The sequence below is a fragment of the Cupriavidus sp. 05T42 genome (genome assembly GCF_056396345.1).
Window position 1 is genome coordinate 1 of record NZ_JBFTLH010000029.1, and the last position, 48,144, is coordinate 48,144.

41 protein-coding genes, 1 tRNA gene, 1 other RNA gene and 3 pseudogenes are annotated in these 48,144 nt (G+C 65.5%); 18 read left to right on the forward strand and 28 right to left on the reverse strand.

The window, feature by feature from the left end:
* The 6 genes and pseudogenes from AC1EJR_RS25265 to cmk all read right to left on the reverse strand — a co-directional run.
* Positions 1-156 (reverse strand): annotated as a pseudogene (locus tag AC1EJR_RS25265) (UDP-glucose 6-dehydrogenase); the annotation flags it as partial.
* 38 nt (positions 157-194) lie between these two features.
* Positions 195-1,424: a lipopolysaccharide assembly protein LapB gene (gene lapB, locus AC1EJR_RS25270; protein WP_477147739.1), complete on the reverse strand. Its 1,230-nt coding sequence runs from the start codon at positions 1,422-1,424 to the stop codon at positions 195-197.
* A 3-nt stretch (positions 1,425-1,427) separates the two neighbouring features.
* The gene (locus tag AC1EJR_RS25275) at positions 1,428-1,751 is read right to left on the reverse strand and encodes a lipopolysaccharide assembly protein LapA domain-containing protein (RefSeq protein ID WP_092298428.1); all 324 of its coding nucleotides are present in this window, start codon (positions 1,749-1,751) and stop codon (positions 1,428-1,430) included.
* A gap of 211 nt (positions 1,752-1,962) precedes the next feature.
* Positions 1,963-2,388 carry an integration host factor subunit beta gene (locus AC1EJR_RS25280; RefSeq protein WP_477147740.1) on the reverse strand — a complete coding sequence of 142 codons (426 nt, stop codon included), beginning with the start codon at positions 2,386-2,388 and terminating at the stop codon, positions 1,963-1,965.
* 30 nt (positions 2,389-2,418) lie between these two features.
* On the reverse strand, positions 2,419-4,206 hold the full coding sequence (gene rpsA / locus AC1EJR_RS25285) for a 30S ribosomal protein S1 (RefSeq protein WP_477147741.1): 1,788 nt from the start codon (positions 4,204-4,206) through the stop codon (positions 2,419-2,421).
* A gap of 40 nt (positions 4,207-4,246) precedes the next feature.
* On the reverse strand, positions 4,247-4,909 hold the full coding sequence (gene cmk, locus AC1EJR_RS25290; protein ID WP_092298419.1) for a (d)CMP kinase: 663 nt from the start codon (positions 4,907-4,909) through the stop codon (positions 4,247-4,249).
* 167 nt (positions 4,910-5,076) lie between these two features.
* Here cmk and AC1EJR_RS25295 point away from each other — a divergent pair, with 167 nt between their 5' ends.
* Positions 5,077-5,307: a DUF2061 domain-containing protein gene (locus tag AC1EJR_RS25295; RefSeq protein WP_092298416.1), complete on the forward strand. Its 231-nt coding sequence runs from the start codon at positions 5,077-5,079 to the stop codon at positions 5,305-5,307.
* A gap of 13 nt (positions 5,308-5,320) precedes the next feature.
* Here AC1EJR_RS25295 and aroA read toward each other — a convergent pair whose 3' ends face one another.
* The 7 genes from aroA to gyrA form a co-directional block, all read right to left on the reverse strand.
* Positions 5,321-6,634 carry a 3-phosphoshikimate 1-carboxyvinyltransferase gene (aroA, locus tag AC1EJR_RS25300; protein ID WP_441644533.1) on the reverse strand — a complete coding sequence of 438 codons (1,314 nt, stop codon included), beginning with the start codon at positions 6,632-6,634 and terminating at the stop codon, positions 5,321-5,323.
* A gap of 21 nt (positions 6,635-6,655) precedes the next feature.
* Positions 6,656-7,552, reverse strand: coding sequence for a prephenate dehydrogenase (locus tag AC1EJR_RS25305; RefSeq protein WP_092298410.1), 897 nt, complete (start codon positions 7,550-7,552; stop codon positions 6,656-6,658).
* Positions 7,553-7,600: 48 nt separating this feature from the next.
* On the reverse strand, positions 7,601-8,746 hold the full coding sequence (gene hisC / locus AC1EJR_RS25310) for a histidinol-phosphate transaminase (protein ID WP_454756868.1): 1,146 nt from the start codon (positions 8,744-8,746) through the stop codon (positions 7,601-7,603).
* 16 nt (positions 8,747-8,762) lie between these two features.
* Positions 8,763-9,911: a prephenate dehydratase gene (gene pheA, locus AC1EJR_RS25315; protein WP_477110602.1), complete on the reverse strand. Its 1,149-nt coding sequence runs from the start codon at positions 9,909-9,911 to the stop codon at positions 8,763-8,765.
* A gap of 60 nt (positions 9,912-9,971) precedes the next feature.
* Positions 9,972-11,135 (reverse strand): 3-phosphoserine/phosphohydroxythreonine transaminase, encoded by a 1,164-nt coding sequence (gene serC, locus AC1EJR_RS25320; RefSeq protein WP_441591891.1) that lies wholly within the window; start codon positions 11,133-11,135, stop codon positions 9,972-9,974.
* A 116-nt stretch (positions 11,136-11,251) separates the two neighbouring features.
* Positions 11,252-11,821 carry a DUF2059 domain-containing protein gene (locus AC1EJR_RS25325; protein ID WP_092298398.1) on the reverse strand — a complete coding sequence of 190 codons (570 nt, stop codon included), beginning with the start codon at positions 11,819-11,821 and terminating at the stop codon, positions 11,252-11,254.
* Positions 11,822-11,903: 82 nt separating this feature from the next.
* Entirely contained in the window at positions 11,904-14,663 is a 2,760-nt protein-coding gene (gene gyrA / locus AC1EJR_RS25330) for a DNA gyrase subunit A (protein WP_477147742.1), read from the reverse strand.
* Between the two features lie 446 nt (positions 14,664-15,109).
* On the opposite strand from gyrA, the gene ompA reads away from it, so the two are divergent.
* The 5 genes and pseudogenes from ompA to AC1EJR_RS25355 form a co-directional block, all read left to right on the forward strand.
* Complete coding sequence (ompA, locus tag AC1EJR_RS25335; RefSeq protein WP_477147743.1) at positions 15,110-15,766, forward strand: outer membrane protein OmpA; 657 nt, start codon at positions 15,110-15,112, stop codon at positions 15,764-15,766.
* Positions 15,767-15,901: 135 nt separating this feature from the next.
* Entirely contained in the window at positions 15,902-16,657 is a 756-nt protein-coding gene (gene ubiG / locus AC1EJR_RS25340) for a bifunctional 2-polyprenyl-6-hydroxyphenol methylase/3-demethylubiquinol 3-O-methyltransferase UbiG (protein ID WP_477113848.1), read from the forward strand.
* Between the two features lie 3 nt (positions 16,658-16,660).
* Positions 16,661-17,320, forward strand: a complete 660-nt coding sequence (gene gph, locus AC1EJR_RS25345; protein WP_092298386.1) for a phosphoglycolate phosphatase — start codon at positions 16,661-16,663, stop codon at positions 17,318-17,320.
* A gap of 54 nt (positions 17,321-17,374) precedes the next feature.
* Positions 17,375-17,735: a transfer-messenger RNA gene (gene ssrA, locus AC1EJR_RS25350) on the forward strand.
* Positions 17,736-18,013: 278 nt separating this feature from the next.
* Positions 18,014-19,174, forward strand: a pseudogene (locus AC1EJR_RS25355) (O-antigen polymerase); the annotation flags it as partial.
* A gap of 40 nt (positions 19,175-19,214) precedes the next feature.
* Here AC1EJR_RS25355 and AC1EJR_RS25360 read toward each other — a convergent pair.
* On the reverse strand, positions 19,215-19,583 hold the full coding sequence (locus AC1EJR_RS25360) for a hypothetical protein (RefSeq protein WP_092298383.1): 369 nt from the start codon (positions 19,581-19,583) through the stop codon (positions 19,215-19,217).
* 141 nt (positions 19,584-19,724) lie between these two features.
* Here AC1EJR_RS25360 and AC1EJR_RS25365 point away from each other — a divergent pair, with 141 nt between their 5' ends.
* A complete protein-coding gene (locus tag AC1EJR_RS25365; RefSeq protein WP_092298480.1) occupies positions 19,725-20,129 on the forward strand; it encodes a hypothetical protein in 405 nt (134 codons plus the stop codon).
* Between the two features lie 71 nt (positions 20,130-20,200).
* On the opposite strand, the gene AC1EJR_RS25370 is transcribed toward AC1EJR_RS25365, so the two are convergent.
* Together AC1EJR_RS25370 and AC1EJR_RS25375 are read right to left on the reverse strand one after the other, a co-directional pair.
* Positions 20,201-20,671 carry a cyanophycin metabolism-associated DUF1854 family protein gene (locus AC1EJR_RS25370; protein ID WP_092298380.1) on the reverse strand — a complete coding sequence of 157 codons (471 nt, stop codon included), beginning with the start codon at positions 20,669-20,671 and terminating at the stop codon, positions 20,201-20,203.
* 34 nt (positions 20,672-20,705) lie between these two features.
* A complete protein-coding gene (locus AC1EJR_RS25375) occupies positions 20,706-23,006 on the reverse strand; it encodes a cyanophycin metabolism-associated ABC transporter (RefSeq protein WP_092298377.1) in 2,301 nt (766 codons plus the stop codon).
* 254 nt (positions 23,007-23,260) lie between these two features.
* On the opposite strand from AC1EJR_RS25375, the gene cphA (AC1EJR_RS25380) reads away from it, so the two are divergent.
* From cphA (AC1EJR_RS25380) to AC1EJR_RS25390, 3 genes are all read left to right on the forward strand, one after another.
* Positions 23,261-25,906 (forward strand): cyanophycin synthetase, encoded by a 2,646-nt coding sequence (gene cphA / locus AC1EJR_RS25380; RefSeq protein WP_092298374.1) that lies wholly within the window; start codon positions 23,261-23,263, stop codon positions 25,904-25,906.
* 30 nt (positions 25,907-25,936) lie between these two features.
* Positions 25,937-28,507: a cyanophycin synthetase gene (gene cphA, locus AC1EJR_RS25385; RefSeq protein WP_477147744.1), complete on the forward strand. Its 2,571-nt coding sequence runs from the start codon at positions 25,937-25,939 to the stop codon at positions 28,505-28,507.
* A 158-nt stretch (positions 28,508-28,665) separates the two neighbouring features.
* Positions 28,666-29,145, forward strand: a complete 480-nt coding sequence (locus tag AC1EJR_RS25390) for an SRPBCC family protein (protein ID WP_477147745.1) — start codon at positions 28,666-28,668, stop codon at positions 29,143-29,145.
* A 10-nt stretch (positions 29,146-29,155) separates the two neighbouring features.
* Here the strand turns inward: AC1EJR_RS25390 and AC1EJR_RS25395 are convergent.
* The 4 genes and pseudogenes from AC1EJR_RS25395 to AC1EJR_RS25410 all read right to left on the reverse strand — a co-directional run bounded on the left by AC1EJR_RS25395 (position 29,156) and on the right by AC1EJR_RS25410 (position 33,258).
* A pseudogene (locus AC1EJR_RS25395) lies at positions 29,156-29,815 on the reverse strand (amino acid ABC transporter permease).
* A gap of 140 nt (positions 29,816-29,955) precedes the next feature.
* On the reverse strand, positions 29,956-30,768 hold the full coding sequence (locus AC1EJR_RS25400) for a transporter substrate-binding domain-containing protein (protein WP_477147746.1): 813 nt from the start codon (positions 30,766-30,768) through the stop codon (positions 29,956-29,958).
* A 203-nt stretch (positions 30,769-30,971) separates the two neighbouring features.
* Entirely contained in the window at positions 30,972-31,892 is a 921-nt protein-coding gene (locus tag AC1EJR_RS25405; protein WP_092298359.1) for a glutamate/aspartate ABC transporter substrate-binding protein, read from the reverse strand.
* An 88-nt stretch (positions 31,893-31,980) separates the two neighbouring features.
* Complete coding sequence (locus AC1EJR_RS25410; RefSeq protein ID WP_477147747.1) at positions 31,981-33,258, reverse strand: D-amino acid dehydrogenase; 1,278 nt, start codon at positions 33,256-33,258, stop codon at positions 31,981-31,983.
* A 193-nt stretch (positions 33,259-33,451) separates the two neighbouring features.
* Between AC1EJR_RS25410 and AC1EJR_RS25415 the strand changes: the two genes are divergently transcribed.
* Both AC1EJR_RS25415 and paeA read left to right on the forward strand, forming a co-directional pair.
* The gene (locus AC1EJR_RS25415; protein ID WP_477147748.1) at positions 33,452-34,405 is read left to right on the forward strand and encodes a LysR family transcriptional regulator; all 954 of its coding nucleotides are present in this window, start codon (positions 33,452-33,454) and stop codon (positions 34,403-34,405) included.
* Positions 34,406-34,492: 87 nt separating this feature from the next.
* The gene (gene paeA / locus AC1EJR_RS25420) at positions 34,493-35,815 is read left to right on the forward strand and encodes a polyamine export protein PaeA (protein ID WP_092298353.1); all 1,323 of its coding nucleotides are present in this window, start codon (positions 34,493-34,495) and stop codon (positions 35,813-35,815) included.
* A gap of 12 nt (positions 35,816-35,827) precedes the next feature.
* Here the strand turns inward: paeA and AC1EJR_RS25425 are convergent, their stop codons facing one another.
* Positions 35,828-36,592 carry an SDR family oxidoreductase gene (locus tag AC1EJR_RS25425; protein ID WP_092298350.1) on the reverse strand — a complete coding sequence of 255 codons (765 nt, stop codon included), beginning with the start codon at positions 36,590-36,592 and terminating at the stop codon, positions 35,828-35,830.
* 156 nt (positions 36,593-36,748) lie between these two features.
* On the opposite strand from AC1EJR_RS25425, the gene AC1EJR_RS25430 reads away from it, so the two are divergent.
* Entirely contained in the window at positions 36,749-37,648 is a 900-nt protein-coding gene (locus AC1EJR_RS25430; RefSeq protein ID WP_441591881.1) for a LysR family transcriptional regulator, read from the forward strand.
* A gap of 116 nt (positions 37,649-37,764) precedes the next feature.
* On the opposite strand, the gene AC1EJR_RS25435 is transcribed toward AC1EJR_RS25430, so the two are convergent.
* From AC1EJR_RS25435 to AC1EJR_RS25445, 3 genes are all read right to left on the reverse strand, one after another.
* A tRNA-Ser gene (locus tag AC1EJR_RS25435) sits at positions 37,765-37,854 on the reverse strand.
* 81 nt (positions 37,855-37,935) lie between these two features.
* Positions 37,936-39,243, reverse strand: a complete 1,308-nt coding sequence (gene serS / locus AC1EJR_RS25440) for a serine--tRNA ligase (protein ID WP_092298474.1) — start codon at positions 39,241-39,243, stop codon at positions 37,936-37,938.
* A 130-nt stretch (positions 39,244-39,373) separates the two neighbouring features.
* The gene (locus AC1EJR_RS25445; protein WP_092298343.1) at positions 39,374-40,717 is read right to left on the reverse strand and encodes a replication-associated recombination protein A; all 1,344 of its coding nucleotides are present in this window, start codon (positions 40,715-40,717) and stop codon (positions 39,374-39,376) included.
* 178 nt (positions 40,718-40,895) lie between these two features.
* Between AC1EJR_RS25445 and AC1EJR_RS25450 the strand changes: the two genes are divergently transcribed.
* A complete protein-coding gene (locus AC1EJR_RS25450; RefSeq protein WP_092298340.1) occupies positions 40,896-41,579 on the forward strand; it encodes a hypothetical protein in 684 nt (227 codons plus the stop codon).
* A 104-nt stretch (positions 41,580-41,683) separates the two neighbouring features.
* The gene (locus AC1EJR_RS25455) at positions 41,684-41,851 is read left to right on the forward strand and encodes a hypothetical protein (protein ID WP_477147749.1); all 168 of its coding nucleotides are present in this window, start codon (positions 41,684-41,686) and stop codon (positions 41,849-41,851) included.
* Positions 41,852-41,869: 18 nt separating this feature from the next.
* On the opposite strand, the gene AC1EJR_RS25460 is transcribed toward AC1EJR_RS25455, so the two are convergent.
* The 3 genes from AC1EJR_RS25460 to AC1EJR_RS25470 all read right to left on the reverse strand — a co-directional run bounded on the left by AC1EJR_RS25460 (position 41,870) and on the right by AC1EJR_RS25470 (position 45,415).
* Positions 41,870-42,289 carry a hypothetical protein gene (locus AC1EJR_RS25460; protein ID WP_255370925.1) on the reverse strand — a complete coding sequence of 140 codons (420 nt, stop codon included), beginning with the start codon at positions 42,287-42,289 and terminating at the stop codon, positions 41,870-41,872.
* An 8-nt stretch (positions 42,290-42,297) separates the two neighbouring features.
* Entirely contained in the window at positions 42,298-42,936 is a 639-nt protein-coding gene (gene lolA / locus AC1EJR_RS25465; protein WP_477147750.1) for an outer membrane lipoprotein chaperone LolA, read from the reverse strand.
* A gap of 142 nt (positions 42,937-43,078) precedes the next feature.
* Positions 43,079-45,415 (reverse strand): DNA translocase FtsK, encoded by a 2,337-nt coding sequence (locus tag AC1EJR_RS25470; protein WP_092298468.1) that lies wholly within the window; start codon positions 45,413-45,415, stop codon positions 43,079-43,081.
* A gap of 187 nt (positions 45,416-45,602) precedes the next feature.
* On the opposite strand from AC1EJR_RS25470, the gene trxB reads away from it, so the two are divergent.
* From trxB to AC1EJR_RS25485, 3 genes are all read left to right on the forward strand, one after another.
* Positions 45,603-46,556, forward strand: coding sequence for a thioredoxin-disulfide reductase (trxB, locus tag AC1EJR_RS25475; protein ID WP_092298334.1), 954 nt, complete (start codon positions 45,603-45,605; stop codon positions 46,554-46,556).
* 98 nt (positions 46,557-46,654) lie between these two features.
* Positions 46,655-47,320: a Smr/MutS family protein gene (locus AC1EJR_RS25480; RefSeq protein ID WP_092298331.1), complete on the forward strand. Its 666-nt coding sequence runs from the start codon at positions 46,655-46,657 to the stop codon at positions 47,318-47,320.
* A 5-nt stretch (positions 47,321-47,325) separates the two neighbouring features.
* Entirely contained in the window at positions 47,326-47,967 is a 642-nt protein-coding gene (locus AC1EJR_RS25485) for a trimeric intracellular cation channel family protein (protein WP_177219978.1), read from the forward strand.
* A gap of 66 nt (positions 47,968-48,033) precedes the next feature.
* On the opposite strand, the gene AC1EJR_RS25490 is transcribed toward AC1EJR_RS25485, so the two are convergent.
* The coding region (locus AC1EJR_RS25490) for an IS3 family transposase (RefSeq protein ID WP_284454490.1) at positions 48,034-48,144 on the reverse strand (111 nt) is incomplete at its 5' end.

The following is a 48,144-nucleotide window of genomic DNA, read 5'->3' on the forward strand; positions in this document are numbered from 1 at the left end:
CGGCGGCTCATAGATCGGCACGCCGCCCGCGTTGAGCATGGCGATCTTGCGTTCGTCCACATCGAGACAGAACACCGAATTGCCGAGTTCCGCCAGACAGGCGCCGGTGACCAGGCCGACATAGCCGCTACCGATAATTGTGACTTTCATAGCAGAAGCTCCAGGACAGGGAGGGGCTCAACAAAAGACTGCGATCAGCCAAGCGCTTCGGAGCGGCGTGGGGCATAGGTTTCCCAGCGATTGCAGCCGGGGCACTGCCAGTAGAACAGCCGGGCGCGGAAGCCGCATTCGCGGCAGGTGTAGCGGGCGAGGTTGCGCGTGCGCACTTGCAGCAGGTCGCGGATGGCGACCACCTCTGACGTCTGGTCCTGCGCGACGGCTTCGCCGCCAGCCGTGGCCACGGCATCGCCTTCGGCAGCAGCGGTTTCCACGGCCTGCATCTCGGCGGCCTGCGCCTCGAAGTAGCGGGTCAGCGCCAGCAGCGTGGGTTGGCGGCGCAGTTGCTCGCGCATCAGCGCGGCGGCCGCCTCCGGGCCGTTCACGTCCAGTTCGGTGCGATAGGCGGTATCGAGCAGTTCCGGCGCGAGGTTCCCCTTGAGCAGCCCGCGCAGCCAGTCGATGGCCTGGCCCTGTTCGCCGAGCGTGCCGTAGGCCTTGACCACGCGGTCGGCCACCAGCGGCAGGTAGGCCGCATCCTGCGTCTCAATGCCGAGCCAGTGGCCCAGCGCGGCGCGGGCGTCGCCGCTAGCCATCGCTACGTCGCCAAGCAGGATCGGCGCGCGCACGTTGGCCGGGTTCTCCTCGCTCGCGCGGCGCAGCCACGCCACGGCGTCCTCGGGCCGCTTCTTCTGGAGCGCGTCCTGCGCCAGTTCGCAGCAGAATTGGGCGATCTGGATGCTGTAGTCTTTCTGCTCAAGCGTCTGCAGCTCGCGCGCGGCGTCGATGGCCTTCTGCCATTCCTTCTCGACTTCGTACAGTTCCAACAGCACACGCTTGGCCGACGCCGCGTACGGGCCCGACATCAGCCGGCGCAGCGACTCCTCGGCGCGGTCGAGCAGCCCGGCGCGCAGGAAGTCCTGGCCCAGTTCATAGAGCGCGTGCTCGCGCTCGGGCTCGGGCAGGTCCGGACGCGTGGCCAGGTTCTGATGAACGCGGATCGCGCGTTCGGTCTCGCCACGGCGGCGGAACAGCGCGCCCAGCGCGAAGTGGAGTTMGGTGGTTTCGGGGTCGAGCCGGGCCACTTCGACGAAGGCGTCGATGGCCTGGTCCGGTTGCTCGTTGAGCAGGAAATTGAGGCCCTTGAAATACGAGCGCGGCAGCGCGCCCTGCTCGCTGATCAACTGGCGCAGGTCGAACCGCGCCGCCACCCAGCCAAGGCCAAAGACAAGCGGCAGTACCAGCAGCCACCAGGTTTCAAACATCATGGGTCAGACTTTCGGGCCGACTACGTTATAGGGAACGCCGGGCTTGGCCTCGGGCGGCACGGTGTCCGCCGGCATCGGCACGCGCGCCTGGGCCAGCGCGCGGCGCAGCCGCGTGGCCTCCATCCGCTGACGCATCAGCGCCGGCGCCACCGCGGCCAGCGCCGCGACGATACCCAGCCCGAACGCGGCCAGCAGGATCAGGATCAGCGGCGCATGCCACACGGCGCCAAGGAACAGCTGCAGGGACGCATCCTCGGTGTTGCGCAATGCCAGGACGAACAGCAGGGCGAACAGGACGATGCGGAAAATCCAGGCGATGAGTTTCATGCGGTGACGGCCATCGGGACTCAGGACAACGAAAGCATGGACGCGCGTAATGTGCGCCATGGCTCCCGGCGACGGGTTCCCGGCATTGTAGCGGAATCACTTCAGGCAAACGGTAACGTTTGGTCGCGCCGCGCACCGTGGCGCCCCAAACAAAAAAGCGCTCCCGAGGGAGCGCTTTCCAACAGACTTCCAGATTGTCACCGCGTTCGCGTCAGGACCGAACCAGGTTGAGCTGGCCATCCTCGTGCAGCGTGCCGGCCGGAGCCGATACCTGCGCGCCGGACATGGCCTGCGCGGCGTGATCGCCATGCGAGCCATTGCCGTGATGCACGGTCTGGCCGTTATGCGACGGCCCCGGGCTACGGTCCACGCGTTCGCGCAACTCCTTGCCCGCCTTGAAGTGCGGCACCCGTTTTTCGGGCACCAGCACACGTTCGCCGGACTTGGGGTTGCGGCCCACGCGCGGAGKCCGCCGATTCAAACCAAAGCTGCCGAAGCCGCGAATCTCGATGCGATGGCCATCGGCCAGGGCTTCGGACATCGCGTCGAGAATCGTTTTCACCGAGATGTCCGCATCCCGCAGCAACAACTGCGGGAAACGGGCAGCCAGTTTTTCGACGAGCTCGGACTTGGTCATGGGCGGTCTCGCGGGCGCGGGCGCTGACGATTACTGGTTGTCCTGGCCGAGCTTGGCCTTCAGCAGTGCGCCGAGGTTGGTCGTGCCAGCCGTGCCGGTGTCAGCCTGGAACTTTTGCATGGCTTCCTGCTGTTCCACGTTGTCCTTGGCCTTGATCGACAGGTTGATGTTGCGCGACTTGCGGTCCACGTTCACCACCAGGGCCGTGATCTGCTCGCCTTCCTTCAGCACGTTGCGGGCATCTTCCACGCGGTCCGCGGAGATTTCCGAGGCGCGCAGGTAGCCTTCCACGTCGTCAGCCAGCTGCACCACGGCGCCCTTGGCATCAACGGCCTTGATCACGCCGTTGACCAGCGAACCCTTGTCGTTGGCCGAGATGAAGTTGTTGAACGGGTCGCCCGACAGCTGCTTGATACCCAGCGAGATGCGTTCCTTGTCGACGTCGATGCCCAGAACCACGGCTTCCACTTCGTCGCCCTTCTTGTACTTGCGCACGGCCTCTTCGCCGGTTTCTTGCCAGGACAGGTCGGACAGGTGCACCAGGCCGTCGATGCCACCGGGCAGGCCGATGAACACGCCGAAGTCGGTGATCGACTTGATCTGGCCCGTCAGCTTGTCGCCCTTCTTGTGGTTGCGGCTGAAATCGTCCCACGGATTGGCCTTGCACTGCTTCATGCCCAGGCTGATACGACGCTTGTCTTCGTCGATATCCAGAACCATGACTTCCACTTCGTCGCCCAGCTGGACAACCTTCGACGGGGCCACGTTCTTGTTGGTCCAGTCCATTTCGGACACGTGGACCAGGCCTTCGATGCCGGCTTCGATCTCGACCAACGCGCCGTAGTCGGTCAGGTTGGTCACCTTGCCGAACAGGCGGGTGCCTTGCGGGTAGCGACGCGAAATGCCCACCCACGGATCTTCGCCCAGTTGCTTCACGCCCAGCGAGACGCGGTTCTTTTCCTGGTCGAACTTGAGGATCTTGGCGGTGATTTCCTGGCCAACCGACAGCACTTCGCTCGGATGACGCACGCGACGCCATGCCAGGTCGGTGATGTGCAGCAGGCCGTCGATGCCACCCAGGTCCACGAACGCGCCGTAGTCGGTGATGTTCTTGACGATACCGTTGACGATGGCGCCTTCCTTCAGCGTCTCCATCAATTTCTGGCGCTCTTCGCCCAGCGTGGCTTCCACCACGGCACGGCGCGACAGCACAACGTTGTTACGCTTGCGGTCGAGCTTGATAACCTTGAATTCGAGGGTCTTGCCTTCGTACGGCGTGGTGTCCTTGATCGGACGCACGTCGACGAGCGAACCGGGCAGGAAGGCACGGATGCCATTGACCATCACGGTCAGGCCGCCCTTGACCTTGCCGGTCACGGTACCCGAGATGATTTCGCCGTCTTCCAGCGCCTTCTCGAGGTTCAGCCACGATGCCAGGCGCTTGGCCTTGTCGCGGGACAGAATCGTGTCGCCATAGCCGTTCTCGAGCGCATCGATGGCCACGGAGACATAGTCGCCGGCCTGCACTTCGAGTTCGCCCTGGTCGTTCAGGAACTCCTCCACCGGCACAAATGCCTCGGACTTGAGGCCGGCGTTGACGACCACGAAGTTGTGGTCGATGCGCACGACTTCAGCGGAGATCACTTCGCCAGCCTTCATATTGGAGCGGGCGACGGATTCCTCGAACAGTGCGGCAAAGGATTCGTTAGTTTGCAGGTCGGACATAAACGTGTGTGAGCAGTCCGCAGTACGCTGGCCGGCGCGACAATCGCGCTCAGTCTGCCATCGCAGCGGGGTTAGTTGATGAACGCCTTGCACCGGTCATCCGGGGCAAGGCTCCAGTTGGCGCCAGACCGGTTCAACGCCGTACGGCGGTGTACCACTCCAGCACCTGCGCCACGGCCTCATCTACCGACATGTCGGAGGTATCGAGCCGTTGCGCGTCTTCGGCGGGACGCAGCGGGGCGGCGGCACGGGAACGATCCCGCGCGTCGCGCGCCTCAAGGTCACGCAAAAGGTCTTCGATATTAGCAGAAATTCCCTTATCAATCAATTGTTTATAGCGCCTGCGGGCGCGTGCCTCGACACTTGCGGTCAGGAAGACCTTGAGGCGGGCCTCGGGAAAGATCACCGTGCCCATGTCGCGGCCGTCGGCCACGAGGCCGGGCAGCTTGCGGAAGCCGCGCTGGAGTGCCGTCAACGCATCACGCACGGGCTGGTGCACGGCGATGGCCGAGGCGCGGTTGCCGATGGCTTCGGCGCGGATGGCCTGGCTCACCTCCTCGCCGGACAGCCAGACCCGGTCCGGGCCGAACTTCACATCGAGGCGGGCCGCCATCTTTGCCAGAGTGGACACGTCCTGCAGGTCCACGTCCGCGCGGTCGCTCGCCAGCGCCACGAGCCGGTAGAGGGCACCGCTGTCGAGCAGGTGAAAGCCAAGGGCGTCGGCCACCTTGTGCGCCACGGTGCCCTTGCCGGACGCCGTGGGGCCATCAATGGTGATGACGTCGATCATAGTCATTGGTTATTAGCGCGCTAAAAACTATTGATTTTGTAAATCAATTAAGAATCATTATCATTGGTTCCATGGCTCGCACGGGCGGCCTCCCCGCCACCCGTCCCCACAGAACAGCCCGGGCGAGCCATCCCGAATCCCGAGCCAAATCCAAGAATGCGAGGCAATCTATCATGGCCAAGACCCTGACTTTCGGCATCATGCACCTGGGCATCGCCTTCAGCGTGACCTATGCGCTGACTGGCAATCTGGCCATCAGCGGTGCCATCACCTTCATCGAGCCGGCCGTGAATACCGTGGCCCACTACTTCTTCGATAAATACTGGGAACGGCGCGAACGCAGTGCGTCCGGCGCCGCCAGCGCGCACGCCGGACACGGGGTGCACGCCACGGCCACTATTTGACCGGAGTGACCGCTTACCGCGCCACCCCGGCAAACACCGAGAAGTACTCCGGGAATGTCTTGGCCACGCAGCCGGGATCGTTGATCCGTACCGGCAGCGGGCCGAAAGCCGCCAGCGAAAAGCACATCGCCATGCGGTGATCATCATAGGTGCCGATGCCGTCGGCTGGCGTGCGCCAGTCGGCCGCAGAGGGCGGCGGCGTCACACGCAGGTAGTCGGCGCCCTCTTCCACCGTAGCGCCGAGCTTGCGCAGTTCGGTGGCCATCGCCGCAATCCGGTCCGTTTCCTTGACCCGCCAGCTGGCGATATTGGTCAGCGTGGTGGTGCCTTCCGCGAACAGGGCGGCCACGGCCAGCGTCATCGCGGCATCGGGAATGTGGTTGCAGTCGAGTTCGATGCCGTTCAGCCGGCCGTCGTCGCGCTCGGTGCCGCGCACCTCGACCCAGTTGTCGCCGGCCATGACGTTGGCGCCCATCCGGTTCAGCGCATCGGCGAAGCGCACGTCGCCCTGGATGCTGGACAGGCCCACGCCTTCCACGCGCACCGGACCGCCGCCGATCGCGCCGGCTGCAAGAAAATACGATGCCGTGGAGGCGTCGCCTTCCACATAGATCTCGCCCGGCGAGCGGTACTGCGCGCCCGCCGGCAGGATGAAGCGCTCCCAGCCCTGCCGCTCCACGTCGATGCCGAAGCGCGCGAGCAGGTTCAGCGTGATCTCGATATACGGCTTCGAAATCAGCTCGCCGACCACCTCGATCTCGATGCGGCCGGACGGCGCGCTGGCCATCGGCAGCGTCATCAGCAGCGCGGTCAGGAACTGGCTCGATACGTCGCCGCGCACACGGATCGGCGCGTCGATGCGGATCTGCGCCGGATTGATCTGGAGCGGCGGGTAGCCTTCCGTGCCGAGGTAATCGACGGACGCCCCCACCTGCCGCAGGCCATCGACCAGATCGCCGATGGGCCGTTCGTGCATGCGCGGCACGCCGGAGAGCCGGTACGTGCCGCCCTGCAGGGCCAGCGCTGCGGTCAGCGGACGGATCGCCGTGCCGGCGTTGCCCATGAACAGATCGGCCGATTTATTCGGAAAGTTGCTACCTGCGCCGGTGACGATGCAGTCGCCACCATCGCGCTGCCAGGTCACACCGAGCACCTTGAGGGCGTCGAGCATGACGCGGGTGTCGTCGGAATCKAGCAGGTCGCGCACGCGCGTCTGGCCGGTGGCAAGCGCCGCCAGCAGCAGCACGCGGTTGGAGATGCTTTTCGAGCCGGGCAGCCGCACCGTGCCGGAAGCACGCGTCAGGGGGCCGAGGGTCAGATGTTCCATGATGTGGGCGGCTTCCGCGCTTCAGGGTTCGACGTTGGTGGCAGCCGCGCGCGCGGTGCCCCACTTCAGGCGGGCGCCGCTGGCCCGCGTGAACACGCGCTCCAGGCCCTCGCCATCGCCATCCTTGATCTGGGTCTTCAGGTGCGCGAGCACCTTCTCATAGGTGTCGATCTCGCGCAGCAACGCCTCCTTGTTGGCGATGCAGATGTCGCGCCACATCTCGGGCGAGGAGCCCGCGATGCGCGTGAAGTCGCGGAACCCACCGCCTGCGAAATCGAGTTTCAGCGCGGCATCCTCGGCATTGACCAATTGGGCGACCAGCGCGAAGGCCAGCAGGTGCGGCAGGTGGCTCACCGCCGCGAACACGGCGTCGTGCTGTACCGCGGACATCACATGACAATCGGCGCCGGTGCATTCCCACATCGCGCGCACGGCGGCCACGTCAGTCCGCGCGTTCTCCTGCAACGGGCACAGCACCACCTTCTTGCCGAGGTAGAGGTCGTTCAGCGCCGCCTCCACGCCGCTCAGCTCGCGGCCGGCAATCGGGTGGGCGGGGACGAACTGGGCAGCCTTGTCGCCGAGGGCGGTCTTGGCGGCCATGATCACGTCGGACTTGGTGCTGCCCGCGTCGGTCACGATCGTGCCCGGCTGCAGGTGCGGCTCCAGCGCGTGCAACAGCGCGAAGGTCTGGGCGACCGGCGCGCACAGCACGATCAGGCTGGCGCCACGCGCGGCGTCTTCGAGCGAGGCAATCTCGTCGATCACGCCCAGCGTCTTGGCCTTTTCGAGCGAGGCCGCCGAACGGCCCACGCCCACCACGGTGCCCACCACGCCTGCGCGCTTCAGCGACAGCGCCAGCGAGCCGCCAATCAGGCCCACGCCGACAATCACAACCCGGGAAAAATGCAGAGCGCTCACGGTATCAGGCCACCTGCGTGGCAGAAAACTTAAAATCGGACATCTTCATCACTGCAAGGCCTGCTCGAGCGCGGCGATAAACGCGGCGTTCTCCTCGGGCAGGCCGATCGTCACGCGCAGCCACTGCGGCAGGCCGTAGTTGGCCACCGGCCGCACGATCACACCCTGCTTCAGCAGCGCCAGATTCACCCGCGCGCCGGCACCATCGTCGGTGCCCACACGGACCATGACGAAATTGCCGGAGGACTTCACGTGCTCTAGGCCAAGCCGGTCGAACGCCGCCACCAGCTGGGCCTTGCCTTCGCGGTTCAGCGTGGCGCTGCGGCCAAGGAAATCGGCATCGCCCAGCGCCGCCACGGCGGCAGCCTGGGCCAGGCTGTTCACGTTGAACGGCTGGCGCACGCGGTTCAGCAGGTCGGTCAGCGGCGGCTGGGCAACGCCGTAGCCCACGCGCAGCCCGGCCAGGCCATAGGCCTTCGAGAACGTGCGCGAAACCATCAGGTTCGGATACTTGCGCACCCACGCCACGGACTCGTACTGCTGGTCCGCATCGAGATATTCGTTATAGGCCTCGTCCAGCACGACCACCACATTGGATGGCACTTTCGCCAGAAACGCCTCGATCTCGGCCGCCGGAATGAACGTGCCGGTCGGGTTGTTCGGATTGGCGATGAAGACCAGGCGCGTGTCGGGCGCAATCGCCGCAGCCATCGCGCCGAGGTCGTGGCCGTAGTCGCGCGCCTTCACCTCGATAGCGCGCGCGCCCACTTCCTGCGAGGCGAGCGCATAKACGGCAAACGAGTATTCGGCATAGACGATCGACTCGCCCGGCCGCACCAGCGCGTGGGCGGCCAGTTCCAGGATGTCGTTGCTGCCGTTGCCGAGGGTCAGCCATTCGGCCGGGACATCGTATTTCGCCGAAAGCTTCGCCTTCAGCTCGAAACCGTTGCTGTCCGGATAGCGACCCAGTTCGTCCATCGCCACCGCAATTGCGGACTTGGCGGAGGCCGGCATGCCGAGCGGGTTCTCGTTCGAGGCCAGCTTGACGATGCGCGCCTCATCCAGCCCGAACTCGCGCGCCACCTCGGCAATTGGCTTGCCGGCGATGTATGGCGAGATCTTTCTCACATAGGACGGCCCGAAATAGTGGGCGGCATTCTGCGCGTCGTCGGCGGCGCTACCTGGTTCTGCCATGTTTGCTCCTTGATGCTTACTTGCTGGACGGGTATGAGCCGAGCACCTTGAAGTACGCGGCATTGCGCTTCAGTTCCTCCAGGGCGCGCGCCACGGCGGCCTCGTGCTGGTGGCCTTCCACGTCCACATAGAAGTAGTACTCCCACGCGCCACTGCGCGCGGGACGCGATTCGAACCGGCACATCGACACGCCGTTCTCGGCCAGCGGCGCCAGCAACTGGTACACCGCACCGGCCTTGTTCGGCACCGACAGGATGAGAGACGTCTGATCGCTGCCCGAGGGCTCGGTCTCATAACGGCCAATCACGGCAAAGCGCGTGCGGTTATGCGGATCGTCCTGGATATGCGTGCGCACCAGATGCAGGTGGTAACGGTTGGCCGCCGACTCGCCGGCGATGGCCGCCACGGTGGGGTCTTCGCTCGCCATGCGTGCAGCTTCGGCATTGCTCGAGACCGCCTGGCGCTCCAGGTGCGGATAGTTGGCCGTGAGCCAGTGCTGGCACTGCGCCAGCGCCTGGGCGTGCGCGCGAACCACGGTCACGCCCTTCATGTCCGGCGTGGAGGCCATCAGGTTGTGATGGACCTTGAGCGCAATCTCACCGCTGATCTTTAGCGAGGTCTGCAGGAACAGGTCGAGCGTGCGCGACACCGCGCCTTCGGTCGAGTTCTCCACGGGCACCACGCCATATTCGACGGTGCCGGCTTCCACGGCGCGGAACACCTCGTCGATGCTCGGGCACGGCACGCCGCTCACTTCGTGGCCGAAATGCGCGTACAGCGCCTGCTCGGAGAACGTGCCGGCCGGGCCGAGGAACGCAATCTCAAGCGGCTTTTCCAGCCCACGGCAGGCAGACATCACCTCGCGCCAGATCGACGCCACGCTCTCGCCCAGCAGCGGGCCCGGGTTGGCGCCCTGCACCTTGCGGATGACCTGCAGTTCACGTTCGGGACGAAACACGGGCGCGCCGTACTTCTTCTTGACCTCGCCCACGTCGAGGGCGAGCTGGGCGCGGCGGTTCAGCAGCGCCAGCAGTTCGCTGTCCACCGCGTCGATCTCGCCGCGCAGCGGCGCGAGGTCGGCGGACAGCGCCTGCTCCTGGGCGCTGGGACCGGGGTTCCCTGTGGGCGGCGCGTCGTTGCTCACGCGCTTGTCTTCGCTAGTCATGTCAAAGCCTGGTGGGCCGCGCCGGGGCGGCGGCCGGGAAGAATCGGTGCAAATCCGCCGTCAGGCGGCGGTACGCTCGAATTCGCGCATGAAATCGATCAGCGCGGTCACGCCTTCCAGAGGCATGGCGTTGTAGATGCTGGCGCGCATGCCGCCCACGGACTTGTGGCCCTTGAGCTGTACCAGGCCATTCGCGCGCGCCTGGGTCAGGAACGCTTCGTTGCGCGATTCGTCGCGCAGGAAGAACGGTACGTTCATGCGCGAGCGGCAGCTGGGGTCAATCTCGTTACGGTAAAAGTCGCTCTGGTCCAGGAAGCGGTACAGCGCCTGCGCCTTGGCGATATTGCGCTGCTCGATGCCGGCCACGCCGCCCTGGGCCTTGAGCCACTTGAACACGAGCCCGGCGATATAGATCGCATAGGTGGGCGGCGTGTTGTACATCGAATCATGCTCGGCCACCTGGCGCCAGTTGAACGCCGACGGGCACAGCGGGTGCGCGAAGCCGATCAGGTCCTCGCGCACGATGACGATGGTCACGCCGGCCGGGCCGATGTTCTTCTGCGCCCCGCCGTACACCACCTGCACGCGCGACCAGTCGATCGGGCGCGACAGGATATGGCTGGACGCGTCGGCCACCACGATGCGGCCCTTGTCGTGCGTGCCGGTCTGGCCGATGTCGGGAATCTCCTGGAACTCCACGCCGACGATGGTCTCGTTCGTGCACAGGTGCACATAGGCCGCGTCGTCGGACAGCTTCCAACTGGCGACATCCGGAATTTTCGTAAATTTACGATCCGCGCTTGAGGCCGCGATATTGACCTCGCCATAGCGGCGCGCTTCCTGCTCGGTCTTGACCGACCACGTGCCGGTCACGACGAAATCGGTCTTCGGCTTGGCCGCATTGACGCGGCTGGCCAGGTTCAGCGGCACGATGCCATTCTCGCCAATCGCCCCGCCCTGCAGGAAGAGGATGCGGAAGTTCTTCGGCACATGGAGCAGTTCTCGCAGATCGGCGAGGGCTTCGTTGTGGATCCCCTCGAACTCGCGGCTGCGGTGGCTCATCTCCATGACCGACACGCCGGTGCCGCGCCACGACAGCATTTCCTCGGCCGCCTGCTGCAGGACTTCGGTCGGCAGTGCGGCCGGACCGGGCGAGAAATTGAACACGCGCTCGGCCACATTGCGTTGCAGGCCAGCGAGGGCGGGATTCTGGGGATCGTTCATGGAGGAAGAAGGAAAAATGGCTGCCGGTTTGAACCAGGCAGCCATTATCCCTCAAACGCGCGCCGCTAGGGCAGCGGCTCGGCGGCCGGATCGGCCGTCGATTCCTTGCGGATCACTTACTTCGAAGCGGCGGCGATTTCCTTCTCGGCCGAGTCACGCATCGACTTGCCAACCTGCGGGCCGTACTTCTGCATCATCGAACCCCAGATTTCCTGGGTCGCCTTGCCCTGGTTGGCCATGAACTTCTGGCCGGTCGGCGACTTCAGGAACGTGGTCAGGTCCTTGATTTCCTGCGTGCTGTAATACTTGCCGAACGCGTCGTAGTGGGCCTTGATGGCGTCCTGGCGGAAACCGTCGGTGTTGAACGCCGTACCGGCGCCATCCACCATGCGCTGCACCGCGCCGTTCTTCTTCAGCTTGTCGACAGCGGCCTGCTTCTGCTTGTCGTTCAGCGTCTTGTTTTCCACGAGGACTTGCTCGAGGACCAGCGGCGCTTCCTGCTTGGCGCCGTTCTGCCAGTTGTCGGCCTGGCCCTTCACGGCCTGGTCGGCCTGCATGACGGAGAGCAGTTCCTTGATGGCGGCGGTCTTGTCGGCATCCTGCGCCTGAGCGTGGGCGGCCTGGGCCACCATCATCGTCGGGACAAAAGCAGCCAGAACAGCAATACGTCGATAGGTTTTGAGCATTATGACTCCCTGGAAAATATGTCCGATTTAGTCCGCACGGCCGTCTGGCGAGTTCCGGCCGGCGTCCTGTTGTTGCAACAAATTACGAATTCGCGTCCGCGTCGGTTGCGCMGTCGGCGCCTTCGACCCCGGCGGTGCCAGCGGCCCCTTCCACCACATCGGCGTCCGCATCCTCGGCACCCTCGATCCCGGCGCCATTATCGGCATCGGTCTCGACAATCCGTTGCAGGCCCGACAGCTTGGTGCCCTCGTCCACGTTGATCAGGGTCACGCCCTGCGTGGCGCGGCCCATCTCGCGGATCTCGGCCACACGGGTGCGGATCAGCACGCCGCCGGTCGTGATCAGCATGATCTCGTCCTCGGGAGATACCAGCGCGGCAGCCACCACGCGGCCATTGCGCTCGCTGGTCTGGATCGCAATCATGCCCTTGGTGCCGCGGCCATGTCGAGTGTATTCCGAGATCGGCGTGCGCTTGCCGTAGCCGTTCTCGGTGGCGGTCAGCACGCTGCCCACCGCCGCGACGGCGGTCTCGGAACCCGCACTGCCTTCGGTCGCTTCCGCCGATTCGGCAGAATCCGTCGATTCAGCCACCGCAGTTTCTGCCGGCGCCACCAGCATGGCGATGACCGCCTGGCTTTCCTCGAGGTTCATGCCGCGGACGCCGCGGGCCTGACGGCCCATCGGACGCACGTCGTTTTCGTCGAAGCGCACGGCCTTGCCGGCGTCCGAGAACAGCATCACGTCATGCTGGCCGTCGGTCACGGCGGCGCCGATCAGGAAATCGCCCTCGTCCAGGTCCACGGCGATGATGCCGGCCTTGCGCGGGTTCGAGAACTCGGTCAGCGCGGTCTTCTTGACCGTGCCGCGTGCGGTGGCCATGAAGATGAAGTGCTCGGCGTCGAACTGGCGCACCGGCAGGATCACATTGATCTTCTCGCCATCGGCCAGCGGGAACATGTTAACGATCGGACGGCCACGCGAGTTGCGCGACCCCTGCGGCACCTCGTACACCTTGAGCCAGTACAGCCGGCCGCGGTTCGAGAAGCACAGGATGTAATCGTGCGTGTTGGCCACGAACAGCGTGTCGATCCAGTCGTCTTCCTTGGTGGCCGTCGCCAGCTTGCCGCGCCCGCCACGTTTCTGCGCGCGGTATTCGGAAATCGGCTGGCTCTTCATATAGCCGCTGTGCGAGAGCGTGACCACCATGTCCTGCGGCGTGATCAGATCCTCGGTGTCGAGTTCGGTCGCGTTCAGTTCGATGGTGGAACGGCGCTCGTCGCCAAATTCGGCGCGGATGGCACCGAGTTCGTCGGTGATGATGGTCGTAATACGTTCCGGACGCGCCAGGATGTCCAGCAGGTCCGCGATCACCGCCATCACTTCACGGTATTCCTGGACGATCTTGTCCTGCTCCAGGCCCGTGAGGCGTTGCAGGCGCATTTGCAGGATTTCCTGCGCCTGGCCGTCGGAGAGGCGGTACAGGCCGTCCGGCTGCATGCCGAACAGGGCGGGCAGGCCATCCGGACGATACGAGGCACGGCCGCCGGCAGTGTCGCTTTCGGCACGCGCGAGCATGTCGCGCACGAGTGCCGAATCCCACGACTTGGCCATCAGCTCCTGCTTGGCGATCGGCGGCGTCGGCGCGGCCTTGATGATCGCGATGAACTCGTCGATGTTCGCCAGCGCCACGGCCAGGCCTTCCAGCACGTGACCGCGCTCCCGCGCCTTGCGCAGCTCGAACACGGTGCGGCGGGTGACCACCTCGCGCCGGTGCGACAGGAACGCGTCCAGCATCTGGCGCAGGTTCAGCAGGCGCGGCTGGCCGTCGACCAGCGCCACCATGTTCATGCCGAAGGTGTCCTGCAGCTGGGTGTTCTTATATAGGTTGTTCAGGACAACCTCGGGCACTTCGTTGCGCTTCAGTTCGACCACCACGCGCATGCCCGACTTGTCGGACTCGTCGCGGATGTCGGAAATGCCCTCGACCTTCTTCTCGGTCACCAGCTCGGCGATGCGCTCGAGAAGCGTCCGCTTGTTCACCTGGTACGGCAGTTCGTCGACGATGATCGCCTGGCGCTGGCCGCGGTCGATGTCCTCGAAGTGCGTCCGGGCGCGCATGATGATGCGGCCCCGGCCCGTGCGATAGCCTTCGCGCACGCCCTGGATGCCGTAGATAATGCCGGCCGTCGGAAAATCGGGCGCTGGCACCAGTTCGATCAGGTCATCCACCGTGGCGTCGGGATTGCGCAGCAGATGCAGGCAGGCGTCGACCACCTCATTGAGGTTATGCGGCGGAATATTGGTGGCCATGCCMACCGCAATACCCGACGAGCCATTGATCAGCAAATTCGGAATACGCGCCGGCAAAATACCCGGTTCTTTTTCCGAACCGTCGTAGTTCGGCTCGAAATCGACAGTTTCCTTGTCGATATCGTGGAGCATTTCATGCGCAATTTTCGACAGGCGGATTTCGGTATAACGCATGGCTGCCGCGTTATCCCCATCGACCGAGCCGAAGTTGCCCTGCCCGTCCACCAGCATGTAGCGCAGCGAGAAATGCTGCGCCATGCGGACGATCGTGTCATAAACKGCGGTGTCGCCGTGCGGGTGATACTTACCGATCACATCACCGACAATACGGGCCGATTTCTTATAGGCCCGGTTCCAGTCGTTATTCAGCTCATGCATCGCAAAGAGCACGCGCCGATGTACTGGTTTCAGGCCATCCCGGACGTCGGGAAGCGCACGCCCGACGATAACGCTCATCGCGTAATCCAGGTATGAGCGGCGCATTTCCTCTTCCAGGGAAACCGGAAGCGTTTCTTTGGCGAATTGATCCATTGCGGCTTGGTTTATGCGGCGGGTTTTAGCGAATGAGACCCTGGTCCCGGGGCGCCGGCGGGGGCGCCTGTCCAGGACGGGCAACATGGCATTCTACCACGCGCGCCACCCCTTCCCGACGCCMGCCGGACGGCCCGGAAACAGGCCCGCCAGCGCCCTCCGGAGCGCCGCGCCTACCGCCCGCAAGCCATACGGGACAAGGGTTTGCGGGCGCCGCAAGAGCGATGTTGCACAAACACCACAGGGCTAAAACCCCAGGGTTGAATCGAATATATTTACTTCTTAGGAAACGAGCCTTGTGGCACAATTCCCCAGCGAAGAGCCAGACATTGTTCGAAGTGGAGCATCCACCACATCGAGAATGTTATACTCCGAAGAATGTATGACTTGTTTTCGTCCATTTGCTCGCAGTAACCCTGCGGTGATCTCATCCTGAGAGGAGAAATATGAAAAAATTTGCCAAGCTCGCGCTCGTTGCAGCTACCGCAGTAATGGCTGCATCCGCTCAAGCCCAGTCCGTCCCCTATGAAAAGAAGGCTGTGAACGACAACTGGGGCAACGGTACGAGCGAGTACGTGTGGAAGAATGGCACGAACGAGCTCTGCTGGCGCGACAGCTCCTGGACCCCGGCAACGGCCAATGCCCTGTGCGATGGCGCACTGGCTCCGGCTGCTGCTMCGGCCCAGGCACCGACCCCGGTGGCTCCTCCGGTTGTGTCGAGCGAGAAGGTCACTTTCGCAGCTGACACCCTGTTCGACTTCGACAAGGCTGTTCTGAAGCCCGAAGGCAAGGCCAAGCTGGACKACCTGGTCTCGAAGCTGCAAGGCATCACCCTCGAAGTGATCATCGCCGTGGGCCACACCGACGCGTTCGGTTCGGACAAGTACAACGATCGCCTGTCGATCCGTCGTGCTGAATCCGTCAAGGCTTACCTGGTGAGCAAGGGCGTGGAAGCCAACCGCGTGTACACCGAAGGCAAGGGCAAGCGCCAGCTGAAGGTGGATCCGAAGTCGTGCAAGGGCAACCGCACGGCACAGATCGCCTGCCAGCAGCCGAACCGTCGCGTGGAAGTCGAAGTGGTCGGCACCCGCAGCGCACGTTAATCGGATCCTCTCCGATGAAGAAAGCCCAGCGCAAGCTGGGCTTTTTTTTTGCCCGCTATTTTTGGTACAGTTGCCGGACGCTTCTCTCCGCACTCAGGTTTCGGGCCGTGCGCCYGGGACCTCACTCCTTTGACGATGTCGCAAACCTCCACCCTTTCCCCCGCTGGCAGCCCCACCGGTCGCAACGCCGATCCGAAAGAGATCGACAAGTTCAGCGAGCTGGCCCACCGCTGGTGGGACCCGAACAGCGAGTTCAAGCCGCTCCACGACCTGAACCCGCTGCGCCTGGGCTGGATCGACGGCATCGCGCGCCTGCCCGGCAAACAGGTGATCGACGTTGGGTGCGGAGGCGGCATCCTGTCCGAAAGCATGGCGCGCCTTGGCGCCACCGTGCGCGGCATCGATCTGTCTACCAAGGCACTCAAGGTAGCGGACCTGCATAGCCTGGAGTCCGGCGTGCCGGTCACCTACGAGGAAGTCGCCGTCGAGGACCTCGCCGCGCGCATCCCCGGCAGCGTGGACGTGGTGACTTGCATGGAAATGCTCGAGCACGTGCCCGACCCCGCCTCCATCGTGCGCGCCTGCACGACACTGGTCCGCCCGGGCGGCTACGTCTTCTTCTCGACGATCAACCGCAACCTCAAGGCCTACCTGCTGGCCATCGTCGGCGCCGAATACGTGCTGAACATGCTGCCGCGCGGCACCCACGACTACGAGAAGTTCATCACGCCATCGGAAATGGCCCGCTTCGCGCGCCAGGCCGGGCTGGACCTGATCGAGATGCGCGGCATGACCTACAACCCGTTGTCGCAGACGTACTCGCTCGGCCATGACACGGGCGTCAACTACATGATGGCCTTCCGCAAGACGGCGCCGAAGGCGGCGGACTGAATCATGCGCACCTTCGACGCGGTATTTTTCGATCTCGACGGCACGCTCGCCGACACAGCCCCTGACCTCGCCGCAGCCGCCAACCGGCTCGTGGTGGAGCGCGGCCTGCCGCCCGTGGCCTATGAGAAGTTGCGCCCGGTGGCTTCGCACGGCGCGCGCGGCCTGATCGGCGCGGCGTTCGGCAAGTCGCCCGAGGACCCCGACTTCCCCGCCCTGCGCGATACCTTCCTCGACTACTACGAGGCCGACATCGCGGTGCACACCCGCCTGTTCGACGGCATGGACGAGGTGCTGGCCCGGCTGGAAGCCGCCGGCATCCGCTGGGGCATCGTGACCAACAAGATCGCCCGCTTCACGGTGCCGCTGGTGGCCGCGATCGGCCTTGCGCCGCGCGCCTCGGCTGTGGTCAGCGGCGACACCACCGCGCATGCCAAACCCCACCCCGCCCCGCTGCTGCATGCAGCCGAGGTCAGCGGCGTGGCACCGGCACGCTGCCTGTATGTGGGTGACGACCTGCGCGACATCCAGGCCGGCAAAGCGGCCGGCATGGCCACGGTGACCGCCGCGTACGGCTACTGTGGCGACGGCGAGCCGCCCGAAGCCTGGGGCGCGGACTACCTGATCCGTCACCCGGCCGAGTTGCTGGCGCTGTTCGGGAACTGAAGCCCCCGGCAGGCAGCCAAAGCGAGTACAATCCGTCTCCTACATCTTCACACTGGGGCCGACCTGGTTTCGACGTGGGTTGCGAAGCAGTGGAGGGCATACCGAGGACCCGTCACCTCGTTAATCAATGGGAATGTAATAACTGCTAACGACGAACGTTACGCACTGGCTGCCTAAGGGCTAGCCGTCCTCGCACTGGCTCGCTGACGGGCTAGGGTTCGCAAGAACTGGCGAGGTCATTTACGTCAGATAAGCTTCGGGAGTGTCACGGGCCCGAGGACGAAAACCTAGTGACTCGCCGTCGTAGAGCGTGTTCGTCCGCGATGCGGCGGTTAAAACAAATGACAGAACTAAGTATGTAGAACTCTCTGTGGAGGGCTTGCGGACGCGGGTTCGATTCCCGCCGGCTCCACCAGTATTTAGTCCGTCGTTGTATTCGGAAGGCGAAAAACCCGCGACAGCACTCTGCTTCGCGGGTTTTTTGTTGCCGCAACGACGCGTCGCTGTAGGACCGCGACCTATACCCCATCCGGCTATATCAGCCGAAAATGTCCCCATGGAATGGCCTTCAGACGCTTCGGCAACGAGCGAAGCTGGCGGAGCCATTCGCTCGCTTGTCAGGCGCCGCATGCATGGCCACGCAGCGTGCACTATCTTTGAATCTGCCCGCCAACCAGCGTCCACAACAACGACATGCTCGCCATTTGTGCCTTGCTCGCGTTGATCGGTCTTGCCATTTCGGTTGCCGGCAAGCTCGGGCCAGGTAATCCATTCAGCATTTTCTTCAGCTTGTGGCTGTGCATCACAGTCGGGCTGATGGCAACACGCGGGAGCTTCTCTCCCACATCCCCATACATCTGGCAGTTGTTGGCGACCATGCTTTGCGTGTATCTCGCGTTCGCGGTCGCCGCAACACGGGGCAAGCGCTGCGCCCCCGCGAGCGTGGAAATGGACTACCGCATTTACTGCCTGGCATGGGCGCAGTGGGCGGTCCTGGCAGTGGTGCCCCTGCTCTATCTGAAAGCAACGCAACTGGCCGGAGGCAGCATCTTATCCAGAACTGGCTATATCGCGCTACGCACCGCCTTGATCGAGGAGGGAGCCGGCGGATACGGTCTGCTGGCCTATTTCGTCCCGCTGGCTTTCGTCGTGGCGTCGATTCGTCTGGTGCAGTTTGTGGCAACGCGAAAGGGCGTGTTGGACTTGATCGTCAGCGTCGGCTCCGCGGTTGCCATGGCATTCCTCTGCACGGGCAGGACGTTCTTTCTGATGATGTTCTGCTTCCTGGCTTTCCCGCTGATCTCCACGGGCAAGCTCAAGCTACGCGGCGCCGTCATCCTGAGCGTCATGTTGCTCGCTTCGTTCATTGTCGTGGCGCTGCTCACGCGCAAGGGATTGGATCACCATGCCACGCTGACGGCTAACGCGGAGAGCATCCTGAAGATGCTGAAAGTCTACGTGCTGTCACCAACGATGGCGATGGCCGTGGTGGCTGACGGCAACACGGAACCGCTGGCGCTGGGCGGTTATTCGCTGCGATTTTTCCAGATTTTGCTTACCAAGCTGGCAGGGATCGAATTCGAATCACTGCCGCTGATACGTGATTATGTGCACGTGCCGGATCGCGTAAACGTATTCACGGTCCTGGATCCGTATTTTCGCGATTTTGGGGCGGCGGGCGTGGTGGGATTCGCTGTGGCCTCGGCGGCACTGCACTTCACCTTGTTCCGCCTGATGCGCAACCGCGGCGGGCCTTGGGTTTTTATTTATTCGGCGACCCTGTTCCCACTGGTCATGCAGTTTTTCCAGGATATGTACGCGACGCTGTTATCCACCTGGGTGCAGGTATTTTTCTGGTACATGCTCTTCGTCAGGCTCACGGCGACAAAGCCGCTCAGTGCACCGATTCCGCCGGCTGGCTCGCTGCCAGGCGCGCGGCATAGAAGCGGTCCAGCGCTACGTGCACGCCAAGCAGGCCGAACAGTTGGGAGGCCTCGTTCACTGATACCAACACGCCCGGCATCCACAGCCGCTGCAGGCGGCCCGGGGCCTGCCCGCTGAGGTCGGCAAACGCTTCCATGCCGTACTCCTGGATGGCCTTGAACAGCACCAGGCCTACCAGGTACATATCGCCGGAATCCAGCGCGATGGCCGCCTGCGCAGCCCAGCGCACTTGCCGGTCTTCGTGCTTCTCCGCCTCGGCAAAGCGCTCCGTCGCCGTCTGGGCGACCGCCTCACCGGGCGCTTGGAATGTGAGGCTCATTGCCAATCTCCAATGCCAGATCCCATGGATATCGGCAGATTTGCCATTTTCCTGAAGCCTTCCTCCAGGACACGAGATAACGCATGGGTCCCTTGGCCGCACGGGGCTACAATGGACGCCCGCCTCTTCCTGCCCAACTCCATGACCGACCACCCCCGCTTCACCCTCAACCGCTCCATGGTCATGCTGCTGCCCGAGCAGCCGTTCCTGGACTGGATCAAGGCCGTCGACCCGGAGCCCGTGCCGGGCCTGTCGCTCGAGGACGTCCGCGACGACGCCAGCGTCTTTCTGTTGCCGTCGGAAGTGGCGGATTCCCCGGAGACTGCTATGCGCTGGGTGGAAAAGCGCTGGCAGGCGTTCTTCGAATTCATGTTGGGCGAATGGTTTGATGATTCCATGTGGCCCGAGAATATGTCCCTGGCCATGTTCCGCGAATGGTTCACGCCGCGTTTCCATTCCATGGTGTGGGATATGGCGCCGGAGTCTCCCATCATGCATGAAGACTGGGATGACGAAGACGACGATATGCCGTCCATGCTGCACTAAATCCAACCTCGGAAATTGAAACGGCACGCCCGAGGGCGTGCCGTTTTTGCTTGCGCGAACAAGACTATAAATCAAAGAAAGCGATCGAGTATTTTGCGGCTGGGTTTGTCGAGCGCGGACAGGTCGCGAATCAGGTAATGAATGCCGTGGTTGTCGGAGATCAGCAGCGTGCTGCCGGTCAGTCGACGAATGTCCTCTTCGCCGCGCAGCACGAGGTCGGTCTGGCCACGATCCGTCCGCACCGTCCAGACGCTCGGCGTGGCATAGGTGGACACACCCACAATGCTACGAATTTCCGGCATGAACTCGCGCGCGGCCAGTTCGGACTCGATCAGGGCACGCATCGGCGCCGGCAGGGTATCGAGGCGCGGAATCCACGCCAATTCGCGGCCATCGGTACTGATCAAGCCGACACCGTCGTCGGGCGCGGCAATCGGGAAGGCGCGCACAGGCACCACGCCCTCGTGCGCCGTGCCGTCGGCCGTCGTCAGAACGAGCTTGCCGAACGGGTTGCGGGACAACGTGTAATCGGGCGTCTGCATAGCGGTTTGCCGAGAAATCGAATCACCTGAAGAATCACTGCGCATTGACGGCCTCCGTATCGAGGCGTTCGCCCGCGCTGGGCAGGTCTGCATCGGCATCGACATTGCGCGCCTGCGCCTGGTAGAGCTTGTAGTAGGCGCCTTCGCGCGCGAGCAGTTCGTCGTGATTGCCGACTTCGACAATCTGTCCGCGATCCATCACCACGAGGCGATCGGCCTTCCGCAGCGTGGACAACCGGTGCGCGATCGCAATGGTCGTACGTCCCTGCACGAGGTTATCCAGCGCCTTCTGGATCTCCTTCTCCGTGGTGGTGTCCACCGACGACGTGGCCTCGTCCATGATCAGGATGCGCGGATTGATCAGCAGCGCGCGTGCGATGGAGATGCGCTGGCGCTCCCCGCCGGACAGCGCTTGCCCGCGCTCCCCTACCAGCGAGTCATAGCCGTGCGGCAGGCGCAGGATGAACTCGTGCGCATGCGCGGCCCGCGCTGCGGCGACGATTTCTTCGCGCGTGGCGTCGGGCTTGCCGTAGGCGATGTTGTCGGCAATCGTGCCGAAGAACAGGAACGGCTCTTGTAGTACCAGTCCGATATGGCGGCGGAACTCCGACACCGGCAGCGAGCGGATGTCGATGCCATCCACGCGGATCGCGCCTTCGGACACATCGTAGAAGCGGCAGATCAGATTGACAAGCGTGCTCTTGCCCGAGCCGCTGTGGCCGACCAGCCCGATCATCTCGCCCGGCCGGATCGACAGGTTCAGGCCGCGGATCACCGCGCGGTTGCCGTAGCGGAAGCCGAGGTCGCGCAGTTCGATGGCGCCCTCCACCTTATCGAGATGCACCGGGCGCTGCGGCTCGGGCACGCTCGACACATGGTCCAGGATGTCGAAGATCCGCTTGGCGCCGGCGGCAGCCTTCTGCGTGACCGACACGATCCGGCTCATCGAATCCAGCCGCGTGTAGAAACGGCTGATATAGGTCAGGAAGGCGACCAGCACGCCGACCGTGATGGCGTCGTGGCTGACCTGCCAGATGCCGAAGATCCAGACCACCAGCAGGCCCACTTCGGTCAGCAGCGTCACCGTAGGCGTGAACAGCGACCAGACGGCATTGACGCGATCGTTGACGGCCAGATTGTGCTTGTTCGCCTCGCGAAAGCGGTCGACCTCGCGCTTTTCCTGGGCGAAGGCCTTGACCACGCGGATGCCGGGAATCGTGTCGGCCAGCACATTGGTGATCTCGGACCAGATGCGGTCGATCTTCTCAAAGCCGTGACGCAGGCGGTCCCGCACGAGGTGGATCATCCAGGCGATGAACGGCAGCGGCACCAGCGTCACCAGCGCCAGCCAGGGATTGATCGAGATGAGGATGATGGCCGTCATGACGATCATCAGCACATCGGTTGCGAAATCGAGCAGGTGGAGCGACAGGAAGACGCAGATGCGGTCGCTTTCGGAGCCGATACGGGCCATCAGGTCGCCCGTGCGCTTGCCACCGAAATATTCGAGCGACAGTTTTAGCAGGTGTTCGTACGTTGTTGTGCGCAGATCGGCGCCGATACGCTCGGATACACGCGCCAGCAGATACGTCCGCGCCCAGCCCAGGCTCCACGCCACCAGCGCGGCGCCGAGCAGCCCGGCCAGGTACATCTTGACGCGCTCATAGTCGATCGGCACGCCGTTTTGGTACGGAATCAGCACCTTGTCCATCAGCGGCATGGTCAGGTACGGCGGCACCAGCGTGGCGGCGGTGCCGAGCAGGGTCAGCAGGAAGCCGGCCAGCAGCTCCCACTGGTAGGGCCGTGCGAAGCGCCACAGGCGCAGCAGCGCCCAGGTGGATGGCGGGGTCTCGAGGTCGCGGCTGCACTGGGGGCAGACGTCCTCGCCGGGGGGCAGCGGGGCCTTGCAGGTGGGGCAGACATCGTCGTCGGCCGGCACGGCGGCCTGGCCGGTGGCGAGCAGCGCGCGGCGGGCTTCGAACTGATCGGCCAGCCGCAGGGCGTCGGGATTGTAACCAAGCGTGTAGCGCCAGCTCCCCAGCCGGGCGCGGCCGTCGGCCAGTTCCAGCGAGCCAACCCCGGCGTGGTCGCCATGGGTCAGCGTCAAGGCAGGCGTAATTTCCCAGTCGACGATGTTTTTTTCACCGCCCCCCCGGGCAATCAGCCGGCGGTCGGTCACAACCAGCCACCCTTGGGTAAAATGCAGCCTTGCGTCCAGGTCCAGGTCAAGGCCAGCCAGCACGGTTTCACCGGGCTGCAGGCTCGTGCCGATCTCGGCGCCCCAACGACCTTGCGGGCCGGAGGGGATTGGGACGGACGGGGAGGATTGGGTCATTATTGGCGCGAAATGCGTCCGCGGTGAGTCCACAACAGGGTAGACACGGACATAACTTGAAACAATTTAGGCGGGAAGCCGGCTGGCGGCCCGCGATTTTGCCCGCAAGTATACATAACGCAAACAAACGGGGCGCCTGGTGCGCTGCACAACGTCTTCCGGACTTCAGGGGTCAACCCTGATGCCGTTGAAACGTTACTGAAAGGTTAGGCTCCCATTTCTCGGGCATTCGCCCACTGCCTCAAGCTAAATCAATGAAAAAGAAGGACATTGAGATTTTCGATGTCATGTCGCTGCGCGGCCCGAATATGTGGACATATCGGCCAGTGCTGGAGGCATGGGTTGATATCGGCGAACTGGAGGATTTCCCCTCCAACAAGATCCCGGGGTTCTACGAGCGCCTGTCGGCCTGGCTCCCGTCGCTGATCGAGCATCGCTGCAGCATTGGCGAGCGCGGCGGCTTCCTGCAGCGGCTCAAGGAAGGGACGTGGCCCGGCCACATCCTCGAGCACGTGACGCTTGAACTGCAGAACCTGGCCGGCATGCCGGGCGGCTTCGGCAAGGCCCGCGAGACCCCCGTGCGGGGCGTCTACAAGGTGATCGTCCGGGCCTGGCACGAGGAGGTGACGCGCGCCGCGCTGTTCACCGCCCGTGATCTGGTCATGGCCGCCATCGAGGACCGCCCGTTCGACGTACCCGACGCCGTGGACAACCTGCGCCGCCTGGTCGACGAACATTGCCTCGGCCCGAGCACCGCCTGCATCGTCGATGCCGCCGATGACCGCGACATCCCCTCCATCCGACTCTCCGACGGCAATCTGGTTCAACTTGGCTACGGGGCGCGCCAGCGCCGCATCTGGACCGCCGAGACCGACCGGACCAGCGCCATCGGCGAATCGATCTCGCGCGACAAGGACCTGACCAAGACGCTGCTGGAATCCTGCGGCGTGCCGGTACCGGAAGGCCGCATGGTCGAGAGCCCCGAGGACGCCTGGGACGCCGCCGAGCGCATCGGCGTGCCGGTGGTGGTCAAGCCGTACGACGGCAACCATGGCCGCGGCGTGTTCACCAACCTGATGACGCGCGAGGAAGTGGAAACCGCCTACTCGGTGGCCATCGACGAAGGCAACGGCGTGATCGTCGAGCGCTTCGTGCCGGGCAACGAACACCGCCTGCTGGTGGTGGGCGGCCGGCTCGTGGCGGCGGCGATGGGCGAGACGGCCAGCGTCGTGGGCGACGGCACCTCGACCATCGACGAACTGATCGATTCGCAGATCAACTCCGATCCGCGCCGGGGCAGCACCGAGGACCATCCGCTGAACCGCGTGCGGCTCGATTCCGCCGCACGGCTGGAACTGAAGCGCCAGGGCCTGGTAGATGGCGATTCCGTGGCACCCGCCGGCAAGACCATCCTGATCCAGCGCAACGGCAACGTCGCCTTCGACGTGACCGACCGCGTGCACCCGAGCGTGGCCGCGCATGCCGCGCTGGCCGCGCGCGTGGTGGGGCTGGACATTGCCGGGGTGGACCTCGTGGCCGAGGACATCTCGCGTCCGCTGGCCGACCAGCGCGGCGCCATCGTCGAGGTGAACGCCGGCCCGGGCCTGCTGATGCACATCAAGCCGGCCGACGGCACGCCGCGCCCCGTGGGCCCCGCCATCATCGACCATCTGTTCCCCGCCGCGAAGGATGGCAGCGCCGATGACGGCCGCATCCCCGTGGTCGGCATCACCGGTAACAACGGCAAGACCGTGGTGGCCAAGCTCGTGGCGCGCCTGCTGCAACTTTCGGGCAAGCACACCGGGCTGGCCTGCAGCGACGGCCTGTTCCTGGACCGCCGCCAGGTGGAGACCGGCGACCGCGCCAACTGGGAAGCCGGCCATCGCATCCTGATGAACCGCGCCGTGGAAGCGGCCGTGTTCGAGAACGACAGCGGCATGATCCTGTCGCAGGGCCTGCCGTACGACCGTTGCCAGGTTGGCGTGGTGACCAACTTCGCCCAGCCGGACCACCTCGGCGACTACTACGTCGAGGACGAGGACCGCATGTACAACGTGTTGCGCACCCAGGTGGACGTGGTGCTCAACAACGGCGTGGCGGTGCTCAACGCCGGCGATGCGCGGCTGGTGGAGATGGCCGAGCTGTGCGATGGCGATGTGATCTTCTTCGGCCTCACCGCCGACCTGCCGGCGATTGCCGCGCACCGGGCGGCGGGCAAGCGAGCGGTGTTCGTACGCGAAGGCAAGGTCGTGATGGCCACCGGCCAGAGCGAGATGCCGCTGACCGATGTGTCGGCCATTCCGCTGACCTATGCGGGCCGCGTGGCGTTCCAGATCGAGAACGTGCTGGCGGCCGTGGCCACGGGCTGGGCGCTGGGCATTTCCAACGACCTGATCCGCGCCGGCGTGGTGACGTTCGACGTTGGCCAGGTGGACGTGCCGGGCCGCTTCACGCTGTTCGAACGCCAGGGCGCCACGGTGATCGTCGATGACGCGCACAACGCGCCCGCGCTGACGGCGCTGGCCGCCGCGCTCGACCGCTTCCCCGCCGAGCGCCGCATGCTGGTGTTCGGCGCCGGCGTGCAGCGCCGGGACGAGGACCTCGTCAGCCACGGCAAGATCATCGGTGCCGCGTTCGACCGCGTGTTCCTCTGCGAGGACCAGAGCGTGAAGCGCGACCTGCCCGATGCCGAGGCCCGCGCGCTGGTCAAGAAGGGGCTGTACGAAGGCCGCCGCGTGACCAAGATCATCGACGAAGGCGCTCGCCGCGCCGCCATCGAGACCGCGCTCTCGCAACTGGTGGCCGGCGACCTGCTGGTCATCCAGTGCGACGAGGGCTCGCCCGAGGGCACTGTCGAGCAGGTACACCAGTGGGTCGGCCGTAGCGGCCGCCGCGCCTGATGGCTCGGCCAGAAAAATAACGGAAATACTATGGAAGTCTCCCGTATCCGGGCCCTGCGCGGCCCGAATCTCTGGTGCCGCCACACTGGCATCGAGGCCATCGTGGCCTGCTCGGACACCTCGCACCTGCTGGCCGACCTGCCCGGCTTCGAAGACCGCCTGCGCGCGCGCTTCCCTGCCATCGGCCCGCTCCGTCCTGACGACGAGGCCGGTACGCCGTCGATGGCCCACGCGCTGGAAGCCGCCGCACTCGGCCTGCAGGCCTCCGCCGGCTGCCCGGTCACCTTCAGCAACACCGCGCCCACCGTGGAGCCCGGCACGTATCAGGTAGTGGTGCAGTACAGCGAGGAGGAAGTCGGCCGGCTCGCCTTCGAACTCGCTGAACAGCTATGCCTGGCGGCCCGCGACGACAAGCTCTTCGACCTCGACGACGCGCTGCACCGCCTGCGCGAATTGGACGAGGACGTGCGGCTGGGGCCGAGCACCGGCTCCATCGTCTACGCCGCCGTGGCGCGTGGCATTCCGTATCGCCGCCTCACGCAGGGGTCGATGGTCCAGTTCGGCTGGGGCAGCAAGCAGCGCCGCATCCAGGCCGCCGAGACCGACATGACCAGCGCCGTGGCGGAGTCCATCGCGCAGGACAAGGACCTGACCAAGAGTCTGCTGCACGCCGCCGGCGTGCCGGTGCCGCTGGGCCGCTCGGTGCGCAGCGCCGAGGAAGCCTGGGCCGCCGCGCAGGCCATCAACGGGCCGGTGGTGGTCAAGCCGCGCGACGGCAACCAGGGCAAGGGCGTGGCGGYGCGCATCCGCACGCGCGAAGAAGTGATGACGGCCTACGAAGTGGCGGCCGACATCTCCTCGGACGTGCTCGTGGAACGCTACATCCCCGGTCACGATTTCCGCCTGCTGGTGGTGGGCAAGCACCTGGTGGCCGCCGCGCGCCGCGATCCGCCGCAGGTGATTGGCGATGGCGTGCACACCGTGCGCCAGCTCGTGGAGGAAGTGAACCGCGACCCGCGCCGGGGCGAGGGCCATGCCACGTCACTGACCAAGATCCGCTTCGACGATATCGCGCTGGCAACGCTGGCCAAGCAGCACCTGACCGCCGACTCGGTGCCCGCCAACGGCACGCGCGTGGTGCTGCGCAATAACGCCAATCTGTCGACGGGCGGCAGCGCCACCGACGTGACCGACGACGTCCACCCGGACATCGCCGCGCGCGCCGTGGCCGCAGCCCAGATGGTGGGCCTCGACATCTGCGGCGTGGACGCCGTGTGCGAGACCATGCTCAAGCCGTTCGAGGAACAGGCCGGCGGCATCGTCGAAGTCAACGCCGCGCCGGGCCTGCGCATGCACCTGCAGCCGTCGTTCGGCAAGGGCCGCGCCGTGGGCGAGGCCATCGTCTCAACCATGTTCGCCGATGGCGACGATGGCCGTATTCCCGTGGTGGCGGTGTCCGGCACCAACGGCAAGACCACCACCGTGCGCCTGATCACCCACCTGCTGGCCACGAGCGGCCTGCGCATGGGCATGACCGGCACCGATGGCGTGTATATCCGGGGCGAGCGCATCGACACCGGCGACTGCAGCGGTCCGCGCAGCGCGCGCAACGTGCTGCTGCATCCGGACGTCGACGCCGCCGTGTTCGAGACCGCGCGCGGCGGCCTGCTGCGCGAGGGCCTGGCCTTCGACCGCTGCGACGTGGCCGTGGTGACCAATGTGGGCGAAGGCGACCACCTGGGGCTGTCCTATATCAGCACCGTGGAAGACCTGGCCGTGCTCAAGAGCGTGATCGTCCAGAACGTGGCGCCGCATGGCATGGCTGTGCTGAACGCCGCGGATCCGATGGTGACGCGCATGGCCGACGCCTGCCCCGGCACGGTGACGTTCTTCGCGCAGGATGCCGGGCTGCCGACGATGGCGCTGCATCGCGCACAGGGCAAGCGCGTGGTGTTCGTCGAGGGCGACGAGATCGTGGCGTGCGAGGGCGAGACCCAGGTGCGCATCGCGCTGGCGGACATCCCGCTGACGCGCAACGGCAGCATCGGCTTCCAGGTGGAAAACGCGATGTCATCGATCGCCGCCGCCTGGGCGCTGGGCGTGGACTGGGCCGTGATCCGTCGCGGGCTGGCTACCTTCGTCAACGACGCCGCCACGGCGCCGGGCCGCTTCAACGTGTTCGACTACCGGGGCGCCACCCTGATCGCCGACTACGGCCACAATCCGGATGCCATCCAGGCATTGTGCAATGCGGTGGAATCCATGAAGGGCGACCGCCGCGTGGTGGTGATCAGCGGCGCGGGCGATCGTCGCGACGTGGACATCCGCCGGCAAACCCAGATCCTGGGCGGCGTGTTCGACGAGGTGGTGCTGTATCAGGACCAGTGCCAGCGCGGCCGCGAGGACGGCGAGGTACTGGCGCTGCTGCGCGAAGGGCTGGAAGGCGCACAGCGCACCCAGCACGTGGAGGAGATCCGGGGCGAGTTCCTGGCGATCGACACCGCGCTGGGGCACCTGAAGCCKGGCGACCTGTGCCTGATCCTGGTGGATCAGGTGGAAGAGGCACTCGGGCACATCGCCCAGCGCATCGCGGAACAGTAACGCGCACCTTTGTGCGTCCGTGCGAAGGCCGGCTCCCAGGAGCCGGCCTTTTTTCTTGTGCGTCCACTTGCATCGAAACGGTTGCAGGTGCCACATTACTGTCACCATCGCTCCGATGACCGCCCTGCCCCGCCGGTCTCATCCAGAGGAGGCTTGCCATGCAATCGCCGCAGACCGTAGTGGTCACCTACATCGCCGCCACACCCGAGCAGGTCTGGTCCGCGCTGACGGAGCCCGCGCAGAGCGAACAGTATTTCTTCGGGCGGCGCGTGGAGTCTGACTGGCAGGTGGGCAGCCCGTTCGTGCTGCGCATGGACGACGGGCGGGTGGACTCGCAGGGCGTGGTGCTGCTGGCCGAGCCGCCCTACCGGCTCTCGGTGACGTGGCGCGTGGAGTGGCTCGAGGCCTTCCGCGAGTTACCCGAGGTGGTGGTCACTTGGCAGGTGGATGCGCTGGGGCAGGCGGTGCGGCTGACCGTGAGCGAGACCCATCGCGAGCCGGTKGACGAGCAGATCCTGCAAGGTGGCCGCAACGGCTGGCCGATGATCCTCGCCGKACTCAAGACGCTGCTGGAGACGGGGCAGCCCCTCCAGGTCGAGGTCCCCAAGCCGCCACCGGCGCCCTCCTCCGCCGCCTAGCCCCTCGCCTTCAGTGCCGACCCGGCAGCGAGAGCCGGCGCTCCAGCACGCGCTGCAACACCGATAGCCCGGTACTCAGGATCCAGTAGATGACCGCCACCGCCAGGTAGAGCGGCAGCGGCTGGTAGGTGGCGGCGATGATTTCCTGCGCGGTGCGCAGCAACTCGGTCACGGTGATCACCGACACCAGCGAGGTGTCCTTGATCAGGCTGATCAGGCTGTTGGACAGGCTCGGCACGGCCAGTCGCAGCGCCTGCGGCCCGACGATGTAGCGCAGCGTCTGGATGGGCGTCAGGCCCAGGCTGTAGGCCGCCATCTACTGCCCGCGCGCAATCCCGAGGATGGCGCCGCGCATGCTTTCCGACAGATAGGCGCCCACGTTGAGGCTCAGGGTCAGCACGCCGGCCGGGGTCGGCTCGAGCGCAATGCCCACGCTCGGCAGCCCGTAATAGACCACGAAGATCTGCACCAGCAGCGGCGTGCCGCGCATGATGCTGACGTACACGCGCGCCACCATTTTGAGAATCGGCGCATGGCTAATGCCCATCAGCGCGACCACAATACCAATCACCAGGCCGAACGCCATCGACAGCACGGCGAACTTCAGCGTGAGCAGGGCGCCCTGCAACAGCACGGGCAGCGAATCCATCACGAGGGCGAGGGCGGACATGGCAGGGGCGGGTCAGGAATCCGGAATGCCGGGATCATACGTGATCCGGCCGCGGAAAAAAAAGGCCGACTCTCGGGAGCCGGCCTTGCTGGTACGGGCTGGGAGCGGGTTGGCCCGGCGGGGGGCGCAACCCTGTCCGCTTACTTCGGCGCCTTGGTCACATCCGAGCCGAACCACTTGGTCGACAGCTTCACCAGCGTGCCGTCCTTGCGCAGGTCTTCCAGCGCCTTGTCGATGGCCTGGGCGAACTTCGGATTGTCCTTGCGGAACGGGATGGCGACCTCGGTATTGGCGCCGGGCACCACGGCGCCCGGGCGCAGCGGCAGGTTGGCGTTCTTGATCAGGTAGTTGACCATCAGCCTGTCATTGAGCGCCGCGTCGATCCGCTGCGAGGCCAGGTMGCGCAGGTACTCAGGCGCGCCGGGATAGGTCTTCACGTCGATGCCGGCCACCGATTTGGCCAGTTCGTTGTAGTTGCTGCCCAGGCTGACGCCCAGCTTGTGGCTCTTCAGGTCGTCCAGCGACTTGAACTCGCGCTTGTCGTCCTTGCGCTGGATCAACTGGGCTGCCGAATAGACGTAGGGCGTGGAGAAATCGAGGGTCTGCTTGCGCTGCGGCGTGACCGCGACCTGGTTGACGATGATGTCGAACTTACCCGCCTGCAGGCCGGCGATGATCGCGCTCCATTCGGTGGTCACGAACTCCGGCTTCACGCCGAGCTTGCCGGCGATGGCGCGCGCCACGTCCACGTCGAAGCCCTCGAGTTCGTTCTTCGCGCCGCGATAACCGAACGGCGGGTACGTGCCTTCCACGCCAATCTTGAGCACGCCGGCTTGCTTGACCGTGTCGAGCAGATCGGCGGCGCTGGCGGCCGTGGCCGTGAAACCGGCAACGCCAGCCAGCAGCGCGGAAGCCAACAGGGATTTGAGCAAGCCAGTACGAATCGAGCGCATAAATTCTCCAGTGTGAGAGGCGGATCAGGCCGGCTGCCCCTTTTGGGGGCGAACCGGAGGCTCCTAAGAGCCTATAACGGGCTCCACACTACCGCAAACACTATCAAACGCGAAATAACGATTCATTATGGCTATATAACCGATCCGCCACCGCACCCAGGGGCCGGGCGGGGCGGACCGCGGCGCCGCCAGTCCCTCCCTGCTTACTGGAACGCCTTGTCGTTCGGCGCCGCGAACAGCGCCTTCATGTCCGGCGACAGCGGGTAGTTCATATTGATGTTGCGCGGCGGAATCGGCGACTGGAACCACTTCGTGTACAGCTTGTCGGCACGGCCGCTCAGCATCAGGTCCGACACCACGCCATCGGCCAGCTTCTTGAACGAGGCGTCGTCCTTGCGGAACATGCACGCGTAGTTCTCGGTCTGGAGCGGCTCGCCGGCCACAACCCATTCGCTCGCGTTCTTGGCCTTGGTGCGCTCGCCGTACAGCAGCGGCTCGTCCATCACGAAGGCTACCGCACGGCCCGTCTCCAGGATCAGGAACGCCTGGCCATGGTCCTTGGCGCTGGTCAGGTTCATGTTCATGCCCTGCTCGCCGTTCATCTTGACCAGCAGGCGCTCGCCCGTGGTGCCGGCCGTGGTGACCACGTTGCGGCCCTTGAGCTGGGCGAAGTCGGTCACGCCCGAGTCCTTCTTGGTCAGCATCTTGATACCGTAGACGAACAGGCTGTTCGAGAAGGCCACCTGCTTCTGGCGCTCGAGATTGTTGGTCGTGCTGCCGCATTCGATGTCGATCGTACCGTTCTGCATCAGTGGGATGCGGTTCTGCGAGGTGATCGGCGTCAGCTTGACCTGCAGGTTCGGCATGTTCAGCGTCGTCTTGATCTTGTCGACGATCTGCAACAGGATCTCGTGCGAGTAGCCCATGACCTCCTTGCCGTCCGTGTACGAGAACGGAATCGACGACTCGCGGTAGCCGAGCGAGATCACGCCGGTGTCCTTGATCTTCTTGAGCGTATCGCCATCGGCGGCGTGCGCGCCGGCGGCAGCGCAGGCCAGCACGGCGGCGGCCAGCAGGCGGGTGGACAGGCAGGTAGGGGTCAGACGGACACGCAGTGACTTCATGGTTTTCGCTCCTTGATGGGGCTTGGTTTAATCAGCTCGAGGCAATCCCACTTCCGTACTACAAACTTCAACACCCGTTGTGCGCCGGTCAGGCCCGCGCCGCACTGAAATCTTCTGCGCCGATGGCCGGCGCGCGGCCGGCCAACTGGTCCGCCAGCATCCCCGCGCTGCCCATCGCCAGCGTGAACCCGAGCGCGCCATGGCCCAGGTTCAGCCACAGGCCCGGCAGGCGCGACGGGCCGACCAGCGGCAGGCCGTCCGGCGTGGCCGGGCGCAGGCCCGCCCAGGGCTGCAGAGCATCGAGGCCGGCGCCATTGGCCACGCCGCCAAACACGGCGCGGGTCTGGGCGACCAGTGTCTGCGCGCGCTCGCGGTCGATGGTCGGCCCGCCGCGCACCAGATCCGCCATGCCGGCCACGCGCAGCGTATTGCCGATGCGCGCGTAGACGATCTTGTTGGCGAAGTCCGTCACGCTGATATGCGGCGCCCGGGCGCCATCGGCGATCGGCACCGTGATGCTGTAGCCCTTGAGCGGCCACAGCATCGGCCGTACGCCGAGCGGACGCAGCAGCGGCACGCTGCCGATGCCGCCCGCGACGATCACCGCGTCCGCGCGCACCTCGTCATCGGTCGTCCTCACGCCCACCACCTGGACGCCCGATGTCATCAATCCAGTGACACGTGTGCCAAACCGCATCGACACATTGCCCTTCCCTTGCAACAGATGGGCCAGCGAGAGGCAAAAGCGATGACAATCGCCCACTTCTTCACTCGGCGTGTAGATGGCGCCGGCGATGTCGCCCCGGATGCCGGCCAGCGCGGGCTCCAGCGCCACCGTGGCGTCGCGGTCCAGCGCCTGCTGCTCGCAGCCCAGGCTGGCCTGGTAGTCCAGCAGCCGGCAGGCCGATGCATAGGCGGCTTCGTTGCGATGCACCACCAGCTTGCCGCGCCGCGCGAAATCGAAGCCGCCGCCCTCGCCGCGTGCCTCCGGGCCGTCCACGAAGGCCTGCATCAGGTCCCGCGAATAAAAGGCCAGCCGCAGCAGCTTGCGCGTGGTCGCCTCGCTGGTGGCGGCGTTGCACGCCTGCACGAAGGCCAGCAGCCAGCGCCACTGGGCGGGATCGGCGGTCGGACGGAAGCGCATCGGCKAATCGCGGTCCAGCAGCCAGCCCGGCACCTTCGACAGCACGCCCGGCCCGGCCAGCGGCGCCACATAGCTATAGCTCAGCTGCCCGCCGTTGGCGAAGCTCGTCTCCTCGCCCGGCCCCTCGTGGCGCTCCAGTACGGTGACCTCGTGGCCGTCCTGGGCCAGCCGCCATGCGGTGGTCATGCCGACCACCCCTGCTCCCACAATCGCTATGCGCATCGAACCTGCCTTGCCATCCATATCGAAACGATGGGCCAGAGCGTAGTCCACCGCGCGCGGCTTGCCCAATGCCAATACGTGCCAGAATATGTCCCCAGGCTATGGATGCCGGCCACCCGGGCTTACCCGTAGTGCACGGCCGTCCTGGCCGGTTTCCGCCGCACCTTTCCGGACAATATCCAGCACCACAACGATGCGCCTGCGCCAGATCGAAGTCTTCCGCGCCGTCATGCTGACCGGCACCGTCAGCGAGGCCGCGCGCCTGCTCCACGTCTCCCAGCCCGTGGTGACGCGGGTATTGCAGCACGCCGAGGCCTCGCTGGGCTTTCGTTTGTTCGAGCGCGTGCGCGGCCGGCTGCAGCCCACGCCCGAGGCGACCGCGCTCTATGGGGATGTCGAAAGGCTATATGGGGAGATCGAGCGCGTGCGGCGCGTGTCCGAGAGCCTGCGCCACAAGGGCGCCGGCCGGCTGCGCGTGGCCGCCACGCCGAGCCTGGCCAACCCGCTGCTGGTGCCGGCCGTGCGGCGCTTCTGCGCGCGGCATCCGKAAACGCAGGTCCAGGTGCTGACGCACCATACCAACGAGATCGTGGACGCGCTGCTGACCAACCAGATCGACGTGGGTTTCGCCTTTTCGCCGCCCCGGCACGAGGCCATCTCCTCGGAGCCGGTGGCCGCCGGCCGGATGCTGCTTGCCGTGCCGCGCACGCTGCCGCTGCCGGCCGGGGGGCGGCGCGGGGCGGTGTCGATGCACAAGCTGATGGACCGCCCCTTCGTCGGCTACGACGACGACACCTCGCTGGGCCTGCTGGTGCGGCAGACGCTGGCGCGCCACGCGCTGGAGCCGCATTCCACGCTGGAGGTGCAGACCTACTCGCTGGCGCTGGCACTCGTCGATGCGGGGCTCGGCCTGACCGTGCTCGACCAGTACACGGCCCTGAGCGCCAATCCGGCCAATGTGGCACTGCACGATATCGAGCCGATGCTGCCTTTCGAGATCCAGCTGCTGCGCGCGAGCCACCGGGGTGCCTCCAGCCTCGTGGACGACATGCGCACCCAGTTCACGGCCGCCGCCGCCGAGCTGGCGGCCACCCTGCCCCACCGGCTCGAAGCCCCGCGCGTGCAGTTCGACGCGCCCGAGAAATGAGCCGCGCCGCCCTCAGAAACGCCGCATTGACAGACCTGCGCGGCGTACACCATCATCAACCCGCCCCGACAGGCGCGTGAAACCCCMATGTTCGTCCTGACCCTGATTCTCCTCGTCCTGATAAGCGCGTTCTTCTCGATTTCGGAGATCGCGCTGACGGCCGCCCGGCGCACCAAGCTCCAGGTCCTGGCCGAGCGCGGCGACCGCCGCGCCACCAAGGTGCTGCGGCTCAAGGAAGAGCCCGGCAACTTCTTCACCATCGTGCAGATCGGCGTGAACAGCGTGGCCATCCTCGCCGGTATCCTGGGCGAGAAACACGTCTCCGACCTCGTCTTCGCCGCGCTGACCCCCTATATGAGCGCCACCCACGCGCTGCGCGTGGCCAATATCGGCTCCTTCCTGGTGGTGACGCTGCTGTTCATCCAGTTCGCGGACCTGATTCCGAAGCGCATCGCCATGACCTTCCCCGAGCGCTGCGCGGTGGTGGTCATTGAGCCGATTCTCACGCTGCTGCGCGTGCTGAAGCCGGTGGTGTGGATCTTCAACGCGGCGGCGGACGCGATGCTGAAGCTGCTCGGCATCCCGACCAAGCCGGTGGACCAGATCACCACCGAGGACATCGCCGCGATGGTCGATGCCGGCGCCGAGGCCGGCGTGCTCCACAAGCACGAGCTGCACCTGATCGAAAACGTGTTCGAACTCGACTCGAAGGGCATCACGGCGATCATGACCCCGCGTGACGACGTGATCTTCCTGACGCTGGACGAGACCGCCGACAGCGTGCGCCGCAAGCTGGTCAGCCAGCCGCACGCGCAATACCCGGTCTGCGGTCACGACCTGGACGACGTGCTGGGCTACATMGACTCGAAGGACATCCTGCAACGGCTGCTGGCCGACGAGAGCGCCACGGTGCTCGGCAACATCGGCCGGCATCACGACAAGAACGTGCTGGTGATTCCGGACACGCTGACGCTGTCCGAGTCCCTGACGCGGTTCCGCGAGATGCACGAGAGCTTTGCGGTGGTGATGAACGAGTACGGGCTCGTGGTGGGCATCGTCACGCTCGACGACATCGTCGGCGCGCTAATGGGGGACATCCTGTATTCGGCCGAGGACGAGCAGATCGTGCGGCGCGACGAGACGTCATGGCTGGTGGACGGCGTGACGCCGCTGGTGGACCTCAAGAAGGCGCTCGAACTCGATTCGCTGCCCGGCGAGGACTACGTCGATACGGCGGCCGGCCTGGTGATCTACTCACTGAAGCGGATTCCGAAGAAATCCGAGTCGATCACCGTGGCGGGCTACCGCTTCGAGGTGCTGGATATCGATCATCACAAGATCGACCAGCTGCTGGTGTCGCGGCTGCCGGGCGCGGTGGCGCCGAGCGCCGCTTCAGCCGGGGACCACTGACTCAGGTCTGAGTCACGTGCGCGTGATGGAGGCGCCGCCGTCCACCAGGGACGCCGTGCCGGTCACGAACGCCGCGTCGTCAGACGCCAGGTACAGCACCGACCGCGCCAGTTCTTCCGGCTTGGCCACGCGCTTGAGAGCGTGGAGTCCGGTGATGAACGCCTGCGATTCGGTCGTATTGTTCATGTCACGATACATTTCGGTGTCCACCGCGCCCGGCAGGATGGCGTTGACCCGCACGCCTTGCGGCCCGTACTCGGACGCCAGCGCCTGCGTCAGGCCGATCAGGCCGGCCTTGCTCGCGGCATAGGCGGCCACGCCCGGGAACGCGAACGAGTAGCCGACGAACGTCGACGTGAAGATCACCGATCCCCCGCCCTGCTTCGCCATCTGCGCGATCTGGTGCTTGGCGCCGAGGAACGCGCCGGTCAGGTTGATCGCCAGCGTGTCGTTCCAGCCGGCTTCCGACACCCCGGTGCTCGGGCCGCCTTCGCCCAACGTGCCCGCGTTGTTGAAGGCGATGTCCAACTTGCCGTACTGCTCGACCGCCAGATCCACCAGGGCGCGGGCATAGTTTTCGTCCCGGACGTCGCCCGCCAGTGCAACCGCCTCGCCACCGGCGGCGCGGATGCGGGCCACGAGGGCGTCCAGTTCCGCCTGCCGCCGCGCGCCAACCACGAGCTTCGCGCCCTCCTTCGCAAACAACTCCGCCGTGGCCAGGCCAATGCCGCTGCTTGCACCCGTGATGATCGCCACCTTGCCGTTCAGTCGTTCCATGATGTGCTCCGGTTTCCGTTGAGTTGATTCGTTGATTTGATCTATCGATTTCGGTTCGGCACACCCAGGTGCGCCGCGTCTGAACCCAGTATGGGCGCTGGGATTAGATAGCGGTATATTGCTAATCACGATTCTGCTTTTCGGAAAAACCGAACAATGTTCAAACTGGAAGGGGTGGCGAGTTTCGTGGCGGTGGCCGAGTCTGGGTCGATCACAGAGGCGGCGCGCCGGCTGCACCTGTCGAAATCGGTAGTCAGCGAGCGGCTGGCGGAGATGGAGCAGGTGCTGGGCGCGCGCCTGCTTCACCGCACCACGCGGCGGGTGAGCCTGACCGAAGACGGCGCCGCGTTCCTGGAACGCGCCACCCGGATCCTGCGGGAAGTGGAGGACGCCGCAGCGGAGATGACCGAGCGGCGCGGCACGCTGTCCGGCCCGCTGCGGATCGCCGCGCCAGTCACGTTCGGACGCCTGCACCTGGGGCCGGCGCTCTACCCCTTCCTGGCCCGGCATCCCGACATCGATCTCTCACTAGATCTGGACGACCGTCGCGTGGATGCGTCATCGGAAGGCTACGACGCGGTGATCCGCCACGGCGCCGTCGGCGATTCGCGGCTGGTGGCGTGGCCCCTGGCGCCGAGCCGCCGGCTGCTCGTGGCATCGCCGGCCTACCTCGACCAATGCGGCGCGCCAGACTCGCCCGAGGCATTGCAGCGCCATCACGGCATCTTCTATACGAATCGGGGCATCGCGGACTGGTCGTTCCTGCAGGACGGCGAAATGACTTCGCTACGCGCCCGCGCCCGCCTGCGGGTCAACAACGGCGACATGATGCTGGACGCGGCGCTGGCCGGCCTCGGCATCGCGCTATTGCCGACCTTCCTGGCCGGCGCTGCATTGAAATCGGGCGCGTTGCGGAGCGTGGACATCGGCGTGCAGACGGCAGCCGAATCGATCTACGTCGCCCACGCGGAAGGCCGACGCGCGTCCGCCAAGCTGCGTGCGCTGGTGGAGCACCTGCGCGAAGCGATCGGCAGTCCGCCGTATTGGGATGTGTAGAGGGAACGCGGGAGGGGACGTGTAGAAAAACAAAACCGACGCCTGCTTGCACAGTGCGTCGGTCTGAGTGTTACTGCTATTTGTTGCTTACCCAGCGAACCGGGCAGCTTCTTATTTGGCGGAGAGGGTGGGATTCGAACCCACGGTACCGTCGCCGGTACGCCTGATTTCGAGTCAGGTACATTCGACCACTCTGCCACCTCTCCGGTAACTTGGTCGACCTTGCGGCGAAACCAAGATTATAGCGATGTTGCGCCCGCCTTTGCAAGCGGCTTGCGCAATAATTTTTACGCCTCCGGTTGCAGCGTTGTGATGCCGCCCATATACGGCTGCAGCGCCTTCGGCACGGTCAGCGAACCGTCGGCATTCTGGTAGTTCTCGAGAATCGCCACCAGCGTGCGGCCCACGGCCAGGCCCGAGCCGTTCAGCGTGTGCACGAGTTCCGGCTTGCCCTGCCCCGCGCGGAAGCGGGCCTGCATGCGGCGCGCCTGGAAGTCGCCCATGCTCGAGCACGAGCTGATCTCGCGGTAGGTGTTCTGCGCCGGAATCCACACCTCGATGTCATAGGTCTTGGTGCTGCCGAAGCCCATGTCGCCCGTGCAGAGCACCACGGTGCGGAACGGCAGTTCCAGCTTCTTGAGGATGGCCTCGGCATGGCCGGTCATCTGCTCGAGCGCGTCCATCGACTGCTCGGGCGGCACCACCTGCACCATCTCCACCTTGTCGAACTGATGCTGGCGGATCATGCCGCGCGTGTCCTTGCCGTACGAGCCTGCTTCCGAGCGGAAGCACGGCGTGTGGGCGACGTAGCGCAGCGGCAGCTTGTCGCCGGCCACGATGGCGTCGCGGACCATATTGGTCAGCGGCACTTCGGCGGTCGGGATCAGGTAGAAGTTCTCGATGGTGTCCTGGCCATCCTCGCCGCCGACCTTGCGCGGCACCTTGAACAGGTCGTCCTCGAACTTGGGCAGTTGGCCCGTGCCACGCATCGACGCGGCATTGACGATGTACGGCACGTACATCTCGGTGTAGCCGTGCTCGAGCGTGTGGGTGTCCACCATCAGCTGCACCAGCGCGCGGTGCATGCGCGCCAGGCCGCCACGCAGGAAGGAGAAGCGCGAGCCGGTCACGCGCGTGGCGGTCTCGAAGTCGAGGCCGAGCTTCGCGCCCACGTCCACGTGGTCCTTGACCTCGAAGTCGAACGTGCGCGGCGTGCCGACGCGGCGTACCTCGACATTGCCGGTCTCGTCGCTGCCCACCGGCACGCTCGCGTCCGGCAGGTTCGGGACCGACATGATCGCGTCGTGGATCTGTTCCTGGATCTCGGCCAGGCGCTGGGCCGACGCCTTCAGCGTGTCGCCAATGCCGGCGACCTCGGCCATCGGGCCGGAGGCGTCTTCGCCCTTGCCCTTGAGCATGCCGATCTGCTTCGACAAGCTGTTGCGACGCGCCTGCAGGTCTTCGGTCTGTGTTTGCAGTTGCTTGCGTTCGGCCTCGAGGGCCTGGAACGTCGCCACGTCGAGTTGAAAACCGCGCGTGGCCAGCCGTTGGGCCACGGCGTCGATGTCTTTGCGGAGCAGCTGGATGTCGAGCATGTTGCGGGAGCGATGGATGTGCAGTGCCGGCGACATGCCGGCGATGGGCGCCATTTTACTGCACCGGCACCCCCTGCCGCGACGGAGTCAGCGCCCTTTTCCAGCCTTGTTCGGCATTTTCAGAGTCGTCTCACTCTTTCTCACCGCCCTTGTCCGGCCGATGTTCGCGATGCCAGGCCGCGTCGAGGTCGCGCAGATGGCGCAGTTTGTCGCTGATCTTGCCTTCCAGGCCACGTGGTGTGGGCTGGTACCAGTCCTGGCGGCGGAGGTCGTCGGGCAGGTAGTGCTCGCCGGCGGCGTAGGCCTCGGGCTCGTCGTGCGCGTAGCGGTAGGCGTGGCCGTAACCGAGTTCCTTCATCAGCTTGGTCGGCGCGTTGCGCAGGTGCACCGGCACCTGGCGCGACTTGTCCTTGGCCACGAAGGCCCGCGCGGCGTTGTAGGCGTTGTAGCCGGCATTCGATTTCGGGGCGACGGCGAGGTACAGCAGCGCCTGGGCCAGCGCCAGTTCGCCCTCGGGCGAGCCGAGCCGCTCGTAGGTCTCAGCCGCATCTAATGTGATGCGCGCAGCACGTGGATCGGCCAGCCCGATGTCCTCCCAGGCCATCCGCACGATGCGCCGCGCGAGGTAGCGCGGATCGGCGCCGCCATCGAGCATGCGGCAGAACCAGTACAGCGTGCCGTCCGGATCGGACCCGCGCACGGACTTGTGGAGCGCGCTGATCTGGTCGTAGAACGCATCACCGCCCTTGTCGAAGCGGCGCAGGTTCTCGGCCAGCGCGCTGCCCAGCAGCGGCGTGTCGATGCGGTCCTGCCCCGCGTTGCGGGCCGCGCGCGCGACGATCTCGATATTGTTCAGCAGCTTGCGCCCGTCGCCGTCGGCCGAGCCGACGATCAGCTGGAGCGCCTCGTCCTCCCAGGTCAGCCCGCCCAGTTCCTCGCTGGCGCGCAGCACGAGCTGCTTCAGTTCGGCGTCGTCCAGACTCTTGAGCACGTAGACGGCCGCCCGGGACAGCAGCGCGCCGTTGACCTCGAACGATGGGTTTTCCGTGGTGGCGCCGATGAACGTGAACAGGCCGCTTTCCACGTGCGGCAGAAAGGCATCCTGCTGGCTCTTGTTGAAGCGGTGCACTTCGTCGACAAACACCAGCGTGCGGCGGCCGTGGGCGCGGTACTGCTCGGCGCGCTCCACCGCCTCGCGGATGTCCTTGACGCCCGACAGCACGGCCGACAGCGCGATGAACTCGGCATCGAACGCGCTGGCCATCAGCCGCGCCAGCGTGGTCTTGCCCACGCCGGGCGGACCCCACAGAATCATCGAATGCGGCTCGCCGGACGCGAACGCCACGCGCAGCGGCTTGCCAGCCCCCAGCAGATGCTGCTGGCCGATGACTTCGTCGATGGTGCGCGGGCGCAGGCGTTCCGCCAGCGGCTGCCGGGAACGTTCAGGGGGGTCGGAAAACAGCGAATCCGCCACGATGGTTCTACCTCTTGGATCTGGGCGCGCGCGGGCTGGCCGCGGCGCGGAACGTGACAGTGTAGACCATCGCCCGATGGCCTAAAGAATCCCTTCAACCTTGCCGATAACATCCAATGGCCCGCGTATCACCCGACCGGGCGTGGCAGATTCATCGGTTACAAGTTCGAGGATCCCTATGCTGCGTTACCGCATGCTGTTGTTCAAGATGTCCCGCCTCGCGAGCAAGAACAAGCTCAGCGGCGTGGAAGAAATCTCGTTGGCAGGGCAGTTTTCCGAAATGATCGGATCGCAGGAGGAGGCCGACCGCCTGATCGAGGATCTGGTCGACCATGAGAACCCGCAGGTACGCCGCATCGGACTGTCCGCGATCCGGCGCTCGCGCCGCTTCGGCGGTCGGATGCTGATGCCCGCGCTGCTGCGCCGGCTGGCCGATGTGGAAGGCTGGCTGCGCCATGACGCGGTGTGGATCGTCCAGGAAGGCCAGTTCGATGGCGCCGAACTGCGCGCGGCGCTGCGCCGCGTGGCCGGCAACGTGCGGCTGCCGCAGGACGCGGTGCGGGCCAAGGCCAATCCGGCCGATGGTCCGCTGCACGCGGCCGTGCGCGCGCGCCAGGCGCTGGACGTGCTGATCAAGAAATCGGCGGAAGCGCACAATGCTGCACTTGCTGCCGGCGGCGGCCTGCCCGGCGCCACCGATGGCCAGCCCTATGCCCAGGGCTCGGTCGGCCATATCCGCGCCGTGCACCGGCAGTTGCAGCGCAAGATGGCAGGGCGCAAGCTCAACAGCAGCACCAAGCTGCGGTTCAAGAAGGTGGAAAGCCAGTATCCGCCCAACGACAACCGCCGCTTCCTCCTCTGATACCATGGGGCTCGCCTTGACGCTTACCTAGGTCTACCCAGGCTTGCCCAGCTTTTCCAACCCCGCCGGCCCGACGGCCGGCTCGCCAGGAGGAAGCCACTGCCATGGCCATCACGACCCGCATCCGCAAGAAGAAGCAATATCGGAAAGCCGTGTTGAAGTTGCGCGCCGCGATCAAGCGCGGCGACGAGGAAGCGATCAGGATCCGGCGCGAGAAACTGCAGAAGCTGCMGGTGCCGCGCCAGCGCTACGCGCGCGAAGCGCAGGCGTAGCGCCGCGGGCGTCAGCCCTCAGCCCTTGGCCCGGTCGGCCAGCGTCTTCATGGCATCCGCAGGCAGCGGGCCATGGCAGGTCCGCTCGCCACCGGCCACTCCCACCACCAGCCATACCTTGTCCGGCGCATCGGCCGGATGGAGCAGCCATGCCGGCCCACGCGCCGCATTGCTGGCCGGCAGGTCTTCCAGCACCCCGCTGTGCGCCGATTGGAGCAGCGTGGCGCACTGCGAGTGCGGCACGCGCGTGGCCTTGAGGAAGTCCGGATTGCCGAGCACTTCGGGCATGGCCGTATCCGATGCACGCAGGAAGGCATCCACGTCGAACCGATTGGCCGGCGCCTGGGCGCAGGCGGCCAGCAGCAGGACGGCGGCCCCGGCCAGCAGGCGGGGGGTCACGATGGACAGCGAGAACGACGGCGAAAAATCGGCGGGCATGGTGGGCCTCATTGCTTCATCACGTCGGCGCCCTTCGGCACCGTGAAGCGGAACGTGTCCGCCGGCAGCGACGGATTCTTCTGCATCGCCGAGAAGGTCAGCAGCGTGGTATTGCCGAAGGCATCGCGCAACTCCATCGCCTCCAGGTTGCCGGCCTTGAAGCCGATCTGGATCTTCTCGAACTGGGTGTCTTTCGACTTTGGCGTCAGCTCCAGCCATTCCACGCCGTCGCGCGTGGCGCCGTTCTTCACATCGAAATTCTTGCTCAGATCGTTGCTCCCGAACAGGATGGCGGCCGGGCTCGAGCCCAGCGCGTTGTCCAGCTTGCGCTCGGTCACCTGGTTCAAGTCTTTATCGTAGATGAACAGCGTCTGGCCATCGGCCTGGAGCAGTTGCTCGTAGGGCTTGGTGTAGCGCCACGTGAACTTGCCGGGGCGCGAGAACGCGAAAGTGCCGCTGGACGTGCCGCCGGCCTTGCCTTCGCCGCCCTGCCCMTTGAGCTGTTTCTGGGTGAATTCGCCACGCGCGGTCTTCACGCTGGTCACAAAACTCTGCAGCTGGTCTGTCGCGGCGGCCTGGGCGGCCGATGCGGCAGCCGTCAGCAGCACAAGCGCGGCGCAGGTGGACGCAAGAATGCGATGTCGCATGGAGTCAGCCCTTTCCTGAGTAGTAGATGCCCGGTTAGAGCCGGGCGCGGGGCGCCGGATTCCTGTGACCGGGGTAACGGTATGTTACGCGTCACATTTGACGCCGGCCACCCCTCGCCGCCCTTTGCCGCCCCGGACGCGTTCAGTCGTCGTCGCGCGCACCGGCCCCGGCGCCGGCCGGCACCAGGATGTCGCGGTTGCCGTTGCCCGACATGGCCGAGACCAGTCCGGCCTTCTCCATATCCTCGAGCAGCCGCGCGGCGCGGTTGTAGCCGATGCGCAAGTGGCGCTGCACCAGCGAGATCGACGCCCGGCGATTCTTGACCACCACCTCGACGGCCTGATCGTACAGCGGATCGGCCTCGCCGCCCCCGCCGCCAATGCCAGCGCCGCCGCCCAGGCTGTCGCCCGCGCCGTCGCCATCGACCAGCCCGCCTTCGAGAATGCCCTCGATATAGTTGGCCTCGCCGGACGCCTTGAGCTGCTCCACCACGCGGTGCACTTCCTCATCGGAGACGAAGGCGCCGTGCACGCGCACCGGAAACCCGGTGCCCGGCGCGAGGTAGAGCATGTCGCCCATGCCCAGCAGCGCCTCGGCGCCCTGCTGGTCGAGGATGGTGCGCGAGTCGATCTTGCTGCTGACCTGGAACGCGATCCGCGTCGGCACATTGGCCTTGATCAGGCCGGTAATCACATCCACGGACGGCCGCTGGGTGGCCAGCACCAAATGCAGGCCGGCCGCGCGGGCCTTCTGGGCGATACGGGCGATCAGTTCCTCGACCTTCTTGCCCACCACCATCATCAGGTCGGCCAGTTCGTCGATGACGATGACGATGGTCGGCAGCTTCTCGAGCGGCTCGGGGGCGTCCGGCGTCAGGCTGAACGGATTCGGCACCTTTTCCTCGCGCGCCGCCGCCTCATCGATCTTCTTGTTGTAGCCGGCCAGGTTGCGCACGCCCAGCTTGCTCATGAGCTTGTAGCGCCGCTCCATCTCGCCCACGGCCCAGTTCAGCGCGTTGCCGGCCTGGCGCATGTCCGTGACCACCGGGCAGAGCAGGTGCGGAATGCCCTCGTAGACGCTCATTTCCAGCATCTTCGGGTCGATCAGGATCAGGCGCACGGCCTCGGGCTTGGCCTTGTAGAGCAGCGACAGGATCATCGCGTTGATGCCCACCGACTTGCCCGAGCCAGTCGTGCCGGCCACCATGCAGTGCGGCATCTTGGCGAGGTCGGCCACCATCGGCTTGCCGGCGATGTCCTTGCCCAGCGCCATGGTCAGGCTGGACGCGCTTTCGTTGTAGACGTGGGAACCGAGAATTTCAGTCAGGCGAACGGTCTGGCGCTTGGGGTTCGGCAGCTCCAGCCCCATGTAGTTCTTGCCCGGGATGGTTTCCACCACGCGGATCGACACCAGCGACAGCGAACGCGCCAGGTCGCGCGCCAGATTGACGATCTGGCTGCCCTTGACGCCGGTAGCCGGCTCGATCTCATAGCGGGTGATGACCGGCCCCGGGTAGGCGGCCACGACCTTGACTTCGACGCCGAAGTCCTTGAGCTTCTTCTCGATCAGCCGCGACGTGAATTCGAGCGTTTCGGCGCTCACCGTCTCCTGATGGGCCGGCACGGCGTCGAGCAGCGACAGCGGCGGCAGGTCGGAGTCCTGGATATCGGCGAACAGCGGCTGCTGCTTCTCGCGCTCCACCCGTTCGTGCTTGGGCACGGCCTGCGGGCGCACGATCTGCACCGGGGTGGCTTCCTCCTGGCGCACGCGCTGCACTTCCACGGTCTCGGTCCGTTCCACCTTGGCCGCGGCACCGATGATGCGGTCCTGCTTCTTCTCGCGGCGGGCCTTGAAGCCGAGGAACAGCGTTTCGACGAAGCCGCCGACGTGTTCGGCCACGGAGAGCCAGGAGAAATGGAAGAACAGCGACAGCCCGATGGCGAACATCAGCAGCAACAGCAGCGTGGCGCCGGAAAAGCCCAGCGCCAGTTGCAGCCAGCCGCCGAGCAGGTCGCCCAGCACGCCACCCGGGGCGCGCGGCAGCGCGGCGCGCAGCGGGTACATGCGGATGGCCTCGAGGCCCATGCTCGATACCAGCGTCAGGCCAAAGCCGATCCAGCTGATCGCCACGCTGTGCTGCGGATCCGGCACGCGCTCGGGGAGTTCGGCGGTCAGGGTGCGCCAGCCGCGCCAGCAGCGGCGCATCAGCAGCACGCTCCACCAGTAGGCGGAGAAGCCGAAGATGAAGAACAGCACGTCCGCCACCCAGGCGCCCACGCGGCCGCCCAGATTGTGGATATCGGCCACCTGGCTGGCGTGAGACCAGCCGGGGTCCGCCTTGCTGTAGCTGGCCAGCACGCACACGAAGCCGAGCGTAACGGCCAGCAGCAGGAACCAGCGCACCTCGCCCAGCAGCTTGGCGATTCGCGAGGGGAGTGCCGACGGGTCGGTCCGGGTAGTGGTGGTAGCGCGGGCCATGCCTTGGGTTCGGATGATCGCTTCAGATCGCTCGGGGTGGACGATGGCGGCCATTTTAACCTTGCGCGCGCTATCGGCCCCATTGGAATTTGCAACAGTCGGCAAACGCCAGCCCACTTATAATGGCGGTTTCGAGTTACACCGGCGCGAACGCAACACGCGCGTACGCCGGCCACAGGAACGCAACATGTCCGCAAAACACGCAAAAGTGCTGATTCTCGGGTCGGGTCCGGCCGGCTACACCGCCGCCGTCTACGCCGCCCGCGCCAACCTCCAGCCCGTGCTGATTACCGGCCTGGCCCAGGGCGGCCAGCTGATGACCACCACCGACGTGGAAAACTGGCCCGCCGACGCCAATGGCGTGCAGGGCCCGGACCTGATGCAGCGTTTCCTGGCCCATGCCGAGCGCTTCAACACCGAAATCATCTTCGATCACATCCACACGGCCAAGCTGACCGAGAAGCCGATCCGCCTGATCGGGGACTCGGGCGAGTACACCTGCGACGCGCTGATCATCGCCACGGGCGCCTCGGCGCAGTACCTGGGCCTGCCGTCGGAAGAGTCGTTCATGGGCCGCGGCGTGTCCGCCTGCGCCACCTGCGACGGTTTCTTCTATAAGAACCAGGAAGTCGCCGTGGTCGGCGGCGGCAACACGGCCGTGGAAGAGGCGCTGTACCTGTCGCATATCGCCAGCAAGGTCACCCTGATCCACCGCCGCGACAAGTTCAAGGCCGAACCGATCCTGGTGGACCGCCTGCTCCAGCGCGTCAAGGAAGGCCGCGTGGAACTGCGCTACGACCATACGCTCGATGAAGTGCTGGGCGATGAGTCGGGCGTGACCGGCCTGCGCATCCGCAGCACCAAGGACACCGCCAAGACCGAGGACCTGAAGCTGGCCGGCGTGTTCGTGGCGATTGGCCACAAGCCGAACACCGACCTCTTCGTGGGTCAGCTGGACATGAAGAACGGCTACATCGTGACCAAGAGCGGCCTGTCCGGCGATGCCACGGCCACCAACATCCCGGGCGTGTTCGCCGCCGGCGACGTGCAGGACCACATCTACCGCCAGGCCATCACCAGCGCCGGCACGGGCTGCATGGCCGCGCTGGACGCCCAGCGCTTCGTAGAGGCACTGCAGTAAGCGCCACGGCCTCCACCCCCTCCGCCATGGACGGCGCGGAGGCCGCTCCCCCTCGCAATCCCCTTATAATCGACGCCGAGCCCCCGGAGAATCTTTCCATGTCGCACGGCGCAAAATCCCCTTCCAAGCGCTTCGGCCTGCACGATCTGGCCGCGGTGCGTGACAATCTCAAGGCTGACGCCGAACGCCGCGAGGCCGAGCGCGTGGCCGCCGAAGCCGCCGCCCGCCGCGCCGACGAGGAAGCCAACGTCTTCCGCAGCAATGTCGGCCAGGTCAGCGCCCTGCGTGACCGTAACCACGTGGCGCATCCGCCCAAGCGTCCCCCGCCCGTCGCCATCCAGACCCAGCTTAACGACAAAGCCGTGCTGGAAGCCTCGTTGTCCGACGAATTCGATGTCGAGAATCTGCTCGATATCGACGAAACCATGTCGTTCCGGCGCCCCGGTATCGGCATCGACGTGGTCCGCAAGCTCCGCCGTGGCGAGTGGGTACCGCAAGACAAAGTGGACCTGCACGGCCTGCGCAGCGACGAGGCGCGCGAGGCACTGGCCGAATTCCTGCGCCGCTCGGTGCGCAACGGCGTGCGTTGCGTGCGCGTGATCCACGGCAAGGGCATCGGCTCCCCGGACAAGCTGCCGGTCCTCAAGGGCAAGGTGCGCAGCTGGCTGGTGCAGAAGGAGGAAGTCATCGCCTTCGTCCAGGCCCGCGAGTCGCTGGGCGGGGCCGGCGCCCTAATGGTCTTGCTGCGTCAGCCCCGCGCCTGATGTCGATGCACCTGCCGTTCGATCTGTTGATGGGGCGGCTGCCGCTGATCCTCCATGCGATGGAGGTGGTCGGCGTGCTCGCGTTTGCGATTTCGGGCGTGGTGGATGCGCGCAAGCAGCGGCTCGATGCCGTCGGCACGTTCATCGTCGCGTTCGCCACCGCGTTCGGCGGCGGCACCGTGCGCGACGTCCTGCTGGACCGGCGCCCGTTCTACTGGGTCGAGCACGAGTACTACGTGCTGCTGATCTTCGCGATGTCGATCGGCGCGGCCATCGTATTTCGCGTGGTGAGCACGGTGGCCTCGAACCGGGCGATGCTGGTCGCCGATGCCATCGGCCTGGGGCTGTTCTCCGTCACGGGCACCTCGCTGGCGCTGGTGGCGCAGATGACGCCGACCGTGGCGGTGATGATGGGCATCATCTCGGCAGTGTTCGGCGGCGTGGTCCGCGACGTGCTCTGCAATGAAGTGCCGATGATCCTGCGCGACCGCTCGCCCTACGCCACCTGCTCGTTTGTGGGCTGCTGGGTCTATGTCGGCCTGACTTGGCTACGCGCCGACCAGGAGGCGGCGCTGCTGACCGGGGCGCTTGTCACGATCGCCATGCGCCTGCTGTCCGTACAGCTTGGCTGGAAACTGCCAAGCTAGCAGAACCCTCAGAAACGAAAAAAGCCGGCGCTGTGAACTGACCCCCAGAAGTTGGACGGTTGATGGCTAGGCMGGAAAGGGCTGAGTCCTGTATTGCACGGGACTCAGCCCTTTTAGTTTGAGCTTGATGCGGTCATGATTGTAGTAGTGAATGTATTGGCGCAGTCCATCCTGCAG

What these genes read in the sequence shown, in the direction of transcription:
- ubiG (WP_477113848.1), top strand. Translation starts at nt 15,902, where the DNA reads ATGTCGCAAACCTCCACCCTTTCCCCCGCTGGCAGCCCCACCGGTCGC.
- AC1EJR_RS25485 (WP_177219978.1), top strand. Translation starts at nt 47,326, where the DNA reads ATGCACCTGCCGTTCGATCTGTTGATGGGGCGGCTGCCGCTGATCCTC.
- AC1EJR_RS25365 (WP_092298480.1), top strand. Translation starts at nt 19,725, where the DNA reads ATGACCGACCACCCCCGCTTCACCCTCAACCGCTCCATGGTCATGCTG.
- AC1EJR_RS25450 (WP_092298340.1), top strand. Translation starts at nt 40,896, where the DNA reads ATGCTGCGTTACCGCATGCTGTTGTTCAAGATGTCCCGCCTCGCGAGC.
- AC1EJR_RS25325 (WP_092298398.1), bottom strand. Translation starts at nt 11,821, where the DNA reads ATGCTCAAAACCTATCGACGTATTGCTGTTCTGGCTGCTTTTGTCCCG.
- gph (WP_092298386.1), top strand. Translation starts at nt 16,661, where the DNA reads ATGCGCACCTTCGACGCGGTATTTTTCGATCTCGACGGCACGCTCGCC.
- AC1EJR_RS25370 (WP_092298380.1), bottom strand. Translation starts at nt 20,671, where the DNA reads ATGCAGACGCCCGATTACACGTTGTCCCGCAACCCGTTCGGCAAGCTC.
- AC1EJR_RS25360 (WP_092298383.1), bottom strand. Translation starts at nt 19,583, where the DNA reads ATGAGCCTCACATTCCAAGCGCCCGGTGAGGCGGTCGCCCAGACGGCG.
- serC (WP_441591891.1), bottom strand. Translation starts at nt 11,135, where the DNA reads ATGAACGATCCCCAGAATCCCGCCCTCGCTGGCCTGCAACGCAATGTG.
- AC1EJR_RS25295 (WP_092298416.1), top strand. Translation starts at nt 5,077, where the DNA reads ATGGCCAAGACCCTGACTTTCGGCATCATGCACCTGGGCATCGCCTTC.
- AC1EJR_RS25480 (WP_092298331.1), top strand. Translation starts at nt 46,655, where the DNA reads ATGTCGCACGGCGCAAAATCCCCTTCCAAGCGCTTCGGCCTGCACGAT.
- cphA (WP_092298374.1), top strand. Translation starts at nt 23,261, where the DNA reads ATGAAAAAGAAGGACATTGAGATTTTCGATGTCATGTCGCTGCGCGGC.
- AC1EJR_RS25430 (WP_441591881.1), top strand. Translation starts at nt 36,749, where the DNA reads ATGTTCAAACTGGAAGGGGTGGCGAGTTTCGTGGCGGTGGCCGAGTCT.
- serS (WP_092298474.1), bottom strand. Translation starts at nt 39,243, where the DNA reads ATGCTCGACATCCAGCTGCTCCGCAAAGACATCGACGCCGTGGCCCAA.
- AC1EJR_RS25275 (WP_092298428.1), bottom strand. Translation starts at nt 1,751, where the DNA reads ATGAAACTCATCGCCTGGATTTTCCGCATCGTCCTGTTCGCCCTGCTG.
- pheA (WP_477110602.1), bottom strand. Translation starts at nt 9,911, where the DNA reads ATGACTAGCGAAGACAAGCGCGTGAGCAACGACGCGCCGCCCACAGGG.
- AC1EJR_RS25425 (WP_092298350.1), bottom strand. Translation starts at nt 36,592, where the DNA reads ATGGAACGACTGAACGGCAAGGTGGCGATCATCACGGGTGCAAGCAGC.
- AC1EJR_RS25470 (WP_092298468.1), bottom strand. Translation starts at nt 45,415, where the DNA reads ATGGCCCGCGCTACCACCACTACCCGGACCGACCCGTCGGCACTCCCC.
- trxB (WP_092298334.1), top strand. Translation starts at nt 45,603, where the DNA reads ATGTCCGCAAAACACGCAAAAGTGCTGATTCTCGGGTCGGGTCCGGCC.
- AC1EJR_RS25375 (WP_092298377.1), bottom strand. Translation starts at nt 23,006, where the DNA reads ATGACCCAATCCTCCCCGTCCGTCCCAATCCCCTCCGGCCCGCAAGGT.
- cmk (WP_092298419.1), bottom strand. Translation starts at nt 4,909, where the DNA reads ATGACTATGATCGACGTCATCACCATTGATGGCCCCACGGCGTCCGGC.
- AC1EJR_RS25460 (WP_255370925.1), bottom strand. Translation starts at nt 42,289, where the DNA reads ATGCCCGCCGATTTTTCGCCGTCGTTCTCGCTGTCCATCGTGACCCCC.
- AC1EJR_RS25405 (WP_092298359.1), bottom strand. Translation starts at nt 31,892, where the DNA reads ATGAAGTCACTGCGTGTCCGTCTGACCCCTACCTGCCTGTCCACCCGC.